The sequence below is a fragment of the Pseudomonas sp. PB120 genome (assembly GCF_009761815.1).
GTDB lineage: Bacteria > Pseudomonadota > Gammaproteobacteria > Pseudomonadales > Pseudomonadaceae > Aquipseudomonas.
Window position 1 is genome coordinate 1 of record NZ_RWIN01000024.1, and the last position, 56,020, is coordinate 56,020.

The 56,020-nt window shown below is 60.2% G+C and carries 52 protein-coding genes; 20 read left to right on the top strand and 32 right to left on the bottom strand.

The window, feature by feature from the left end; all coding sequences use genetic code 11:
- Nucleotides 1-74: 74 nt before the first annotated feature.
- From EJA72_RS03665 to EJA72_RS03675, 3 genes are all read right to left on the bottom strand, one after another.
- Nucleotides 75-1,100: a LacI family DNA-binding transcriptional regulator gene (locus EJA72_RS03665; RefSeq protein ID WP_178129029.1), complete on the bottom strand. Its 1,026-nt coding sequence runs from the start codon at nucleotides 1,098-1,100 to the stop codon at nucleotides 75-77.
- 122 nt (nucleotides 1,101-1,222) lie between these two features.
- Nucleotides 1,223-1,831, bottom strand: a complete 609-nt coding sequence (locus EJA72_RS03670) for a LysE family translocator (protein ID WP_157710182.1) — start codon at nucleotides 1,829-1,831, stop codon at nucleotides 1,223-1,225.
- 53 nt (nucleotides 1,832-1,884) lie between these two features.
- Entirely contained in the window at nucleotides 1,885-2,724 is an 840-nt protein-coding gene (locus EJA72_RS03675; protein WP_157710183.1) for an AraC family transcriptional regulator, read from the bottom strand.
- 189 nt (nucleotides 2,725-2,913) lie between these two features.
- Here EJA72_RS03675 and EJA72_RS03680 point away from each other — a divergent pair, with 189 nt between their 5' ends.
- Nucleotides 2,914-4,590, top strand: coding sequence for a fibronectin type III domain-containing protein (locus EJA72_RS03680; RefSeq protein ID WP_157710184.1), 1,677 nt, complete (start codon nucleotides 2,914-2,916; stop codon nucleotides 4,588-4,590).
- On the opposite strand, the gene EJA72_RS03685 is transcribed toward EJA72_RS03680, so the two are convergent.
- The 3 genes from EJA72_RS03685 to EJA72_RS03695 all read right to left on the bottom strand — a co-directional run bounded on the left by EJA72_RS03685 (nucleotide 4,583) and on the right by EJA72_RS03695 (nucleotide 9,661).
- Nucleotides 4,583-5,224 carry a DUF1345 domain-containing protein gene (locus tag EJA72_RS03685; RefSeq protein WP_157710185.1) on the bottom strand — a complete coding sequence of 214 codons (642 nt, stop codon included), beginning with the start codon at nucleotides 5,222-5,224 and terminating at the stop codon, nucleotides 4,583-4,585. The genes EJA72_RS03680 and EJA72_RS03685 overlap by 8 nt on opposite strands.
- Before the next feature lie 166 nt (nucleotides 5,225-5,390).
- Nucleotides 5,391-8,489: an efflux RND transporter permease subunit gene (locus EJA72_RS03690; protein WP_157710186.1), complete on the bottom strand. Its 3,099-nt coding sequence runs from the start codon at nucleotides 8,487-8,489 to the stop codon at nucleotides 5,391-5,393.
- Between the two features lie 14 nt (nucleotides 8,490-8,503).
- Nucleotides 8,504-9,661 (bottom strand): efflux RND transporter periplasmic adaptor subunit, encoded by a 1,158-nt coding sequence (locus tag EJA72_RS03695; protein ID WP_157710187.1) that lies wholly within the window; start codon nucleotides 9,659-9,661, stop codon nucleotides 8,504-8,506.
- Between the two features lie 276 nt (nucleotides 9,662-9,937).
- Between EJA72_RS03695 and EJA72_RS03700 the strand changes: the two genes are divergently transcribed.
- The 3 genes from EJA72_RS03700 (at nucleotide 9,938) to EJA72_RS03710 (ending at nucleotide 12,306) form a co-directional block, all read left to right on the top strand.
- A complete protein-coding gene (locus EJA72_RS03700; protein ID WP_157710188.1) occupies nucleotides 9,938-10,639 on the top strand; it encodes a response regulator transcription factor in 702 nt (233 codons plus the stop codon).
- A 4-nt stretch (nucleotides 10,640-10,643) separates the two neighbouring features.
- The gene (locus tag EJA72_RS03705; protein ID WP_157710189.1) at nucleotides 10,644-11,945 is read left to right on the top strand and encodes an ATP-binding protein; all 1,302 of its coding nucleotides are present in this window, start codon (nucleotides 10,644-10,646) and stop codon (nucleotides 11,943-11,945) included.
- 109 nt (nucleotides 11,946-12,054) lie between these two features.
- Entirely contained in the window at nucleotides 12,055-12,306 is a 252-nt protein-coding gene (locus EJA72_RS03710) for a hypothetical protein (protein WP_157710190.1), read from the top strand.
- 192 nt (nucleotides 12,307-12,498) lie between these two features.
- Here the strand turns inward: EJA72_RS03710 and EJA72_RS03715 are convergent, their stop codons facing one another.
- The 3 genes from EJA72_RS03715 to EJA72_RS03725 are packed head-to-tail and all read right to left on the bottom strand — an operon-like array spanning nucleotide 12,499 to nucleotide 14,346.
- Nucleotides 12,499-13,266, bottom strand: coding sequence for an anti-sigma factor (locus EJA72_RS03715; RefSeq protein ID WP_157710191.1), 768 nt, complete (start codon nucleotides 13,264-13,266; stop codon nucleotides 12,499-12,501).
- Nucleotides 13,263-13,760, bottom strand: coding sequence for a sigma-70 family RNA polymerase sigma factor (locus EJA72_RS03720; RefSeq protein WP_218574350.1), 498 nt, complete (start codon nucleotides 13,758-13,760; stop codon nucleotides 13,263-13,265). The genes EJA72_RS03715 and EJA72_RS03720 overlap by 4 nt, the downstream gene beginning before the upstream one ends.
- A gap of 52 nt (nucleotides 13,761-13,812) precedes the next feature.
- The gene (locus EJA72_RS03725; RefSeq protein ID WP_157710192.1) at nucleotides 13,813-14,346 is read right to left on the bottom strand and encodes a tetratricopeptide repeat protein; all 534 of its coding nucleotides are present in this window, start codon (nucleotides 14,344-14,346) and stop codon (nucleotides 13,813-13,815) included.
- Nucleotides 14,347-14,586: 240 nt separating this feature from the next.
- On the opposite strand from EJA72_RS03725, the gene EJA72_RS03730 reads away from it, so the two are divergent.
- Nucleotides 14,587-15,366 carry a class I SAM-dependent methyltransferase gene (locus EJA72_RS03730; RefSeq protein WP_157710193.1) on the top strand — a complete coding sequence of 260 codons (780 nt, stop codon included), beginning with the start codon at nucleotides 14,587-14,589 and terminating at the stop codon, nucleotides 15,364-15,366.
- A gap of 158 nt (nucleotides 15,367-15,524) precedes the next feature.
- Here EJA72_RS03730 and EJA72_RS03735 read toward each other — a convergent pair whose 3' ends face one another.
- The 4 genes from EJA72_RS03735 to EJA72_RS03750 all read right to left on the bottom strand — a co-directional run bounded on the left by EJA72_RS03735 (nucleotide 15,525) and on the right by EJA72_RS03750 (nucleotide 19,313).
- Nucleotides 15,525-16,478: a D-2-hydroxyacid dehydrogenase family protein gene (locus EJA72_RS03735; protein ID WP_157710194.1), complete on the bottom strand. Its 954-nt coding sequence runs from the start codon at nucleotides 16,476-16,478 to the stop codon at nucleotides 15,525-15,527.
- A gap of 13 nt (nucleotides 16,479-16,491) precedes the next feature.
- Nucleotides 16,492-17,517, bottom strand: a complete 1,026-nt coding sequence (locus EJA72_RS03740) for an alpha/beta fold hydrolase (protein WP_157710195.1) — start codon at nucleotides 17,515-17,517, stop codon at nucleotides 16,492-16,494.
- Nucleotides 17,518-17,634: 117 nt separating this feature from the next.
- Nucleotides 17,635-18,081, bottom strand: coding sequence for a DUF411 domain-containing protein (locus tag EJA72_RS03745; RefSeq protein ID WP_157710196.1), 447 nt, complete (start codon nucleotides 18,079-18,081; stop codon nucleotides 17,635-17,637).
- A gap of 236 nt (nucleotides 18,082-18,317) precedes the next feature.
- A complete protein-coding gene (locus EJA72_RS03750; RefSeq protein WP_157710197.1) occupies nucleotides 18,318-19,313 on the bottom strand; it encodes an aldo/keto reductase in 996 nt (331 codons plus the stop codon).
- A gap of 115 nt (nucleotides 19,314-19,428) precedes the next feature.
- On the opposite strand from EJA72_RS03750, the gene EJA72_RS03755 reads away from it, so the two are divergent.
- On the top strand, nucleotides 19,429-20,358 hold the full coding sequence (locus EJA72_RS03755; protein ID WP_157710198.1) for a LysR family transcriptional regulator: 930 nt from the start codon (nucleotides 19,429-19,431) through the stop codon (nucleotides 20,356-20,358).
- Nucleotides 20,359-20,361: 3 nt separating this feature from the next.
- Here EJA72_RS03755 and EJA72_RS28930 read toward each other — a convergent pair whose 3' ends face one another.
- A complete protein-coding gene (locus tag EJA72_RS28930) occupies nucleotides 20,362-20,499 on the bottom strand; it encodes a hypothetical protein (RefSeq protein WP_178129031.1) in 138 nt (45 codons plus the stop codon).
- 175 nt (nucleotides 20,500-20,674) lie between these two features.
- Here EJA72_RS28930 and EJA72_RS03760 point away from each other — a divergent pair, with 175 nt between their 5' ends.
- Nucleotides 20,675-20,863 (top strand): hypothetical protein, encoded by a 189-nt coding sequence (locus EJA72_RS03760; RefSeq protein ID WP_008024801.1) that lies wholly within the window; start codon nucleotides 20,675-20,677, stop codon nucleotides 20,861-20,863.
- Between the two features lie 19 nt (nucleotides 20,864-20,882).
- Here the strand turns inward: EJA72_RS03760 and EJA72_RS03765 are convergent, their stop codons facing one another.
- Entirely contained in the window at nucleotides 20,883-21,254 is a 372-nt protein-coding gene (locus EJA72_RS03765) for a fe2+ zn2+ uptake regulation protein (protein ID WP_157710199.1), read from the bottom strand.
- Nucleotides 21,255-21,484: 230 nt separating this feature from the next.
- On the opposite strand from EJA72_RS03765, the gene EJA72_RS03770 reads away from it, so the two are divergent.
- Nucleotides 21,485-23,830 carry an acylase gene (locus EJA72_RS03770; protein ID WP_178129033.1) on the top strand — a complete coding sequence of 782 codons (2,346 nt, stop codon included), beginning with the start codon at nucleotides 21,485-21,487 and terminating at the stop codon, nucleotides 23,828-23,830.
- Between the two features lie 55 nt (nucleotides 23,831-23,885).
- Here EJA72_RS03770 and EJA72_RS03775 read toward each other — a convergent pair whose 3' ends face one another.
- Both EJA72_RS03775 and EJA72_RS03780 read right to left on the bottom strand, forming a co-directional pair.
- On the bottom strand, nucleotides 23,886-24,887 hold the full coding sequence (locus EJA72_RS03775) for a FecR family protein (RefSeq protein ID WP_157710200.1): 1,002 nt from the start codon (nucleotides 24,885-24,887) through the stop codon (nucleotides 23,886-23,888).
- Nucleotides 24,888-24,981: 94 nt separating this feature from the next.
- The gene (locus tag EJA72_RS03780; protein WP_372240670.1) at nucleotides 24,982-29,376 is read right to left on the bottom strand and encodes a dermonecrotic toxin domain-containing protein; all 4,395 of its coding nucleotides are present in this window, start codon (nucleotides 29,374-29,376) and stop codon (nucleotides 24,982-24,984) included.
- On the opposite strand from EJA72_RS03780, the gene EJA72_RS29090 reads away from it, so the two are divergent.
- Nucleotides 29,359-29,700, top strand: coding sequence for a hypothetical protein (locus EJA72_RS29090; RefSeq protein WP_256679623.1), 342 nt, complete (start codon nucleotides 29,359-29,361; stop codon nucleotides 29,698-29,700). The genes EJA72_RS03780 and EJA72_RS29090 overlap by 18 nt on opposite strands.
- 320 nt (nucleotides 29,701-30,020) lie before the next feature.
- Nucleotides 30,021-31,061, top strand: a complete 1,041-nt coding sequence (locus EJA72_RS03785; RefSeq protein ID WP_157710202.1) for an Ldh family oxidoreductase — start codon at nucleotides 30,021-30,023, stop codon at nucleotides 31,059-31,061.
- A 134-nt stretch (nucleotides 31,062-31,195) separates the two neighbouring features.
- Here EJA72_RS03785 and EJA72_RS03790 read toward each other — a convergent pair whose 3' ends face one another.
- Complete coding sequence (locus EJA72_RS03790) at nucleotides 31,196-31,513, bottom strand: YqjD family protein (protein WP_157710203.1); 318 nt, start codon at nucleotides 31,511-31,513, stop codon at nucleotides 31,196-31,198.
- Nucleotides 31,514-31,678: 165 nt separating this feature from the next.
- Between EJA72_RS03790 and EJA72_RS03795 the strand changes: the two genes are divergently transcribed.
- The gene (locus tag EJA72_RS03795) at nucleotides 31,679-31,930 is read left to right on the top strand and encodes a hypothetical protein (RefSeq protein ID WP_010460650.1); all 252 of its coding nucleotides are present in this window, start codon (nucleotides 31,679-31,681) and stop codon (nucleotides 31,928-31,930) included.
- 9 nt (nucleotides 31,931-31,939) lie between these two features.
- Here the strand turns inward: EJA72_RS03795 and EJA72_RS03800 are convergent, their stop codons facing one another.
- Nucleotides 31,940-32,848: a LysR family transcriptional regulator gene (locus EJA72_RS03800; RefSeq protein ID WP_157710204.1), complete on the bottom strand. Its 909-nt coding sequence runs from the start codon at nucleotides 32,846-32,848 to the stop codon at nucleotides 31,940-31,942.
- An 84-nt stretch (nucleotides 32,849-32,932) separates the two neighbouring features.
- Between EJA72_RS03800 and EJA72_RS03805 the strand changes: the two genes are divergently transcribed.
- The gene (locus EJA72_RS03805; RefSeq protein ID WP_157710205.1) at nucleotides 32,933-33,856 is read left to right on the top strand and encodes a carbon-nitrogen hydrolase family protein; all 924 of its coding nucleotides are present in this window, start codon (nucleotides 32,933-32,935) and stop codon (nucleotides 33,854-33,856) included.
- Nucleotides 33,857-33,986: 130 nt separating this feature from the next.
- Here EJA72_RS03805 and EJA72_RS03810 read toward each other — a convergent pair whose 3' ends face one another.
- The 3 genes from EJA72_RS03810 to EJA72_RS03820 all read right to left on the bottom strand — a co-directional run bounded on the left by EJA72_RS03810 (nucleotide 33,987) and on the right by EJA72_RS03820 (nucleotide 37,162).
- The gene (locus EJA72_RS03810; protein WP_157710206.1) at nucleotides 33,987-34,460 is read right to left on the bottom strand and encodes an LEA type 2 family protein; all 474 of its coding nucleotides are present in this window, start codon (nucleotides 34,458-34,460) and stop codon (nucleotides 33,987-33,989) included.
- A gap of 58 nt (nucleotides 34,461-34,518) precedes the next feature.
- Entirely contained in the window at nucleotides 34,519-35,991 is a 1,473-nt protein-coding gene (locus tag EJA72_RS03815; RefSeq protein ID WP_157710207.1) for a nucleobase:cation symporter-2 family protein, read from the bottom strand.
- A 277-nt stretch (nucleotides 35,992-36,268) separates the two neighbouring features.
- Entirely contained in the window at nucleotides 36,269-37,162 is an 894-nt protein-coding gene (locus tag EJA72_RS03820; protein ID WP_157710208.1) for a LysR family transcriptional regulator, read from the bottom strand.
- Between the two features lie 101 nt (nucleotides 37,163-37,263).
- On the opposite strand from EJA72_RS03820, the gene EJA72_RS03825 reads away from it, so the two are divergent.
- Both EJA72_RS03825 and speB read left to right on the top strand, forming a co-directional pair.
- A complete protein-coding gene (locus EJA72_RS03825) occupies nucleotides 37,264-38,355 on the top strand; it encodes a polyamine ABC transporter substrate-binding protein (protein ID WP_157710209.1) in 1,092 nt (363 codons plus the stop codon).
- Between the two features lie 13 nt (nucleotides 38,356-38,368).
- Nucleotides 38,369-39,328 (top strand): agmatinase, encoded by a 960-nt coding sequence (gene speB / locus EJA72_RS03830; protein WP_157710210.1) that lies wholly within the window; start codon nucleotides 38,369-38,371, stop codon nucleotides 39,326-39,328.
- A 118-nt stretch (nucleotides 39,329-39,446) separates the two neighbouring features.
- Here the strand turns inward: speB and EJA72_RS03835 are convergent, their stop codons facing one another.
- A complete protein-coding gene (locus EJA72_RS03835) occupies nucleotides 39,447-40,499 on the bottom strand; it encodes an aldo/keto reductase (RefSeq protein WP_157710211.1) in 1,053 nt (350 codons plus the stop codon).
- 141 nt (nucleotides 40,500-40,640) lie between these two features.
- Here EJA72_RS03835 and zapE point away from each other — a divergent pair, with 141 nt between their 5' ends.
- From zapE to EJA72_RS03850, 3 genes are all read left to right on the top strand, one after another.
- A complete protein-coding gene (gene zapE / locus EJA72_RS03840) occupies nucleotides 40,641-41,759 on the top strand; it encodes a cell division protein ZapE (protein ID WP_157710227.1) in 1,119 nt (372 codons plus the stop codon).
- An 18-nt stretch (nucleotides 41,760-41,777) separates the two neighbouring features.
- Nucleotides 41,778-42,359 carry a DinB family protein gene (locus EJA72_RS03845; protein WP_157710212.1) on the top strand — a complete coding sequence of 194 codons (582 nt, stop codon included), beginning with the start codon at nucleotides 41,778-41,780 and terminating at the stop codon, nucleotides 42,357-42,359.
- A gap of 81 nt (nucleotides 42,360-42,440) precedes the next feature.
- A complete protein-coding gene (locus EJA72_RS03850; protein WP_157710213.1) occupies nucleotides 42,441-42,932 on the top strand; it encodes a GNAT family N-acetyltransferase in 492 nt (163 codons plus the stop codon).
- Nucleotides 42,933-43,083: 151 nt separating this feature from the next.
- On the opposite strand, the gene EJA72_RS03855 is transcribed toward EJA72_RS03850, so the two are convergent.
- From EJA72_RS03855 to EJA72_RS03865, 3 genes are all read right to left on the bottom strand, one after another.
- Nucleotides 43,084-43,299: a hypothetical protein gene (locus tag EJA72_RS03855; protein WP_157710214.1), complete on the bottom strand. Its 216-nt coding sequence runs from the start codon at nucleotides 43,297-43,299 to the stop codon at nucleotides 43,084-43,086.
- Between the two features lie 146 nt (nucleotides 43,300-43,445).
- Nucleotides 43,446-45,182 carry a phosphoethanolamine transferase CptA gene (locus EJA72_RS03860; protein ID WP_157710215.1) on the bottom strand — a complete coding sequence of 579 codons (1,737 nt, stop codon included), beginning with the start codon at nucleotides 45,180-45,182 and terminating at the stop codon, nucleotides 43,446-43,448.
- 195 nt (nucleotides 45,183-45,377) lie between these two features.
- On the bottom strand, nucleotides 45,378-45,560 hold the full coding sequence (locus tag EJA72_RS03865) for a DUF6026 family protein (RefSeq protein WP_157710216.1): 183 nt from the start codon (nucleotides 45,558-45,560) through the stop codon (nucleotides 45,378-45,380).
- A gap of 247 nt (nucleotides 45,561-45,807) precedes the next feature.
- Between EJA72_RS03865 and gnd the strand changes: the two genes are divergently transcribed.
- Genes gnd through EJA72_RS03880 form a run of 3 tightly spaced genes read left to right on the top strand, consistent with a single transcriptional unit; the run spans nucleotide 45,808 to nucleotide 49,150 of the window.
- Nucleotides 45,808-46,812 (top strand): phosphogluconate dehydrogenase (NAD(+)-dependent, decarboxylating), encoded by a 1,005-nt coding sequence (gene gnd / locus EJA72_RS03870; RefSeq protein WP_372240671.1) that lies wholly within the window; start codon nucleotides 45,808-45,810, stop codon nucleotides 46,810-46,812.
- The gene (gene zwf / locus EJA72_RS03875) at nucleotides 46,809-48,332 is read left to right on the top strand and encodes a glucose-6-phosphate dehydrogenase (RefSeq protein ID WP_157710218.1); all 1,524 of its coding nucleotides are present in this window, start codon (nucleotides 46,809-46,811) and stop codon (nucleotides 48,330-48,332) included. Before gnd ends, zwf begins: the two co-directional genes overlap by 4 nt.
- Nucleotides 48,329-49,150: an HAD family hydrolase gene (locus EJA72_RS03880; protein ID WP_157710219.1), complete on the top strand. Its 822-nt coding sequence runs from the start codon at nucleotides 48,329-48,331 to the stop codon at nucleotides 49,148-49,150. Before zwf ends, EJA72_RS03880 begins: the two co-directional genes overlap by 4 nt.
- Nucleotides 49,151-49,200: 50 nt before the next feature.
- On the opposite strand, the gene EJA72_RS03885 is transcribed toward EJA72_RS03880, so the two are convergent.
- From EJA72_RS03885 to EJA72_RS03910, 6 genes are all read right to left on the bottom strand, one after another.
- The gene (locus tag EJA72_RS03885) at nucleotides 49,201-50,352 is read right to left on the bottom strand and encodes an acyl-CoA dehydrogenase family protein (RefSeq protein ID WP_157710220.1); all 1,152 of its coding nucleotides are present in this window, start codon (nucleotides 50,350-50,352) and stop codon (nucleotides 49,201-49,203) included.
- Between the two features lie 3 nt (nucleotides 50,353-50,355).
- Nucleotides 50,356-51,462, bottom strand: a complete 1,107-nt coding sequence (locus EJA72_RS03890) for an enoyl-CoA hydratase/isomerase family protein (protein WP_157710221.1) — start codon at nucleotides 51,460-51,462, stop codon at nucleotides 50,356-50,358.
- 135 nt (nucleotides 51,463-51,597) lie between these two features.
- Complete coding sequence (locus EJA72_RS03895) at nucleotides 51,598-52,308, bottom strand: HPP family protein (RefSeq protein WP_157710222.1); 711 nt, start codon at nucleotides 52,306-52,308, stop codon at nucleotides 51,598-51,600.
- A gap of 160 nt (nucleotides 52,309-52,468) precedes the next feature.
- Complete coding sequence (locus EJA72_RS03900) at nucleotides 52,469-53,647, bottom strand: MFS transporter (protein WP_178129035.1); 1,179 nt, start codon at nucleotides 53,645-53,647, stop codon at nucleotides 52,469-52,471.
- A gap of 128 nt (nucleotides 53,648-53,775) precedes the next feature.
- On the bottom strand, nucleotides 53,776-55,395 hold the full coding sequence (locus EJA72_RS03905) for a glycosyltransferase family 39 protein (protein ID WP_157710223.1): 1,620 nt from the start codon (nucleotides 55,393-55,395) through the stop codon (nucleotides 53,776-53,778).
- The coding region (locus tag EJA72_RS03910; RefSeq protein ID WP_178129037.1) for a UDP-glucose/GDP-mannose dehydrogenase family protein at nucleotides 55,362-56,020 on the bottom strand (659 nt) is incomplete at its 5' end. The genes EJA72_RS03910 and EJA72_RS03905, both read right to left, overlap by 34 nt.

Consider the following 56,020-nt stretch of genomic DNA (forward strand, 5'->3'; position numbering starts at 1 on the left):
CGAGCAGGCTCGCTCCCACAAGGGCACAGCAGTCCAATGTGGGAGCGAGCCTGCTCGCGATGGGGCCCGAACATTCACCGAGCATTCCCAAGGGTTGACCCTCTAACAATCAACCGCACCGAAAAATCCAGCGTCCGCACCGGCCCGTCATCCCCACGCAAGCGCTTGAGCAAACACTCGAACGCGCTCGCCCCAATCTCTGCCGTCGGCTGCGCGAGGGCCGTAATTCCACTGCCCACCAGCGGATACCAATCCAGATCATCCAGAGCGATCAGGCCCACGTCCTCGAACAAATTGCACTGCAACTCACGCAAGGCATGGGTGCTGGCCAGCGCGGCGATCCCGTTCGCGCAAAACAGCGCTTTCGGACCGGGGCCAGGGGTGTCGAGAAAGGTTTGAAGGTCGTTAGTCAGCTCGCTGCCGGTTTCGATGAGCGTGCCTTTGAGGGCCTGTCGGCGGGCGATTTGCGCCTTGAAGCTGCTGACCCGCTCGATCCGCGAACTGGTGCCGTCAAACGGCTCGGTGACCAGCAGCACGTCGCGATAGCCGCGTTCTTCAAGGTGGCTGAGGGCGGTTTCAATTGCTTGCGGGTTGTCCAGCCCGACCATGTCGCTGTCCAGGTGCTCGACCTTGCGGTCCACCAGCACCAGCGGCATTTCCCGGTGCAGTTCGAGCAACGCGTCACGGTGATGGCCGAGGGTGTTCACGATCAAGCCTTCGATGTTGTACGAGCGGAGTAAGGCGAGGTGCTGGCGTTCCTGCTCGTCATCGCGGTCGGTGTTGCACACCACCAGGCTGTAGCCGTGCTGACGGCAGGCGGTTTCCACCCCGTGCATCACGGCAATCGAATAGGGGTTACGGATGTCGGCGACCAGCATGCCGATCAGGCGGGTTCGGCCGCGCTTCAGGCCACGGGCCATCTGGTTCGGGCGATAGCCGAGTTCGGCGATCGCCTGCTCGATGCGCTGGGCAGTCGCATCGGAGAGCAGGGCGCGGTCGTCGCCGATGAAGCGCGAGACGCTGGCCTTGGAGACCTTGGCGTGTTCGGCGACATCAAGCATCGTCACGCGGCTGCGCTGGGCGGCGGAAAAGTCGTTCACGGTCTGAAACCTTCTTATTGGTTTTATCAGGTCGCGTGCTGTGCACTGAAACCGGTTTCAGAAGACACCAGAAAGGAATCCCGCGTCAAGACCCCACCGCAAGTCAGGCCGACGGGTGGCGCTTAAAGCCAGACGCTCAACCATGCCGAAGCCAACAGCAACAGGGCCATGCAGCGATTGAAGCGTTGCATCGCTTGTGGCGAGCGCAACCAACGCGCGGACCCCGTGCCGAGCAATGCCCAGGCGCCCAGGCACGGCAAAGAAATCAGGAAGAATGTCAGCGACAAATACGCCACATGGACCTGCCGCTGTTCACCGCCCCCGGCGAACACACTGACCGTGGCCAGCGCCATCATCCAGGTTTTCGGGTTGATCAGTTGCAGGCTGGCGGCGCCCGCCAGACCGAGGCGGGATGTGCTGTCCTGAGTGCCGAGGGCATTGGTCGGGGCGTTGAAAATCTGCCACGCCAAATAGCTCAACCACGCCACCCCCAGCCACTTCATCGCGGTTTGCACAACGGGCGCCTCAATCAGCGAGGAGCCGGCGCCCGTGCCGACCAACAGCACAATCAGCGCCGCGCTGGCGCACGCGCCGAAAATGATCGGCACAGCGGCCGCCCAGCCATAGCGGGCACTGTTGCTCAACACCAGAATGTTGGTTGGGCCGGGGGTGATAGCCGCTACGAAAGCAAATAGCACAAACGGCAGCAATGTCGGGAAAGAGGACAGCATCGCGGGCAAACTCCGGTGAAAATCGTTGAAGCCAATCTTCACAATCCCCGCGGCTATGTGTCTGGAAGATTTGAGCAGCGCTTGCGGTACAACGCCGGTGTCAGGCCGTAGGCGCGCACGAACCAGCGACCCAAATGACTTTGATCGGCAAACCCCAGCTGCATCGCCACTGCCGCCGGCTGCTCGCCCCGGGCCAACATTCGGCGGGCGGTGGCCAGGCGCAATTGCACCAGATACGCATGAGGCGCCATGCCATAAGCGGCCTTGAACGCTCGGGTCAGGCGGAAGCGATCGACACCTGTCGCGGCGGCCAGCTGGTCAAGGCCGATGTCCTCGTGAGCGTGGGCGTGCAAATACTCCCGAGCCTTTTGCGCCACCAGGGGCAGGCGCGGGTCTTCACCGTAACGGGCGCGCCAGTGCAGGTGAGTGGTGAGGCGTTCGAGCAAGTCGTCGAGGGCTGTCTGGCGGACGATTTTCAATTCGCCGTGGTGCAGCGCCTGAAATGCCAGGCTCGTGGCGTGGGCCAGACGCACGTCAGTGGCCAGGGTGTTGGCGAAGCTCAACTCACTGTTATCGGGCGCGTTGTCGAATACGGCGCGGAGTTCGCGCTGCAACCATTGGGGGTCGAGGTACAGCATACGGTAAGTGAAACCGTCTTCGGTCGGCGCTTCGCCGTCGTGAATGTCACCCGGCTCCAGCAAAAACACCTTGCCCGGAGTGCTCTGGTGCCGGGCCCGGCGGCAATTGAACTGCTGCACCCCTTGCTCGGTCACCCCTACCAGATAGCTGTCATGCCAGTGCGGGTCATAGGCGTGGCCCTCGAAATGCGCGCGCAACGTCTCGATGCCGGTGTCGGCGTCCTGGGCCAGGTCGATCCAGTTGTGGGTGGTCATGCTGCACCTGTGAGACGGATTGCCGGGTTATTTAACGCTCGGCGCAAGGCACTGACTAGAACGTTTGTGCAATTTACAGCTCGGCAGTAGCACAAGGAAACCAGCCGCACCACTATCAGGGTTGATAGTGGTGCGGGCGGCAGGTGTCAGTTTTACTGTGTTGAATTGACCTGCGCGAGAAGAGATACCTTGAACACTTACGACGATCCCGCCAGCGTGATCGAATCCCCGACCAAGTCTGTTGCCGAAGTGCAAATTTGCTCGCCCGGTCATTTACGAGCACAGCGCAACCCACCCAACACCGCCTTGTTGACGTGGGATGAACCCTACGCAACGTGCCATTTATGCCCGAATGCGATTGGCTATGAGGTCTATGGAGAAGGCATCACCACACAACATGTGGCTCGGCCGCCCTGTGAAATAACAGGGTTGCAAACGCACATTGAGTACCTGATTTACGTTACCGCTAAAGCGAGCGGAAACAATGTGTCGACGCCCAGCCCCTATCGCTTTTTCAAGACCAAACCCAATTCGCCCGGCACGCCTCAGATAAGCAATATCACCAGTTCATCCGCAACGTTGACCTGGACACCTTCGACCGACAGTGGCGAGATCAAACGCTATAGAGTTTATCTAAATGGATTTCTGGTAGGGCTGACAAAGGAAACTAGTCTCAATCTTAACCATTTGAAATCAACTTTCGGCTTTCTTGTGCAGGTCTGCGCAGTCAACGAGCAGGGTGCGTCCGACCCCGCGTGGGCGACTTTCTGGACATTACTGGCTCCGCCGAAAAATCTGAGGCTGCGGCATAATTCTGGTACTTGCAGACTTACCTGGCATCCGCTTTTTTTGGTTGCACCCACCTATGAGGGAACGATTAACGGGAGGCCCTTCACCGCCGGTCCTCTAGGATTTAACTTTAATCTTGCAGAATTTTCCCCAGGGCCAGTTCCGCACCAGTTCCACTTCACTGTCTTTGCCAAACTGGGTGAGCAGGTCTCCGAAACAACGACGTTTACCACCACCCTGGACGACCTCATTCCGCCGACCCAGCCTGGTAAGCCTGTTGTCAGTCAAATTACTCATGATTCGGCTCAGTTGAGCTGGGCGCCGGCCAGCGACAATACGGGTGTTACCGGTTACCGAGTGGTAGTGAATGGCTTTCGTGTAACTACCACAGCGGACACTCATTACCTCTATAAAACTTCAAGTAGCGACAACTACAAGTGCGTCTATATACGTGCAGAAGACAAAGACGGGAACCTTTCCATACCCAGCGAGCGAACGGTGTTCAGAACCACTGGGCGGGTGAGCGAGTCTTTACCCTCACCTGAAGCCACCATCACACCCCTCACCTCCACGACAGCCCGGCTGGATTGGTCACTTGCGGAGGGGGGAGGTCTTCCGGTAGGGGTCATGATCATGATCGATGGCAGTCATTACGAAACAACCATGATCAGCAATTCTGCAGTCATGCGGAATCTGCTACCGGGGATGGAATACGTTATTGAGCTGTTTGCGTTTGGTCCTCTCGGGAGCATGTCCGAACCCACCGTTATTCATCATGAGCAAAATTACATTACGCCGCCCGGCAGTCCGGAAAATTTGAGAAAAGTCGAGTCGTCCTTCGACTCAGTCACCTTGGGTTGGGGCATGTCAGATGATGAAGCCGGAATACTTGAATACGTTATCTATAGCAATCATGAGTACTTCGATAGCACGCCGCTTGCTACCTACACGGCCGTTAACCTTTTGCCTGGCACGTATGCCTTTGAGGTGTGCGCCATGGATGTATCCGGGAATGTCTCTGAGCCCGCCACAGTGTCCGTGGTGATCGACGACCCGGCAGCGAGCGCGCTCAGCTGAATAAACCGGCAGCAATATTGATCGAAAAACCGAGAATCGCCGTATTGAACAGAAAGCCGATCAACGATTGCGCCAGCACGATCTTGCGCAAACCACGGGTGGCCACGCCGACATCCGAGGTCTGCACCGCCACGCCGATGGTGAACGAGAAGTACAGGAAGTCCCAGTAGTTGGGTGTCGTCAGGCCTTCGGCAAAGCGCAGTGCCGGGTCCTTGCCGTCCCAGGTGTAGAACAGGCGCGCGTAGTGCACGCTGAAAATAACCCCGATCAGCAGCCATGAGCCGATCACCGTCAGCGCGGTGAAACCGTAGTGCAGCAGTTTGCGGGTGGTTTCCAGGTCCTTGCTGCCGGCCAGTTCGAAGGTAATGGTTGCCAGGCTGGCAATCGCGGCGATGCACACCACGAACAGCACCAGCCCGGCGTTTTCATCTTCGATCTCGGCAATGCGTTTCACGTCCGGGGCCTTGGCGCGTGCGGCAAGCCAAAGCATCAGCACCAGATACGTCCAGACCCCGGCGTTCCAGCCGAAGAGGATTTTGCTGATGATCGAATCGGCAGGAGCCAGGATGCCCACCGCAACGCCAAGGGTGGCGGCGGCGGACAGGCGAGGGTGGGTGCGGGCGAGGAAGGGCATGGGGGCTCACTGTGGCAGGTCGTCAGTGCACCATAGCGCACGTCGTTGCGCTTTGTGTAGGAGCGAGCTTGCTCGCGAAAGTCTCGAGAACGGCGCGGGGTGTCAGATGCCCAGCGTTATCGTTGACGACCATCGCGAGCGAGCTCGCTCCTACAAGGGGTATCGGCTATAGGTTTTTGTGGCGTTTACGGACGAGTTTCATCACCACCACAAAAAAAACCGGCACGAACACCACCGCCAACGTGGCGGTGATCATCCCGCCGATCACCCCGGTGCCGATGGCTTGCTGGCTCGCCGAGCTGGCGCCTGTGGCAATCGCCAGTGGCACCACGCCCAGGATGAACGCCAGGGACGTCATGACAATCGGCCGTAGCCGCAGGCGTGCCGCTTGCAGCGTGGCGTCGATCAGGTCATGGCCTTCGTCGTACAGGCTCTTGGCGAACTCGATGATCAGGATCGCGTTCTTCGCCGACAGGCCGATGATGGTGATCAGCCCGACCTTGAAGAACACGTCGTTGGGCATGCCGCGCAAGGTTACGGCCAACACCGCACCAAGCACCCCCAGCGGCACCACCAGCAACACCGAGGTCGGAATCGACCAGCTCTCGTATAGCGCCGCCAGGCACAGGAACACGATCAACAGCGACAACCCGAGCAGAATCGGTGCCTGACTGCCGGACAACCGCTCCTGCAAGGACAGGCCGGTCCATTCCTGACCCAATCCCGCTGGCCCCAATGCAACCAGTCGCTCGATTTCCGCCATGGCTTCACCGGTGCTGTGACCCGGTGTCGGTTCGCCGGAAATGCTGATCGCCGGGTAACCGTTGTAACGGGTCAACTGCGCCGGACCCTGGGTCCATTTGGCCTGGACGAAGGCGGACAACGGCACCATTTTCCCGGCGTTGTTGCGCACGTGGATCTTCAGCAGATCGTCTACCTGACTGCGTTGATCGCCTTCGGCCTGAACCACCACCCGCTGCATCCGCCCCTGATTGGGGAAGTCGTTGATGTAGGCCGAACCGACGGCGGTGGACAGCACGTTGCCAACGTCGGCAAACGACACGCCGAGCGCATTGGCCTGCTTGCGGTCGACAATAAGCTGCACCTGCGGCGCTTCAGCCAGGGCGCTTTCGCGCACGTTCATCAGGATCGGGCTCTTTTCGGCGGCCGCCAACAGTTCGCTGCGCGCCTGCATCAACGTGGCATGCCCGAGGCCGCCCCGGTCCTGCAAGCGGAACTCGAAGCCGCTGGACGTACCGAGGCCATCCACTGGCGGCGGAAGAACTGAAAACGCTACGGCATCCTTGATCTGGCTTAGCGCGATGTTGGCCCGCTCGGCAATTGAACTCGCCGAATCGTCGTTCCCGCGATCAGACCAATCCTTGAGGGTGGTAAAAGCCAGCGCCGCGTTCTGCCCGCTGCCGGAAAAACTGAAACCGAGAATGACCGTGCTGTCGCCAACCCCCGGCTCCGTGGCGTTGTGCGCTTCGATGTGCTCCACCACTTGCACCGTGCGGTTCTTGCTCGCACCGGGTGGCAACTGGATGTCGGTGATGGTGTAACCCTGGTCTTCCACCGGCAGGAACGAGGAGGGCAGGCGACTGAAACACACCCCGAGGCCGATCAGCAGCACACCGTATATCAACAGGTAGCGACCGCTGCGCTTCAGCGCATAGGCCACCCAGCCCTGATAGCGCTCGGTGAGCTGCTCAAAGCGTCGGTTGAACCAGCCGAAGAACCCGCGTTTCTCGTGGTGTTCACCTTTGGCAATCGGCTTGAGCAGCGTCGCGCACAATGCAGGGGTCAAGGTCAGTGCCAGGAACGCCGAGAACAGGATCGACGTCGCCATGGACAGCGAGAACTGCCGGTAAATCACCCCGACCGAGCCTTGCATGAACGCCATCGGAATGAACACCGCAACCAGCACCAGGGTGATGCCGATGATGGCCCCGGTGATCTGTTTCATCGCCTTGCGCGTTGCCTCCTTGGGCGACAGGCCTTCGGTGGCCATGATGCGCTCGACGTTCTCCACCACCACAATCGCGTCGTCCACCAGGATGCCGATGGCCAGCACCATGCCGAACATGGTCAGGACGTTGATCGAAAAGCCCAGCGCCAACATGGTCGCAAAGGTGCCCATCAGCGCCACCGGCACCACCAGCGTCGGGATCAGCGTGTAACGGATGTTCTGCAGGAACAGGAACATCACGGCGAACACCAGCACCATCGCCTCGATAAGCGTGTAAACCACTTTGGTGATCGAGACTTTGACGAAAGGCGAGGTGTCGTACGGGATCTTGTATTCCACGCCGGCCGGGAAATAACGCGCCAGCTCGTCCATCTTCGCCCGCACCAGGGTCGCAGTGCTCAGGGCATTGGCGGCCGGCGCCAGTTGCACGCTGACGGCGGTCGACGGCTTGCCATTCAGGCGCGTGGAAAACTGATATTCCTGGCTGCCGATTTCAACCCGCGCCACATCGCCGATGCGCACGGTGGAGCCGTCGGGGTTGGCCTTGAGCACGATGTCGGCAAACTCTTCGGGCGTCGACAGCTGGCCTTTGACCAGAATGGTGGCGGTGATTTCCTGAGTCGTGCGGGTCGGCAAATCGCCGATGCTGCCCGCGGACACCTGAGCATTTTGCGCAACGATGGCGGCGTTGACGTCGGCCGGCGTGAGGTTGAAGCCGACCAGTTTCTGCGGGTCGATCCAGATGCGCATGGCCCGCTCGGCGCCGTAGAGTTGCGCCTTCCCGACGCCGTCCAGGCGCTTGATCTCGTTCATCACGTTGCGCGCCAGATAATCACTGAGCGCCACATCGTCGAGCTTGCCGTCGCTGGACGTCAGTGTGATCAGCAGCAGGAAACCAGCGGAGACTTTTTCCACCTGCAAGCCTTGTTGCGTTACCGCTTGCGGCAGGCGTGACTCCACCGCCTTGAGGCGGTTTTGCACGTCGACCTGGGCCATTTCCGGATCGGTGCCCGGTTGGAACGTCGCGGTGATCGTTGCGCTGCCAAGGCTGCTCTGCGATTCGAAATACAACAGGTGGTCGGCGCCGTTGAGTTCTTCCTCGATCAGGCTGACCACGCTTTCGTCCACGGTCTGCGCCGAGGCGCCCGGGTACACGGCGTAGATTTCGACTTTGGGCGGCGCGACGTTCGGGTATTGCGCCACTGGCAATTGCGGAATGGCCAGGGCCCCGGCCAGCAGGATGAACAGGGCCACCACCCAGGCGAACACCGGGCGATCGATAAAGAACTGCGGCATAAAAAGCGTCCTGCTTACTGACCAGAAGCCTGGGCAAGTGGAAGAGGGGTGTTGTCGATCTGCACTTTGTCGCCGGGCCTGGCGTGTTGCAGGCCTTCGATGACGATGCGGTCACCGGGTTTGAGGCCGCCGGTCACGATCCAGCGATCGTTCTGCACGGCGCCCAATTCCACCGTCTGCTGGCCGACGCGCTGTTCGGCGTCGAGCACCAACACGTGGGCGATGCCCGCACTGTCGCGCTGAATGGCCCGTTGCGGCACGCTGATGCCTCGCGCAATCACCGCTTGCTCCAGGCGCACGCGAACGAAACTGCCGGGCAGCAAGTCGAGGTCCGGGTTGGGGAACTCGCTGCGCAGGATGATCTGGCCGGTACCGGGGTCGACGGTGATGTCGCTGAACAGCAACTTGCCGGGCAACGGATAGAGACTGCCGTCGTCCAGGATCAACGTGGCCTTGGCCTGGCCCTGACCCACCTGTTGTAGCTGGCCCGAGCGGAAAGCGCGGCGCAGGTCATTGAGTTCACGGGTCGACTGGGTCAGGTCGGCATGAATCGGATTGAGTTGCTGAATCAGGGCCAGCGGCGTGGTTTCGTTTTGCCCGACCAAGGCGCCTTCGGTGACCAGCGCGCGACCGATGCGCCCGGAAATCGGCGCGGTGACGGTGGCATAACCCAGGTTCAGTTTCGCCCGCTCGACGGCCGCTTTACTGGCGGCGACGTCGGCGGCAGTTTGCCGGGTGCTGGCGCGGGCGCTGTCGTAGTCCTGGCCGCTGATGGCATTGCCTTCGATCAATTGGGCGTAACGTTGTTCTTGCAACCGGGCCTGGAAGGCATTGGCCTCGGCTTTGCGCAGGACGGCTTCGGCGCTGTCGAGGTCAGCCTTGAACGGCGCCGGGTCGATGCGAAACAGCACGTCGCCTTTCTTGACATCGCTGCCTTCGCGGAAGCTGCGTTGCAACACCACGCCGGCCACCCGGGCGCGGACTTCGGCAATCCGTGGCGCGGCAATCCGCCCGCTCAGTTCGCTACTGATCGACAGTGGAGTGGCTTCGATGGTTTCGATTCGCACGCTGGCCAGCGGCGCCTGTTCTTCGGCGTTCGACGCCTTGTCGCAGGCGCTCAGCGTCAACGCCAAAGCAATCAGACCCAGCCTGGCAAGCAGATGATTCGACATGTACGACCCCCAATAAAGACTCCCGCATCCTACGGGGAGCGCACGAGGGTAGCGGTGAAGCTTTGTAGGCGCTGTGTGAAATTGTGTAAGGGTTTTACTCAGGTGGGGGTGAGGGCGTATATCCTGCTTGCCTTGGATTTTATTGCGCCAATCAGGCCGCCATCGCGAGCAGGCTCGCTCCCACAGGAGATTTGTGAACGCCACAGATCAAGGGTGGGAGTGAGCCTGCTCGCGATGAGGCCAGAAGGGTCGCCACCGCACTTTCTGGAAACACCCATGCCCAACATCCTCCTGGTCGAAGACGACACTGCACTCTCCGAACTGATCGCCAGCTATCTGGAACGCAATGGCTACTCCGTCAGCGTGATCAGTCGCGGTGACCACGTGCGTGAGCGTGCGCGGCTCAATCCGCCGGACCTGGTGATCCTCGACCTGATGTTACCGGGGCTGGACGGCCTGCAAGTCTGCCGCCTGCTGCGCGCCGACTCCGCGACCTTGCCGATCCTGATGCTGACCGCCCGCGACGACAGCCACGATCAGGTGCTGGGCCTGGAAATGGGCGCCGACGACTACGTGACCAAACCCTGTGAGCCACGAGTGCTGCTGGCCCGGGTCCGGACCTTGTTGCGTCGCAGCAGCCTCAACGAACCGCAGACCGCCAACGACCGCATCCTGATGGGCAATCTGTGCATCGACCTGTCCGAACGCACGGTGACCTGGCGCGACCAATTGGTCGAACTGTCCAGCGGCGAGTACAACCTGCTGGTGGTCCTGGCCCGTCATGCCGGCGAAGTGCTGAGCCGCGACCAGATCCTGCAACGCCTGCGCGGCATCGAGTTCAATGGCACCGACCGCTCGGTGGACGTGGCGATCTCCAAGTTGCGGCGCAAATTCGACGACCACGCGGGCGAAGCGCGCAAGATCAAGACGGTGTGGGGCAAGGGTTACCTGTTCAGCCGTTCCGAGTGGGAATGCTGAGCCGATGTTCAGAATCCTCTTTCGCCTTTATCTGGTGACGATCGTCTCGTACAGCGCGGCGATCTACCTGATCCCTGACGTGGTGGTCAAACTGTTCCACGAGCGGTTTGTCACCTACAACCTCGACTACTCGCGCGGCCTGCAAACCCTGATCGTCAAGCAATTCCACGCCGTTCCAACGGCGCAGTGGCCGGCATTGGCCGAGGAAATGGACAAGGAATTCCAGCCGTTGCACATCGTCCTGAGCGGCACCGACGATCCCGACTTCACGCTGTATGAACGGGAGCGCTTGCAGCAGGGCGGAAACGTGGTGCGCATCGGCGACTGGGGTTGGCGCACCCTGGCCGTGGCGCCGCTGAACGAGCGGGCCGTGGTGAAGATGGTCGTCCCGCCGGACCCGATGGACGTGAGCCTGCTGTACTGGAGCATCAACGTCCTGATCGGCGCGACGATGCTCGCGTGCCTGCTGTTGTGGTTGCGCCCGCACTGGCGTGATCTCGAACGCCTCAAAGGCACCGCAGAACGTTTCGGCAAGGGCCACCTGGACGAGCGCACGCAGATTGCCGCCAGTTCCAATATCGGCAGTCTGGCCAACGTGTTCGACACCATGGCCGGCGATATCGAGAAACTGCTCAATCAGCAGCGCGACCTGCTCAACGCCGTGTCCCACGAATTGCGTACACCGCTGACGCGCCTCGATTTCGGCCTTGCGCTGGCCCTGTCCGACGACTTGCCCGCCGCCAGTCGCGAACGCCTGCAAGGGCTGGTCGCGCACATTCGCGAACTCGACGAATTGGTCCTGGAGCTGCTGTCCTACAGCCGCCTGCAGAATCCGGCGAGATTGCCCGAGCAGGTCGAGGTGTCGCTGGATGAGTTCATCGACAGCATCCTCGGCAGCGTCGACGAAGAACTGGAATCCCCGGACATCGTCATCGACGTGCTGCTTCACGGCCAGCTCGAACGCTTCAGCCTTGACCCGCGCTTGACCGCGCGCGCACTGCAGAACCTGCTGCGCAACGCCACGCGCTATTGCGAGAAGCGCATTCAGGTGAGCGTGCAGGTGGGTTCGAAGGGGTGTGAAATCTGGGTCGACGACGACGGGATCGGCATTCCGGACGATGAGCGCGAACGAATATTTGAACCCTTCTATCGACTCGACCGCAGCCGTGATCGGGCGACAGGCGGGTTTGGCCTGGGCCTGGCGATCAGCCGCCGGGCGCTTGAGGCCCAGGGCGGGACGTTGACCGTTGAAGCGTCACCCTTGGGCGGGGCGCGGTTTCGGTTGTGGTTGCCTAGCGGTCATTAATAAACGGCGACTGTCAGATTTGACAGTAGTCAGGGGCTTCACTTAAGCGTTTCATTGCCTCTTCGCAGTCAGGCTTCGACGGTAAGCGCTGATGGGAAGGAGAGGAGCGATGGTTGAGCACAGCCTAAGAAAAAACGGTATCGGAACGATTAACGCCATCCGGGTAGTCCGGGTAGAAACCACGTCAACGACGTTTGCGATGGTGACGCCGGATGATGGTTCTTCGCGGCTGGCGATCAGGATAGGGCCCAATATCACGCCGACGGGGGACGTCTGTTTTTTCGTGGGTGACAAGGTGGCGTATACGGTGGTTGTCAGTGTGCCGGGGGCGTTTCCAGTGGCGCTGGTGAAGACCAGATGAACTTGCGTTATGAACCTGTAGCAGCTGCCGAGCTTGCCCTGTGGCGAGGGGATTTATCCCCGTTCGGCGGCGAAGCCGTCGTAATCCATTCGACGCGGTGTATATGACAAAAAGGGGGGCTGCTTCGCAACCCAACGGGGATAAATCCCCTCGCCACAGGGCACGCTCGGCAGCAGCTACAAGTCGACCAAATCACGCGCTGAGCCGGCCCCGCAACAACTTCGCCATGTCCTCCAGCTCGGCCGTCGGGTTGTGCCCGATCAGCATCCACGCGTGATCCACGTCAGCCCAATACACAATGTTCATTCCATGCCGACGTTCCTGGGCGAAATCCCGGCTACCGGTGCTCGAGCGGGTGACGCACAGCGCCATCGGGCCGTGTACCGGGTCCAGGTAGCTGATCTGGGCGATGGCCACGCCTTCGTATTCGAGAATCTGTGCACGCTTGAATTCAGGGCGCGGCAACGCCAGTTTTGCCGGCAGCAGATTCAAGCCGAGACGCGAATCGATGGTGCGCAGCTGCGCCTGTTGCGCGGCGTCGTCGCTGGGCAGGTGTTCCAGGGTTTGCGGCACGTAGAGGGCCATGTAGTCGGCGACCAGCCCGCGCCAGTTGTTTTGCTCCTGGCTCGATTGCCAGCCGAGGAACAACCGGTCCGCCAGCACGCCGCTGGCCACCAGGGTGGCGGCCGCCGCGAGGAACCAGCGGCGGTTCATCTGCGGACGCTCAGGGGAGGGCAGCGTGTCGAGCATGGACTGCAAGCGATCCACCGGGGCCTGGCGTGTCAGCTCATCGAAAGCCTGGTTGAACGGCAGGCTGCTGCGTGCCAGCCATTGCAGGCGCAGATTGAGCATCGAGTCCCTCGAAATGGCGGCGTCGACGCTGGCGCGTTGTTCGGTGTCGAGCTGGTCGTCGAGGTAGGCGACCAACAGCTCGTCCGAAGGTATCGCGTGATCGTTCATCGACGTTCTCCAGTGGTAGGGTTAGGCACCGCGTGCAACGGCGGATACTCGGCCAGCTTGACCCGGGCCGCAGCGAGGCGGCTCATGACCGTGCCGATGGGCACCTGAAGCACATCGGCGACCTCGCGATACGACAAGCCCTCGACATAGGCCAGAAACACGGTTTCACGCTGGGCTTCGGGCAGCGCATCGACCCGCCGGATCACCTGCGCGGCCAGCACGTGGGTCTGCGCCGCGTATTCACCGTCGAACGACAAGGCGTTGTCGGCATCCACCAGTCCCGTTCCATGCCGTATGCGCCGGGAGCGCACTTCGTTGAGCCATATCGAATGCAGAATGCTCAGCAGCCATCGGTCCATGCGCGTGCCCGATTCAAACTGGCTCGCCCGTTCGAGCGCCCGCACACAAGTCGCCTGAACCAGGTCTTCGGCGACATGCCGTTGTCGGGACAGCAGCAGGCCGTAGCGCCATAAGCGCGCCAGGTGCTGGCCCAACTCTGCTCGTATTGCCTGATCGCTGGCGATGGCGACCTCCGTCTGCTCGGTGTCAGGTTTTCGATGAATCGTTGATGGCTTCGGCCAGGTCCTGGTATTCCTCGCAGGTGCTGCCGCAGATCGATTTGATCTTCTGCAACTGCTCTTGAGCAAGGTCCAGTCGACCTTTGATCACGTAGGCTTCGCCGAGGTATTCGCGAACTTTCGCGTATTGCGGATCGAGTTTCACCGATTGCAGGTAATACCCGATGCCTTCATCGGTACGGCCCAGTTTACGGGTGGCGTAACCACGATAGTTCAAGGCTTCGGCGGTGTTCGGCTGTTTCAGCGTATCGAGCAGGGCCAGGGCTTCTTCATAGCGACCGTCCTTGGCCAGCTGATAGGCGTATTGGGTGCGGTCGGCGTCCGGCAGCAGGCTGCTGGTTTGCTTGAGGCATTTCTGCGACTTGGTGTCGAGGACCTGGCCTTTGGGGCAGCTGGGCCTGGCCGGTGCGTCATCTCCACCGCCATTGGCCCAGGCCAACGAACCGGATAAGGCCACCGCCAGTAAGAAGGGGGTAGCGATAACAGCGAAACGGGTGTTCATGGGTGTTGCTCCATTGGTTCATTCGTTTCAGTCAAAAACATGTCCCGGCAACAGGTAGCGCACGGTGTTATCCCACAGGTCGTCAGGGTGAACCAGCACCACTAACAGGCTAATCACCTGCGTTGTTAAGAGAACACCGCTCAGTGAACAATTATTCATTTCTTTGCGTCGGCATTTACAAGGAAAGCTCAAACCGAGGCGCTATGCTCGACGGCAATTCCTGTCATCTGGAGCACTGCCATGAAAGATCAGGTCCATCACGCTGCGGCGGCCGGTTATAAAACCGCCGCCGACACTTACGTCCGTGGTCGCCCGGACTATCCGCCGCAGTTGGCCGATTGGCTGACCGGGACGCTCGGCCTGGACGCGGACAAAGCCGTCGTCGACCTGGGGGCGGGCACCGGCAAGTTCACCGCCCGACTGGTGGCGACCGGGGCGCAGGTGATTGCCGTGGAACCGGTGGCGCAGATGCTCGAGAAACTGTCCGCAGCCTTTCCTGAGGTGCTGGCGGTCAACGGCACCGCCATGGACCTGCCGTTGCCGGATGCCTCGGTGGATGTCGTGGTCTGCGCCCAGGCCTTCCACTGGTTTGCCGGCACCGAGGCGCTGACGGAAATCGCTCGGGTGCTCAAGCCTGGTGGCAAGTTGGGGCTGGTGTGGAACCTGCGTGATACGCGGGTGAGTTGGGTGCCGAAACTGGATGCGATCGTCAATGCGCTGGAAGGCGACACGCCGCGCTTCTATACCGGGGCATGGCGCCGGGCCTTTCCCCATGGGGCGTTCGGGCCGTTGCAAGAACAGCAGTTCAGCCATGGGCACACGGGATCGCCGGAGGATGTGATTTTCAATCGTGTGCGCTCCACCAGTTTTGTCGCGGCATTGCCGGAGGTGGAGCGGGGGAAAGTGGATGAGCAGATCAGGGCGTTGATTGCTGCGGAGCCCGATTTAAGGGGCAAAGAATTACTGACCGTGCCCTACGTGACAGCGGCATTCGTGGCAGTGAAGAATGGGCACGGCTGACCGAAATCCCCTGTAGGAGTGAGCCTGCTCGCGATGACGGTGTGTCAGTCGACATCAATGCTGAATGATAAATCGTCATCGCGAGCAGGCTCGCTCCCACATTGGATTGATACCGGACATGAATTCTGTGAACACTGACAAGATACTGTGAGGCGATATCAGCCCAGGAGGCGAATCGGCTCACCGGCTGACCACGCCTGAATATCCTCGATCATCTGCGAAAAAAACAGGTGGTAGTTCTGCTGGCTGACATACCCGACATGGGGTGTCGCCAGCACATTCTCCAGCGTCCTGAACGGGTGATGCGCCGGCAACGGCTCTTGCTCGAATACGTCCAGCGCCGCGCCGGCCAGGCGTTGTTTTTGCAGCGCCTTGATCAGCGCGGCCTCGTCGACAATCGGCCCGCGCGCGGTGTTGACCAGCCAGGCGGTGGGCTTCATCCAGTCGAGCGCCTGAGCGTCCACCAGGCCTCGGCTGCGATCACTGAGCACCAGATGCACCGACAGCACATCGGCCTGTTCGAACAGTTCCTGTTTGCTGACATACGTCACGCCGACCTCGGCCGCGCGCTCGGTCGTCAGGTTTTCGCTCCAGGCGATGACCCGCATGCCAAACACTTGGCCGAACTGCGCAACCCGCTGACCGATGCTGCCCAGCCCCAGGATTGCCAGAGTCTTGCCGTGCAGGTCGCCGCCCAGGCCTTGTTGCCATTGGCCGGCGCGCAACGCGTTCGCTTCGACGACCAGGTTGCGGGTGGCGGCCATGATCAAGGCCCAGGTCAGTTCCGGGGCGGCGTGTTTGTAGCTGTCGGTGCCGCTGACCTGGATGCCCAGCGCGGCGGCGGCTTTCAAATCCAGGGCCGCGTTGCGCATGCCGCCAGTGACCAGCAGTTTGAGTTTCGGCAACCGCCGCAGCAGGTCTTCATCGAAACGGGTGCGCTCGCGCATCACGCAGATCACTTCAAACTCGGCCAGGCGTGCGGCCGTCGTTTCGTTGTCGGCCGGGTAATCATGGATAAAACTCACCTGGCCGATGCTGTCCAGAACCGACCAGTCCACCACGCCCCGCGCTACATCCTGCCAGTCATCAATTACCGCAATCTGCACTGCCATCAGCCTTACCTCATCAATGAACAGGGTTTGTTTTGCTCAGCCAGGCGAGCAGGGCCTGGTGGAATTCGGCGGGTTCTTCCATTTGTGGCGCATGGCCCATGCCGGGAAACTCAACGAGGGTCGACTGCGGAATCAGTTTCGCCACTTGCTTGCCGAGCTTGTCGTAATGACCGAGTTTAGCCTTGACCTCGGGTGAGGCGATGTCGCTGCCGATGGCGGTGGTGTCGGACGTGCCGATGAGCAGCAGGGTCGGCATCTTCAGGTCCTTGAACTCGTAGTACACCGGCTGGGTGAAGATCATGTCGTAGATCAGTGCCGAATTCCATGCCACCTGGATTTTGCCCGGGCCTTTGGCCATGCCCGCGTACATGTTAACCCAGCGGTCGAATTCCGGTTTCCAACGGCCGTCGTAGTAGGTCTTGCGTTGATAGTCGTGAATGCCTTGTGCATTGACCTTCAGCTCGCGTTCGTACCATTGATCAACCGTGCGGTACGGCACGCCGAGGGCTTTCCAGTCTTCCAGGCCGATAGGGTTGACCAGCGCCAGTTGTTCGACCTGATCGGGGTATTGCAACGCGTAACGGGTGGCGAGCATACCGCCGGTGGAATGGCCGAGCAGGGTGGCTTTCTGGATGCCCAGGGCCTTGAGCAATTGCTGGGTGTTGGTCGCCAGTTGCTGGAAGGTGTACTGATAGTTGTCCGGTTTGCTGGAGGAACAGAAACCGATCTGGTCCGGGGCGATCACCCGATAACCAGCCTCGCTCAGGGCCTTGATCGAACTGTCCCAGGTGGCGCCGCAGAAATTTTTGCCGTGCATCAGCACGACGCTGCGGCCGTTGGCCTTGCCGTGCGCGGCGACGTCCATGTAACCCATTTGCAGGGATTTGCCCTGAGACTGAAAGGCGAAATGCTTGAGGGTGTAGGGATACTCGAAACCTTGCAGCTCGGGCCCGTATTCCGGACCTTCAGCGTGAGCGAGAAGGGGCAGTGCGGCGGTCAGCAGCAGGCCGGGCAGCCAGCGCAGAAGGGTCAATGGCATGGTGGAGCTCCACGGGAAATCGGCCGATGCTGGATCGGCACGATTAGGGGGACATTAAACACACAGGCAATGATCTTGCGTGATCGTTCAACGCCAACCGACTGAAGCCGTCAGATATCACTTCGCCGGGTAGTCCGCTACCACCACGTCAGTGCCGTCCTTTTTCAGGCCGATCACCTGGTAGGCATCGCTCATGCCGTCCATTTCCATGCCGGGCGAACCCATGGGCATGCCGGGAGCGGCCACACCCAACAGGTCATCGCCCTTGCTCAGGGCCAGCACCTGATCGGCCGGGACATGGCCTTCGACGAATTTGCCGTTGATCAACGCCGTGTGGCAGGACGCCAGGCGTGGCGGCACGCCGTGCTGTTGCTTGAATTCGCTCATGTTGGCTTCAACGTGGTCTTCGACCTTGAAGCCGTTGGCTTCCAGATGACTGACCCATTTTTTGCAGCAGCCGCAATTGGCATCGCGGTGGACTTCAATCGGGATCAGGTCGGCGGCTTGTGCCAGGGAAGAAAGAAAAAGGGCGCTCAGGGCGATCAGACGCAGATGATTTCGCATGGGGGGCTCGTCCAAAAAGAATGCATTTTGAACGGATTCTACAAAAGCGCGGTACGAGTTTGTTTCTAACTGATACCAGATTGACCAGATTGACCAGGTTGACCAGGTTGACCAGGCTGTTGTGGCGAGGGAGCTTGCTCCCGCTCGGCTGCGCAGCAGTCGCTATTCAGGGGGCTGCTACGCACCCCAGCGGGAGCAAGCTCCCTCGCCACAGGAGACCGGTGATTGATATCGGATCAGCGATCCAGCAACTTCATGACCTCTTCCGGATACCGCAACCCCGCCGTGGCATTCGCCGGGAATATCGCCTCCAGCGCGTGCAGCTCTTCTCGACTCAGCTTCACGTCAAGCGCCGCCACATTTTCCTCCAGGTATTTGCGCTGCTTGGTCCCCGGAATCGGGATCAGGTAATCACCCTGGGCCAGCACCCACGCCAATGCCAGTTGCCCGGCGGTCACGCCTTTTTCAGCGGCAAGGTCCTGCACTTGCTGTACCAGCAACAGGTTTTTTGCGAAGTTTTCACCCTGGAAACGCGGGCTGAAGCGCCGGTAGTCATCCGCCGCAAAATCATCCGGGCTTTTCAGAGCCCCGGTCAGAAAGCCGCGACCCAGCGGGCTGTACGGAACGAAGGCAATACCCAGTCGCTGACACGCCGCGAGGCAGCCGTTTTCCTCCTGATCACGACTCCACAGCGAGTACTCGCTTTGCAGCGCGCTGATCGGATGCACCTTGTGCGCCCGCTCCAGGGTGGCCGCCGAAGCCTCACTCAAGCCCAGGTAACGCACCTTGCCGGCCTTCACCAGTTCGGCCATGGCGCCAACGGTTTCTTCGATCGCCACGTGCGGGTCAATGCGGTGCTGATAGTACAAATCCAGCGTGTCGACGCCGAGGCGCTTGAGGGTGCCGTCGATGGCTTCGCGAATGTACGCCGGCCGGCCATTGACCCCGCGAGCGACGGGGTTGGCCGGGTCGCGGACGATGCCGAACTTGCTCGCCAGAAACACCTGGTCGCGCTTGCCGGCAATCGCTTTGCCGATCAGTTCTTCATTGGTATGCGGCCCGTACATGTCGGCGGTGTCGAGCAGGTTGATGCCCAGTTCAAGCGCACGATGCAGGGTGGCCGTGGCCTCGCGGGTGTCGGTGCCTGTCGTATAGAAATCGGTCATGCCCATGCAGCCCAGTCCGATCGCTGACACTGGCGGACCGTTTTTTCCCAGTTGACGTGTGTGCATGAGAGCAGCCCCTTGTGAATGAGGATCCCATTGTTAACCTCGACAGAAACCAGATAAACCGGCTAAAACTGCTATCACTATTCGTCATTTCTAAATAATCAGTCGGGTACCTCCAATGGACCGTTTCAACGCCATGCGCGTGTTCACCCGAATCGTCGAACTGGGCGGCTTTGCCAAGGCGGCCGACAGCCTGCAATTGCCCCGGGCCTCGGTGACCATTCTGATCAAACAACTCGAGGCGCATCTGGGCGTGCAGTTGCTGCAGCGCACCACCCGGCAGATCAGCCTCACGCTCGACGGTGCGGCCTACTACCCCCGTTGCGTCAGGCTGCTGGCGGATCTGGAGGAAACCGAAGCAGTGTTTTCCGCTGCCCGACACAATCCGAAAGGAATTTTGCGAGTCGACATGCCGGCGGGAGTCGGGCGCTTGATTGTGATTCCGGCGTTGCCGCAATTTACGGCGCGCTATCCGCTGATCGAACTGGAGATCGGCCTGAATGACCGGCCCGTCGACCTGATTCGTGAAGGCGTCGATTGCGTGCTACGCGGTGGCTCGTCACTCGACGATTCGCTGGTGGCGCGGCCACTGGTCACGCTGGATCAGGTCACCTGCGCCAGCCCGGACTATTTGCAGCGACACGGCACGCCGCTGAGCCTGGCCCAGCTGTCGGGGCATCGGATGGTGGAATACGTGTCGAGTAACAGCGGCAAGCGCTTCGGGCTTGAGTTTGTCGTCGACGGCCAAGTCCAAGCGGTCGACTTGCCCAAGGTAGTTTCGGTCAACAGTGCCGATGGTTATCTGGCGGCCTGCGAGGCCGGGTATGGTCTGGTCCAGGTCCCGTACTATCACGTGGCCCGGCAAATAAAGGAGGGAGGTCTGATCGAAGTGTTGAGGGAAGCGCCGCCCCCGTGCATGCCGCTGACGGCGCTCTATCCTCCTCACCGCCAATTGTCACGGCGGGTTCGGGTGTTCGTGGACTGGATGGTGGAAGTGTGTGCTCAGCCCGGAAATGATTTTTTCAGAAGGTCTCAAACGGCTGGATGAGCGTTATCGATGCTGGTAATAGCCCGGTCCGCCATGGTCGTAATAGCGGTCGTGGTGATAGCCGCCGTGGGGGAAAATAATGCAGCCGCTCAAGGACAGTATGGCGAGCAGGGGAATCAGCAGTGTGATTCGACGGAACATTTGAAAATCCTCATGGTTAAAGCCGCAATGAAGCTAAAACTCTTCATCGGCTGTAACATGAGACCCGGTTTGCAGCGCCTCATTCCCGGAGAACGGTAGGGGTTTGGCATGCATTCAGATACAAACCGGATACATTTCAGGTTCACGTACAGGCTTACGTTTAAGGAAAGTCGCAATGACCCAGTCGCAACGTTTGAAATATTCGATTCTGATCTCCCTGGTGGTCCTGGGGATCATGTTTGGCTTGTCTTATCTGCAGAACGCCGGAGTCATCAGCGAGAAGCTGTTCCAGTACATCGCGATTGGCGTGGCCGTGATCGTGGTGGTGATCAATGGCGTGATGCGCCGCAAGGTCAAGCCCTGAGCGGCGCACCGGGGGCGGGTTATTCGCCGTGCAAAGTGGCCAGCGCCTGTGGGTGCAGGCTGTAGCTTTTGTCCGGGTTAAGGGTGATTACGCCTTCGCTGCACAAACGCTTCAACACTTCCCTTACGCTCAGGAAGGACAGGGGAATATCCAGGTCCAGCAATTGAGTGTGCACGCCACGCACGCCGAGGCTGCGCTCGCTTTCGGCGGCGACCAGCAGGGCGTCGATGACTTTCAGGCGGATCAGGCTGGTGCGCAGGCCGAAGCTTTTCAGCAGAAAGCGGATCCGCTCATTACCGTGGCGTTCGGTGCCTTGTTCGAATACGACGGAATTCATGGTAGTGCCCTTTGGCGCATGGCTACCGTCCGTTGGCAGTTGCGAGTTGTACATGCATAAACTCCTTTTCAGATCCTGATCAGGGATGGGTGGCTCTCACGCAGTAAGACGATTGAGCTCGGCAAATCATGAAGGCTCAAATGTAGAAATTTTGTCACCGCCACGTGAGCAACCTGTGAGCGCACGCAGGAATGCTCGCTAAAGTCCTAAATTTTTGTCGCGGGCTTCGTTTTCAGTGGGAGGCACATTGCGTGTGGCCTTCGACTAGACGATCAGGAGCGAGCGTGATTATTTCCAGGCAGTTAACCCGGTTGAGCCTTGCCATGGTGCTGGCAGGCTTGAGCCTTGCGGCGGGTGCTCGCAGCCAGCCGGAGCAGGCGACAGCCGATATCCGCCGGACCAGTTTCGGCGTGCCACACATCCGGGCCGACAGCGAGCGCGGCCTTGGCTACGGCATTGGTTACGCCTACGCCCAGGACAACCTGTGCCTGCTGGCGAACGAGATCACCACCGTGAACGGCGAACGTTCGCGGTATTTCGGCCCGGATCAGTTGACGGTCGAAGAGCGCCAAAACCAGGTCAGCGATGTGTTTTTCACCTGGCTGAATACCCCTCAGGCTGTCGCCGCGTTCTGGCAGGCGCAAACCCCGGAAGTGCGTGACCTCATGCAAGGGTATGTCGCGGGCTTCAACCGATCCCTGACTGAACGCCGGGCGCAGGGTTTGCCGCAGCAATGCCAGGGTGAATGGGTTCGCGACATCACCGTCCAGGATCTGGTCAAGTTGACCCGCCGTCTGTTGGTCGAAGGCGGAGTAGGGCCATTTGCCGAAGCCCTGGCCGGCGCCGCGCCGCCCGCCTCAGTGGCTCGGATTAGCGGCGATCAGGCGTCGTTCCAGGTCGCGGACTCGCGTCTGCAACGCTTTGCCCTGGATCGCGGCAGCAACGCGGTGGCCGTGGGCAGCGAGCGCTCGTTCAATGGTCGCGGCATGTTGCTGGCCAACCCCCACTTCCCGTGGGTCGGCGGCATGCGGTTCTATCAGATGCACCTGACCATTCCCGGCAAACTGGACGTGATGGGCGCGGCATTGCCTGGACTGCCGGTGATCAATATCGGTTTCAACCAGCACCTGGCCTGGACCCACACCGTCGATTCCTCCAAGCATTTCACCCTGTACCGCCTGCAACTCGACCCGAAGGACACCACGCGCTACCTGCTGGATGGCAAGTCGTTGCCCATGACCCGGCAGACCGTGACGGTGAAGGTGAAACAGGCGGATGGCCAGATCAAACCGGTCTCCCATGTGGTCTACAGCTCGCAGTTCGGCCCGATTGTGCAATGGCCCGGCAAGCTCGACTGGGACAACCAGTTCGCCTTCAGTTTGCGTGACGCGAACCTGGACAACGACCGGGTCCTGCAGCAGTGGTACGCCATGAACCGTGCCGTCAGCCTCAAGGATTTGCAGGCCTCGGTGCACAAGATTCAAGGAATTCCGTGGGTCAACACACTGGCGGCGGACGATCAGGGGCAGACGCTCTACATGAACCTGTCGGTCGTGCCCAATGTGAATGCCGACAAACTGGCCCGGTGCAGCGATCCGCGGGCCGGGTTGCAGATGATCGTTCTCGACGGCTCCAACAGCGCGTGTGCCTGGGACATCGATCCGCATGCCGCGCAACCGGGCATTTATGCGGCGGACCAGCTGCCGCAACTGTTGCGCAGGGACTTTGTGCAGCATGCCAACGATTCGGCCTGGATGGCCAACCCGGCGCAGCCGCTCAGCGGTTTTTCACCGTTGATCAGCCAGGACGACCAGCCTTTGGGGTTGCGTTCACGTTTCGCGCTGGATCGGTTGGGGGCGCTGGGCAAGGCCGGTCCGATCAAGGCGACGGACCTGCAACACATGGTGATGGACGATCAGGTGTACCTGGCAACGCAAGTGATGCCGGACCTGCTGCAATTTTGCGCCGAGGATCCGGGGGGGAATGCGTCAGCGATCAAGCCGTTGTGTGCCAGCCTTGCGTCCTGGGATCGCGGCGCCAATCTGGACAGTGGCCTGGGCTTTGTTCATTTCCAGAATGTGATGGAGTCGCTGCAACAAGCCCCCGACGTCTGGCGCGTGGCGTTCGACCCGAAAGACCCGCAACACACACCGCGCGGCCTGGCCGTGGATCGCCCGGAAGTGGCCACGGCAGTGCGCGAGGCCATGCTGGCGTCGGTTGAGCAGGTCAACAAAATGGGGCTCAAGGCCGACAGCCGTTGGGGTGATGTGCAGGTGGTCAGCAGCGGTGGCCAGCAGACGCCCATTCACGGCGGCCCGGGAACGCTGGGGGTGTACAACGCTATCCAGAGCGTGCCGAGAACCGACGGTAAACTCGAAGTCGTGAGTGGCACCAGCTATTTGCAGGTCGTGACCTTTGATGACAAGGGGCCACAAGCCCAGGGGCTGCTGGCGTTTTCGCTGTCCAGTGACCCGACCTCGAAGTACTCACGGGACCAGACGCAGGCGTTCTCGAAAAAGCAGTTGAGTGTGTTGCCGTTTACCGAGCAGCAGATCAAGTCCGATCCGCAGTATCAGGTTCAGACGATTCGCGAGCAGGATGAAAAAGCCGGGAAGGTGGCCGCGCAGTAATGCGGGTTTTATCCGGGGCAAAATGAAGGCCGCTTTCCTGACAGGGACGCGGCCTTCAGCCTTTTGGGGCTTGCTGCGGGATGGAGTTGAGGACCGGGTTGCCGTCCTTGTTGCGGGTCACGTAGACCGGCAGCACCTTGGGCAGGGACGTCACCAGGCTGTTCAATTCCTTGATGTTATAGATGCCGCCGATGCGGATGGCCCCGGTGCTGTTGTCGGCAATCATCAGCGGGTTTTTCAGGTAACGGTTGATCAGCGGCAATGCGTCGGCCAGGGCCAGATCGTCGAGCACCAGTTTGCCGTTGCGCCAGGCCAACGAGTTGTCGTTGTCGTAGGTCTGACTGATGCGCGGAATGTAGTCGCCATGCTTGTAGCTCGCCTGCATCGCAGGCCCGAGGCGCAAGCCGTCACCCGGAAGGTCATCGTTGCTGGTGACCAGCACCGAGCCTTCGATCAGGTTCACTTTCACCTGGTCTTCATACATCCAGACGTTGAACCTGGTGCCCGTGACCCGGATCTTGCCATCGGCCGCCTTGACGACAAACGGGTGAGTCACGTCGTGGCTGACACTGAAGAACGCTTCGCCTTTTTTCAGCGTGACCCGTCGCTGATCCTTGTAGTTGCTGTACGTCAGCTCACTGCCCAGGTTCAGTTCAACCTGGCTGCCATCGCTGAGAGTGACGTGGCGGACGTTGTCATTGGCTTCAAAACGCTGATACGAATTGGGCAACCAACCGAGGTTCCACCCACTGAAAGCTGCCAGCGGCAACGCCAGGGCACACACGGCGGCTGCGATACCAACGGTGCGCCATGGCGTTGCGTGTTTGACCGGGGTGATCGGCACGATGTGTTGTGCCGGTGGCAAATCCCCTGCGACATCCCAGATTTCCAGCATGGCCTCGTACTCGAACGCATGCAGCGGATGAGCATCACGCCACTGCTCGAAGGCTTGCCGCTCTTGAGCGGTGCAATCGGTGGCGTGCAAACGCATGCACCAGTGCGCGGCGGCATCGGTGATCGCATCGTATTCGGCTTGCGTAAGCGGGTTGTCGGTCATTGAATCGTCCTGATTTCGCGCATTCTAACCTTGAGGGGAGTCGGCGAGAACATCAGTCATGGCAATTACCCATCAAACTGCACTTTTTTTTGATTTACGGTGTGCTGGTGTGCAGTTGTCGCCCCAGTTGGCTCAGCAGCCAAGCCACGCTGTCGGCGTTGCCAAGTTGTACCGCCAGCCTTTTATGTGAATCTCGCTTGAAGGTCTCGCGGGCACCGCTCAGGTTTTCTGCGCCGGTTAACGTCAGGATATGCTCCTTGACCCGCACCGTATCTTCATTAGTCGTGCTGCCCAGGTCCTCCCACACTCCGGTGACAGGGTCCTGGGTCATGAACAGTTGTGTGAGTGGGGTCTTGATCGACAATGCGGTGTCCTGAATATGGGTCAACGCATTTTTGAGATCAGTGGCGGTGACGGTGGCCGTACCGATCAGGTCAGAGAAGGGGCGGCCAGGGTCCAGATAGGCAATGTCCTCGGTTTGACACGCAATGTGCGATAGCTCATGCAGCAGTGTCATTGCCCTGGCATGCGTGTTGATGGGGAAGGTCTTGTCGGAGAGATGTTGGCGATAAAGTTCGAAACCAGGATCGAAAAATCTTTCTGCCAGATAGATTTTTTTCTTTTCATCGTTGGGGACGATAAAACCGAAGGTGCTTGCTGCGCCATCGATGACCCTGCCGGCGATAAAACGGCTGGACTTGGCCTTTCTTAGCGTAGGGTCCAACAAGGCAGCAAACATGTCGCCCACGACTTTTTCCAGCTTTTCCACATGTGCGGGCAGCACCTCTGACACACCGAGGAAATCCTTGATCAGTTGATGCACGGGAGTGGCAGTGTCGTCGGCGTTCTTCAGCAGTTGTAAATTTTGAACGCTGTTCCAGGCGTAGCTCGTTGCCTGATCGAGAGCTTCATCAATCTGAAGCGCCCTGAACGGGAAAAGGTGTCGTATCTGCGACATTCCATGGGCGTCGATGTTCATACCGCCCCAGGCCGCTGCCATCGTGTCTAGCCGATTGATCAGACCGAATTGCGGCGTCGGTGTATTCCGGTCGAGCACCCATTGTTTCGATGCGTTTTGCCTTAGAAAAGGACCGACCTTTTTCGTATCACCGATGCGCCAGCGGGTTCCGCCTTTTGTCACCGGAAGGACTTTTCCTTCCACCGGCCCGTACATTTTTTTTGTAATCGGGTGCGCGTAAAGTCCGGGCGTCGAGTCAGGCTTCAACGAACCCAGGTCCACATGGAGGCTTTCATGGCGGATCAGGTCGGTGCGCTCGGGGGCAGTGACCTTGATGTCCTGCCATTTGCAGGCGGCATCGGGTTTTTCCGCTTGCGGTACGGCTGTCGGCAGCGCTTGAGTTTCAAACGATTGACGAAGTGAGGCGAGTTGGGCGATGCCGCTGATGAACTCCCTGATGGCCGCGCCCCACTTGTGAGTTTGCAGGTCCTCGGCAGATTGCTTGATGTCTAGGTAACTGTGGTACACCGTTTTGGGGTAGGCCAGTTTGCCCATGAAGAACGAGTACGCTTCGTGCAGATCTTCACCCAGAACGTGCTTGATGGTTGCCCATGCACTTTGCTGGGTGTCATCGGATTGAAAACCCAACAATCGCGCCAGCAACGCAGCGTTGTCGCGGAACAAGTGTCCGAACAGGTGGCCCTTGATGGGGTTGGATGCCAGCGTAACCTGTGTTTCCGTAGAGTCAGAAGTGATCGGTGTGGCCCGTGCAACACGGTTACTGCGAGTCGCCATCCGGGTTTCCAACAGTATCCGGTCAGGATTCTCAAGGTTCATGAGCACCCAGTTGAGCAAGTCGCTGCTCATCTTCAGTTCATCCAACAGTTGTGTTTCGTTTTTGTATTCCTTGATCCCGTGTCGAGGGCTGTGAGGAGCGACAAGCACCTGCGGTGCCGTGCTATCAATCGATGAACCGATCAGATAGACGCCAGGTACTTTGACGCTTTGTCCGGTCCGCACGCCCAGGAACTCCAGTGGCCGGATGATCGCATGGGCACTGTCGACGGCCGCGCGGGCGATGGCGTCGGGCATGTCCATGACCTGGCAGATCAGGTCAAACCCGGTTTCGCTCAGGCGCTCTTGCAATTTTTCGACGTGAGCGTGGTGCATCAGTTGCCAGGGCAATTGCGTGTAAAAGCGCTTTCTACGGGCTGCGTTCGCCGAGGTGTCCGCAAGGGCATCGCTGAGTATCTTCTGCTGATGCTCACCGGGTTTCAGGTTGCGTACCAGGTCTTTGATGTAGCGTTCGTCCATGCCCTCAGGAATGACCGTGGCGTCCAGCGACGTCAGTTTTATAAGGATAGGGTCCAAGTCCTTGAGGTGAGTCAACGCAAAGTCGGTCAGGGTTTGAGTGCTGGACGCAGACCTCGGGCTTGCGCTGATCTCGATCTGGACCTTGTCCGGATCTATGTTGAACCTGTCTGCCTTGAGTTGCTTTTCCAGTTCATGGTGAGCGGTGCGCTGCAGTGAGCGGATGCCGCTGAGGTAATCCTCGTCATCTTTGACGTTGTGCACGTATTGCTGAAGCAACTCGGCATGCAAGATCAGCTCTTTCAGCGGCGCTTTGGCTAGCCACGCGGGCAATTTTTGCTGGGTGGTCAGGGACTGGGCGATGTCGGTCGCGCGGCGCAGCCCGGTCAGCGGTTCGCGTAGGGCCACCAGATTCAGCAGGCTGGTCAGCGGCGCGGGTGCAAGCGCAGTGGCCAGTGCGCGAGGGACGTCAGTCGGGTCCAGGTGTACAAAGGGCTTTTGCAGATGGTCGAGAAAATGCCCATGCACCGTTTGCAGCGGTGCCAGCACATAGGCCACGCCTGGATTACGCTCGCTACGGGCGAGATTTTCCAGAAGCGTTAAACGATGAGTTTCGTCTTTGAGGCGTCGTTCGAGCTCGCTTAGTAACGGCGTGAGGGCCTTGAAGGCTTCGAATCCCAGTGCCGGCGTCCACAAAATGGCCTTTCCCGAATGCACCGGGTCCAGTCCCCCGCGTTCAGTCAGTACAAAACAACTGGCCAGTTTCACCGGGGTTACGGCAGCGCCGGCCTTCAACGCCAGGGAAAAAACCTCCGGCAAAAAACCGTTCAGTGCAGCTCGCTGCAAGTGGACAGGTGTGTCGAGCACGGTTTTGATGATCGCCTGTTCCGTCGTACCCAAGGTGCGCGAGACGCCGCGAAGCTTCAATTCACTGCGCAAGGCCGTCGACAGGGTATGAGTGAAGCTTGATTGCAAGCTCGCCAGCGAGAGCGCGACCAGTCTCTGCGCATCGGTGAAGGTACTGGTTTTGACGGGAATGGCCGGGTGTTTTTCCAGGAGTTGATCGAGCGCCTCTTCGACAGAGGTCAGCAGCGACAGCTCATATTTCGCCGACTCGCCGCGCACAGTGGCCGGTCGCGCATTCACTCCTCGGTCTGGTCGTGTACTCCAGCGCCCCGCGGCTTCAGCCAGCAGCAAGCGCTGATCGATCAATCCCCGCACATCCAGCGCATTGTCGAGCAGGGCGTGCAGGTCAAGCGTGCCTTCGCTTTCACGGTAACGGTTCAAGGCGTGGCTCAGGTTTTGCCGTTGTTTATCGACGATGTCGGCCATCACTTGTTCAAATACCGGGCCCTTGACCGGCTCGCCCACGATCACGCAATCGTCTGGTTCCAGCGCCAGAAAGGTGCCGCGTTCAACCAGTGACATGAAATTGAGCAGCGTGTGTTCATGACCTTCGCTCCCGAGCATTTGCAGCACGATCTTTTTGACCGCAGGCAGGTTGCTGGTCGCCTCGATGCCGCGAGACGGGTTGTACAGAAAGCCCAGGGTGCTGGCACCGCCGATCATCAAGGTCGAGGCCAGCTCCGCGAAGTGTTTGAAAGGGGCTGTGACCCGTACTTTTTCGATGCGAAGGGGATCGACCGCGGCAGGGGGAAGGCTGACATTCATCAGTTGCAGGTATTCCTGCGTCGTTAAAATGCCCTGCTGGCGCTGCTGCAGCAGCTTTGTGTGAAAGGTGTCACGCATGCCTTCGCCAATAAAACCGATGCGCGACAGGCCATTGCTCATGGGCGTGTTCCAGAACGTGTCGAGCAGGCTTTGCAGGTGCGGCGTAAAACTATGCGCGATCTCTTTTACGGCGCTTTCCCAGGTCTGGTTGTCGGCATCGCTGCTGACGCTGTGCGCGGGATGGGTAAACACCCTGGAGTCCCCCGTCGGCCACTGGTTAGTCAGGTAAAAATGCAGCAGCGCTTCGCTCAGCGACAACGAGGCAATCTTATTGGGCGCCTCGCGGTCGTCAAATGCTGAACCGGTACTGACAAAACTTTTCAGCCGGGTCAGGCGCTGGTCCAGTGTCGGGAACGGCTTGAACAACGCGTGCTTGAGGGCGTCGTCCAGCATGGATTGCAAGGTGGGCATCTTCAGCAGTTCGCCCGCCATGGCCTTGATGTTGTGTTCCTCATGCTCATCTAGGGCGAGTTGCTGGTCTTCGAACACCGCACCGCCGACCTCGGTGGTGGAGAGTTCCAGGGCCGTGGCGGCGGCCAGAGGCAGGCGTTGTTCGATGGAGAGAAAACGCAACAACTCGCGTTTACCCGTGGTCTGCGCCAGCCATCCCTTGAGCTTGCTTTGGAGATCGTCCATGTCGGTAAATTTGATCAAGCCTTTCCACGGGGTGTAGAGCGTGACTTCGCCGTCGTCGGGCCGGCTCATGGCGAAGGCCCCGACCAGTGGAACGCCGGCCTTGCCCGCCAGAGACAGCAGCAGCCGGTGGACGAGCATCGGCTTGATATGCGCTTTGCGGGCCGCTTGAGTCGGTAGATAAACTGTCTTCAGCCAATTCAAATCGTCAAGGGTGAAGTTCAGGGCGTTTTCCCGGTCACCGGGTTGATCGGCAGCGGAGGCACGTTCTGCTTCATCAAAAAAATACGGCAGTGCGGGTGCAGTCATGATGTTTCCTCGATGGGGCGATGGGATGGATCGCCGGTCGTTGGGTCGAGGAACAACAGTAGGGAAGGGAGATTGGCGGTGTGCGGTACATATTGCTCACCCCAATCCGCCGGGGAGACTTGACAGGACGCCGGTAAGAAAGCGCTTAATCGACCTGTTGCCCGTCTCTAATAATAAAACTGGAGCTTCAGATGACCGCTTCGCCTGAAATGGCAGTCAGTTCGGCCAATCCATCACTGGATTTTGATTCTCTCGTTCTGCTGCTCGAACAGATTTTTGTACGCCATGGCACCTCTGCCGACGTCGCCCGGACCCTGGCCCTCAACTGTGCTGGCGCCGAGCGCGACGGGGCCCACAGTCACGGCGTGTTCCGCATTCCCGGGTATGTCTCCACGCTCAAGAGTGGCTGGGTCAACGGCCAGGCCGTGCCGGTGGTCGAAGACGTCGCCTCGGGTTTTGTCCGGGTTGACGCCGGTAACGGTTTCGCCCAGCCCGCGCTTGCGGCCGCCCGCGCGCTGCTGGTGGAAAAAGCCCGCAGTGCCGGGATTGCCGTGCTGGCGATCCGTAACTCCCATCACTTTGCGGCCCTGTGGCCGGACGTCGAGCCGTTTGCCTACGACGGGTTGGTGGCGCTCAGTGTGGTCAACAGCATGACCTGCGTGGTGCCGCATGGCGCCGATCGTCCGCTGTTCGGCACCAACCCGATCGCCTTTGCCGCGCCACGGGCCGACGGCGAGCCGATTGTGTTCGACCTGGCCACCAGCGCCATTGCCCACGGCGACGTGCAGATCGCCGCACGCAAGGGCGAGCGTTTGCCGGCGGGGATGGGTGTGGACGGTCTCGGTCAGCCGACCCAGGACCCAAAAGCAATTCTTGAGGGCGGCGCGTTGCTGCCGTTTGGCGGGCACAAGGGTTCGGCGCTGTCGATGATGGTCGAGCTGTTGGCGGCGGCATTGACGGGGGGTAATTTTTCTTTCGAATTCGATTGGTCGAATCATCCCGGGGCGAAGACGCCCTGGACCGGGCAACTGTTGATCGTGATCGACCCAAGCAAGGCCGCTGGGCAGAGTTTTGCCGAGCGTAGCCAGGAGTTGGTGCGGCAGATGCACGGGGTAGGGCTCAAGCGTTTGCCGGGTGATCGTCGTCATCAGCAACGGGCCAAGAGTGCTGAGCACGGGATTGCGCTGGATGCGCAGACGTTGGCGAATCTGAAGGAACTGGCTGGATCTTGAAAACCTTGTAGGAGCGAGCTTTGCTCGCGATGGTCGTGAACGTAAACGCGTGTTTGCCGGGTAAACGCTTCGTCTCAAAATCCATCGCGAGCAAGCTCGCTCCTACAGGGACAGTCTTTCAATTTCGAATGAGCTTAACGTCGGCCCAGCAGCAACCCGACGACTAGGCCGAAACCGGCGGAGATGGCCACGGTTTGCCATGGATGCCCACCGATGTAAGTCTCGGTGGCCTCAACTGCAGGCAGCGTGCGGTCACGGACGCTGGTCACCGAGTCCCGTGCCTGCTGGAGTTTTTGGGCGATTTGGCCGCGAAGCGTTTCCGCCTCTTCTCCCACCAGTGACGCGCTGCTCTTGAGCAGTTTTTCCGATTCTTCGATCAGCGACTGAAGCTCGCTGAATGCCTGGTCCTTGATTTGTTCTTCGGCGACTTGTGCGGCGGTTTTCCGGGCCATTGAAGGACTCCTTGCAGGTGAATGGACAGTGAACAATGGAGTCTGCCGCGACTGAAAAAGTTGCAGTGATTTTGTACACGGACGTCATCCTGTAGAAAAATCCAGCGCAGGACATTTCTTCCTACAGTGTAAGATGTCGCCTATTTACGCCGCAGGTAACTCCCCATGAGCTTCAATCTGGCCGACAAACCCCTCGCCGAGCGCGCTGCGCTGGAAGATGAAAAATCCCGTCTGTTCGATCTTTGGCAAAGCAACCTGGGCAAGTCCAAGGGCGAGGCTGCGCGGTTGTTCGGTGAGCGCGCCAAGCGCAAAGGCAAGTGGGCCGAGTGGGTCCGTGCCGAGCTCGACGCCATGTCACCGCCAGAATTCGCCAACATGGTGCGCAGCGAAGTCAACCGCCTGATGGCCGCCAAGTAAGCCAGGGCTTCACGCAAAAATAGCGACAATCGCCTCGCGCACTTTCAATACCACCGGATCGAGTTGGGTACTGGTGCGCCAGCCCAGTTCAATCGGGTAGCGCGGCAAGGCCAGCGGGCAGGGCAGCAATACAAGCCCGGTGAGGGCGGCGATGCTCCGGGCGGCATGCGCCGGAATGGTTGCCACCGCGCGACTGCCCTTGAGCAAATGTGGCAACGCCGCAAAGTGCGTAGTTGAAGCGCACACCCGCCGGCTCAACCCCAGCGCCGCCAACCCCTCATCGGTGATCCCGATAAAACCGCCCGATGACACCAGAATGTGCTCGCGGGCGACGAACTCTTCAAGGCCAAGGGTCTGCTGGTCCTCGGCCAGACTGGCCGGGTCCACCAGGCATGCATAATCACCTTCCCCCAACACCTGACGGCTGAGCAGCCGCTCGGCGAAGCCACCGGCGGTAATCGCCAGGTCGATGCTGCGCTCCATCAGGGCGTGCGCGACGATCTGGCTGTGGGTTTGCCGGAAGATCAGCCTCAGCTTCGGTGCCTTATCAGCGATTTCTTCGATCAGGCGCCGGCCATAGGCAATTTCGAAATCATCCGACAAACCCACCGAGACCGAACGGCCGTCGTACTGATGGGCCGCAGGGTCGACCATCGCCAGTGTCTGCCGACATTTGTTCAGCGCATCGCTGACCACCGGTTTCAACTGGTTCGCCTTCAAGGTGGGGGCAAGGCCACGGCCGGTGCGCACGAACAGTTGATCGCCGTACACCTCTCGCAGCCTGCGCAATGCCGCACTGACCGCCGATTGCGTCACGCCCAGGCGAAGGGCCGCGCGGCTGGCGCTGGACTCTTCGTGCAAGGCTTCGAAGACTTTTAGCAGGTTGAGATCGACGTTGGCGATATTCATTTGGCTCATATCATTCAGCAGTGAATCGGGCTTTATTCATGATCCCGTGGCGACCGAGAATGAGCAACACCCGATACGAATGGAGAGATCAAAATGCCCAAGTCAATCGTTGCTGCACTGCAAATCGGCGCGTTGCCCGGCGGCAAGGCGCAGACGCTGGAGCAGATCCTGTCCTATGAAAGCGCAATCATGGAATCCGGGGCGGGACTGGTGGTGATGCCGGAAGCCGTGCTCGGTGGTTATCCGAAAGGCGAAGGCTTCGGCACCCAGTTGGGCTATCGACTGCCGGAGGGGCGTGAGGCCTTTGCCCGGTATTTCGCCAATGCCATCGACGTGCCCGGCGCGGAGACCGAAGCGTTGGCCGGTTTGTCGGCCCGCACCGGGGCCAATCTGGTGATTGGCGTGATCGAGCGCGACGGCAGCACGTTGCACTGCACGGCGTTGTATTTCGATCCGCAGGCCGGGCTCGTGGCCAGGCACCGCAAACTGATGCCCACCGGCACTGAGCGGCTGATCTGGGGCAAGGGCGATGGCTCGACGTTGCCGGTGATCGACAGCCAGGTCGGGCGAGTGGGCGCGGTGGTCTGCTGGGAAAACATGATGCCGCTGCTGCGCACCGCGATGTACGCCAAGGGCGTGGAGGTGTGGTGCGCGCCGACGGTGGACGAGCGGGAGATGTGGCAGGTCAGCATGCGCCACATCGCCCATGAAGGTCGCTGCTTCGTGGTCAGCGCTTGCCAGGTTCAGGATTCGCCGCAGGCCTTGGGCCTGGACATCGCCAACTGGCCAGCGGATCGGCCGTTGATTGCGGGAGGCAGTGTGATTGTCGGGCCGATGGGCGATGTATTGGCTGGACCGCTACGGGGTGGGCCGGGTTTGCTTACCGCGCAGATCGACACGGACGACCTGATCCGCGCGCGTTACGACTTTGACGTCGTCGGCCACTACGCCCGCCCGGATGTGTTCGAGTTGACCGTGGACGAACGCGCCAAGCCTGGCGTTCGCTTCACCGCATAACCACTTAACCCTGTAGGAGCGAGCCTGCTCGCGATGGCGGAGGGTCAGGCAGCCTCTATGTTGGATGTACCGCCGCCATCGCGAGCAGGCTCGCTCCCACAAGGGCTTTCCCACATGCCTTGGGATTGTCTTACCAAGTCCCGGCAGCCGACGTCGGCAGGCTCAGCTTGCCACTGTCGGTAAATCGCATCGTGCCGAACAACCCGCCCGCCAGCTTGCCGCGCAGCACATAAGGCAGGTTGTTCAAGGTTTGGGTCTGGCTCAGCCCCAATGTCTGACGCAGCACCGAGAACGCCGAAACGCTCACCGGCACCGTTAGCACCGTTTCGGAAAAACGCGCAATCGAGCCTGACTGGTCGCTCACACCGGAGGCGAGTGGCTGGCCGTTGACTTCCAGGTCCAGGGCCACGCCGTTGTAGTCGATGACGGTTTCATTGGGATTCTGCACGCGGATTTTCACCGCAAATCGCATTTCCATGTCCTGGCTTTGCAGGGGTTCGAAGCCGACCACGTTGATGTTCAGCGGATCGCGATGGGGGAACAGGGCACAGGCGCTGAGGGAGAGCAGAAGCAGGGCAAGCAGGGCGGCGCGGGCACGGTGCATTGAAGGGCTCTCGTCTGAAAAAGGGCTGAACCGGCAGCGGCTCAACCCTTGAGCATCGTTAGCGGTTCAACTGTGCGACCGCCGCTGGCGCTGCGGGTTCACCCTTGGCCGCGACATCCGGGTTTTCCATGACCTGGAGGATCGAGGCTTCGGGGTCGAAATCATCTTCCTCCAGCTCGATGAATTCCTCGGGCAGGAAGATATTCAGCACGATAGCGCACAACGCCCCCACCGTAATCGGCGATTCGAAGATGTTGTGCAGCGCCCGTGGGAGCTCACGCAACACTTCAGGCACGGCGGCGACACCCAGGCCCATGCCGATGGAAATTGCCACGATCAGCATGTTGCGCCGATGCAGCCCGGCCTCCGCGAGGATCTTGATCCCGGCCACAGCCACCGTGCCGAACATCACCAGCTCGGCACCGCCGAGTACCGGTTTGGGCATCAATTGCAGCACCGCGCCGATCATCGGGAACAGCCCCAGCACCACCAGCAGGCCGGCAATGAAAAACGCCACGTAGCGGCTGGCCACGCCGGTCAACTGGATCACGCCATTGTTCTGGGCAAACGTCACCATGGGCATGCTGTTGAAGACCGCCGCCATGGCCGAGTTGAGGCCGTCGGCGAGCAGGCCGGATTTGATGCGGCGGATGTAAATCGGGCCCTTGACCGGTTGCCGGGAGATCATCGAGTTGGCGGTCAGGTCGCCAGCGGCTTCGAGGGGCGACACCAGGAAGATCACCGCTACGGGCACGAACGCCACCCAATCGAAACTGAAGCCGTACTTGAACGGCACGGGCACGCTCATCAGCGGCACGGCGGGCAGGCTGCTGAAATCCACATGGCCCATGAACCAGGCCACGACGTAACCGAGGGTCAGGCCGATGACAATCGCGCCGAGGCGCAGGAACGGCACATCCACCCGGTTCAACACCACGATGGTCCCAAGCACCAGGGCCGCCAGCACCAGGTGGCTGGCTGCGCCCAGGTCCGCCGCACCGAAGCCGCCGGCGATGTCGGTCATGGCGACCTTGATCAACGACAGGCCCATCAGGGTGATGATCGTGCCGGTCACCACCGGGGTGATCAGCATCCGCAGCTTGCCGATGAACTGGCTCAACACCACTTCGATGAAGGCGGCGAAAAAGCACACGCCGAAGATCGTCGACAGGATTTCATCGGTGCCGCCGCCTCGGGCCTTGACCATGAAGCCGGCACTGAGAATCACACTGATGAACGAGAAACTGGTGCCTTGCAGGCACAGCAGCCCCGAGCCGACCGGGCCGAACCGGCGTGCCTGAACGAAGGTGCCCAGTCCGGAGACAAACAAAGCCATGCTGATCAGGTAAGGCACTTCGCTTTGCAGGCCGAGCGCGCCGCCCATGATCAGCGTCGGGGTAATGATGCCGACGAAACTGGCCAGCACGTGTTGCAGGGCGGCGAAGAGGGTGGCAGTCAGGTGCGGGCGATCATTGAGGCCGTAAATCAGGTCGTTATTGCGCGAAGCGGGGGCTTTTTCACAGGCGGTCATGGTTTTTTGAGCCAGAAGGCGGGCCGGGTCAGAAAATGGAGGCGCAGGATGCCAGAAACGCTGCTTGGCCGAAACAGTGACGGGAGACAACACCCAAAACTACGGGCCATCACCCAAAACCTGTGGCGAGGGAGCTTGCTCCCGCTGGGCTGCGCAGCAGCCCCAAAGCCAGTCAACACGTTCTATCTGAATAACCGCATCGCTTGGGGGGTTGGGGTCGCTGCGCAACCCAGCGGGAGCAAGCTCCCTCGCCACAGGGACCGTGGTTGGCAGCGATTCAGGCGAACGCGGCCAGCAAGTCCTCTTCAAACGCCTTCTGCGCATCACCCGGCACTTGGGCGCGATGGCGGGCAAGATGGAAGGCCACCTCGAAACTCATGTCCTCCAGGCGCACGGCCCGCAACAATCCCTTGTCCTCCCAGCTTTTCGCATAGTGGCTGGGCAGGTAACCGACATGCTTGCCGGAAAGGATAAAGGCGAGGGTGCCTTCGACCTGTTCCGAACGCGCCGAACACCGCTGCCCCTGGAACGGTTCTTCGCTACGCAGGAAGCGGTAAGGGTGATCGACCCGGTCGCAGGCCTGGAGCGCTTGATCGTCCGGCGCGTCATCGGTGAACAGCGGATGGCCCGGAGCGCAATACAGGTGCTGGGTTTCAGTGAACAGTTCACGGTAGTCAAAAGCACTTTGCACTTGTGAGAAATAACCGATGGCCAGTTCCAGCCGTTGCTGTAACAGCAAACGCTCCATTTCGCCGGGCATGGCGCTGATCAGTTCGATGCGCACCGATTCATCCCGCTCGCGAAAGCGCCGGATCGCGTCCGCTACGCGCACCAACACCGATTGATCCAGCGCTTCGGACAACCCCAGGCGCACTTCACCAATCAAACGCCCGGCCACGCCATTGGATTGATGGCGGAACGCTTCGATGGACTCAAACAGCCCACGCGTGGCGCTGAGCAATTGCTCGCCCTTGGGCGTGATCCTGAAGCCGCCCTTGCCGCGACTGCACAGGCGATAGCCCAGTCGCGTTTCGAGCTTGGCCATTTGCTGGCTGATGCTCGACTGGCTCAGCCCCAGTTCACCCTGGGCCGCGCTGAAGCCGCCGCACTCCACCACGTTGACGAACAGGCGCAACAGGTGCAGGTCCAGGTCATGCAGTTGGCCGAGCATCAAACATTACTCCGGGATAAAGTCAGGTTAACAAACTTGATATTTCTCCAATGTATCCGACGTCGCATGCTGCAGCCACTTCCTCTGGTCAGGTGTTCGTCATGGCTCCCGTCTTCAAGCTGTGTTTCCCCGCGCTGTTCCTTGCCATGGCCGTGTCGGCACAGGCCGAGGACAAGGTCGTCAATCTGTACAGTTGGGCCGATTACGTCGCCCCTGAAACCCTGCAGCGTTTCGAGCAGGAGACCGGCATTCACGTTCGCTACGACACGTTCGACGCGCCGGAAGTGCTCGAAACCAAACTGCTCACCGGTGGCAGCGGGTATGACGTGGTGGTGCCGTCCTCCAGCGTGTTGGCCCGCGGATTGGCGGCCGGCGCACTGAAAGCGATTCCCCACGAAGGCCTCAAGGGCTACGCCAACCTTGACCCCGACCTGCTGGAAAAACTCGCAGCGGTCGACCCCGGCAATCAATACGGCGTGCCCTACACCTGGGGCACGCTGGGGCTCGGGATGAATGTCGAGGCGGTGCAGAAGCGCTTGCCGAACGTACCGTTCAACAGCCTGGACATTCTGTTCAAGCCGGAATACGCCAGCAAACTGAAGGACTGCGGCATTGCGATCATCGATTCGCCGCAAGAAGTGATCGGGCTCGCGTTGCACTATTTGGGTAAAGATCCCTACAGCACCGACAAGGCTGATCTGGACGCCGCCCAGGCGTTGTTGCATCAGCTTCAGCCGTCAGTGCTCTACGTCGCCAGCGGTCGCCAGATCAATGACCTGGCCAACGGCACCGTGTGCCTGGCGCTGGCCTACAACGGCGATGCGAGCATGGCCGCCGATCAGGCGCACAAGGCCAACAAACCCTACGAGATCGCCTACCGCATCCCGCGCGAAGGCACGCTGGTGTGGCAGGACAACCTGGCGATCCCCAAGGACGCGCCCCATCCCGAAGCGGCTCGTCAGTTCATTGAGTTCATGTTGCGGCCCGAATCCGTCGCGGCGTTGACCAACACCCTGTTTTTCGCCACCGCCAACCAGGCCGCGACGCCGCTGGTGGATGAAGCCGTGCGTAACGACCCGGACATTTACCCGCCCGACGACGTGCGCAATCGCCTGTACGCCGACCGCAGCATGAACCTCAAGGACATGCGCCAGCGTACCCGTCTGTGGACCACTTTCCGTAGCCGCCAATAATAAGGAACAAGAGATGGACGTCCCGATGCAAAACGATCAAGCCATCACCCGTGACAGTCTTTACGGCACGGCCGCTGAAAGCACCTACGCCGGCATCACCAGTTTTATGCGTCGCCGTTACAGCCGCGACTTGCGGGGTGTCGATGTGGCGGTCAGCGGTGTCCCGTTCGACACCGCCACCAGCAACCGCCCGGGCGCGCGTTTCGGACCACGGGGCATTCGTGCGGCGTCCACCGGGATTGCCTGGGAACGCCATTGGCCGTGGACGTTCGACCCGTTCGATCATTTGGCGGTGATCGACTACGGCGATTGCGACTTCGATTACGGTTCGCCGCAGTCGACGCCGGAAGCCATCGAAGCCCACGCCGAGCACATCCTCGGTGCCGGCAGCGCGATGCTGACGTTCGGTGGCGATCACTTCATCACCTATCCGCTGCTCAAGGCCCATGCCCGCAAGCACGGTGCGCTGTCGCTGATTCACTTCGACGCCCACAGCGATACGTGGCCGGACGAGGAGGGCAAGCGGATTGATCACGGAACGATGTTCTGGCACGCGGCCAAGGAAGGACTGGTGGACCCGTCACGTTCGGTGCAGATCGGTTTGCGCACCACCAATGATGATCATCAGGGCTTTGCGGTGCTGGATGCGCGGCAGGTGCATCGACAAGGAGTGGACGCGATTGTCGAAGCCATTCGGGCGCGAGTTGGCGATCACCCGGTGTATTTGACGTTCGACATCGATTGCCTCGACCCGGCCTTCGCGCCCGGTACCGGAACTCCGGTGTGTGGTGGATTGAGCACGGTGCAGGCGCTGGAAATCCTCGGTGGCTTGCGCGGCATCAACCTGGTGGGCATGGACGTGGTGGAAGTGGCGCCGGCTTATGACAGTGCGGACATTACGTCACTGGCGGCGGCGACGCTGGCCATGGAAATGCTCTGCCTCTACGCGGCCAAACACAAAGTCGACCGCTAAAACACGAACCCCTGTAGGAGTGAGCCTGCTCGCGATAGCGGTCTGACATTCAACGAATGCATTGACTGACAGGGCCCCATCGCGAGCAGGCTCGCTCCCACAGGAGGAGGGGGGGGCGTCACGCGACAGGGATTAGCGGCAGGTCCAGGGTCTGATCACCGCTAAACCGCGCGAACGACCCGGCAATCGATTCATGCGGCACACCCTTCGCCACATCACTCACACCATCAAGCCGTGCCAGTTGCTCGGCACTCAATTGCACCTGCAGCGCCCCCAGCGTCGCATCCAGTTGCTCACGGGTACGCGAGCCGAGAATCGGAATCAGCGCCGTGGTGGAGCGCCTGGCTTTTTCCCGCAGCCAGGCGATGGCGACGTGCGTCGGGCTGGCGTCCAGTTCAGCGGCGACGGCCAGCAAGGTGTCGAGCAAGGCGGTGTCCCGTGCGTTTTTCTCGGTGTGAATCAGCATGCCGAGTTTGGTCGCACGGTTGTCCGCTTCGCTGGTGCGGTACTTGCCCGTGAGGAACCCGCCACCGAGGGGTGACCAGAGCGTAGCGGCCAACCCCAGCGCTTCGGCCATGGGCAGCTGTTCACGTTCAGCAGTGCGTTCGGCGAGGCTGTATTCGACCTGGATCGCCGCAATCGGTGAGAACCCGCGAACCTCGGCCAACAGGTCGGCCCGGGCGATACGCCACGCCGGGAAGTTCGACAGCCCGGCGTAGTGAATCTTGCCGGCGCGCACCAGGTCATCGAAACCGCGCAGGATTTCTTCCATCGGCGTCACGCCGTCGCTCATGTGGGCCCAGAATAGATCGATGTGATCGGTCTTGAGCCGTGTCAGGCTTTCTTCCACGGCGCGAACCATGTTCTTGCGGTTGTTGCCGGTGTGGGAAATCCCGGCGGCGGGCGTAGTCCCTAACGTGTATTTGGTGGCGATGACCAGCCGATCCCGCTCCGCTGCAATGAATTCGCTGAGCATGGCTTCCGACTGGCCCGCCTGATACCCGTTGGCGGTGTCGATGAAGTTGCCGCCGGCTTCGAGGTAGCCATCAAAAATGCGCTTGGCTTCGTCACGATCGGCGCCATGGCCCCAACCGGTGCCGAAATTACCGGCGCCCAACGCCAGTTCCGAAACCCGCAAGCCGGTTTTGCGGCCGAACACTTTGTAATGCATGGGATGACTCCTGAAGAAATGACGTTGGGAATGAATATAAATGTCTAGCGACATGTATTTAATATGATGCTAGTCATATTTGGCGTCAAGGCGCTTTTTCGTCCAGCGAAGAAGGGCCGAGGTCGTGGCATACTGCCGCGCATGAATGTCGACTCCCCCCTCAGCGCGTGGCAGCACGCCATCGAACAAAAAGGCTTCGTACAAGACGAGGCCCAGGAACATGCCGTCTGGGCGCTGCAAAAGTGCTACGAAGCCTTGCACGAGGGCCGTCAGCCGGTCACCGGTGTTTACCTGTGGGGGCCGGTTGGGCGGGGGAAAACCTGGTTGATGGACCAGTTTTACCAAAGCCTGAAAGTCCCGGCCCGACGCCAGCACTTCCATCACTTCATGGGCTGGGTGCATCAGCGTTCGTTTCAACTGACCGGCACCGTCGACCCGTTGAAAGCGCTGGCCCGGGAACTGAGCGAGGAAGTGCGGGTGCTCTGTTTCGACGAGCTGTTCGTGAATGACATCGGCGACGCGATCATTCTCGGGCGCCTGTTCCAGGTGATGTTCGAACAGGGCGTGGTGGTGGTTTGCACCTCCAATCAACCACCGGATCTACTGTACGCCGATGGTTTCAACCGTGATCGGTTCATGCCCGCGATTGACGCGATCAAACAGCACATGCAGGTGATTGCGGTGGACGGCAGCGAAGATCATCGCCTGCACCCAGGCGCGGCGCTGCAACGTTTCTGGGTCGCCGCGCCGGGTCAGGCCAGCGCGTTGGAACCGGTGTTCAAGGCATTGACCATTGGTCAGTCCGTGTCTAGAGAGCCGATCAACGTCGGTTACCGTTCGCTCAATGTGGTGCAGGCCAGTGCGAGCGTGCTCTGGACACGTTATGCCGACCTCTGTGAGCAGCCGTTCGCCGCCATGGATTTCATGGCTTTGTGCGACACCTTCAGCGCTATTCTGTTGAGTGAAGTGCCCAACCTCAGCGCGCAAAAACGCGAAGGGCGCATTGCCCGTGGCACTGAAGACGGTGCCGAACGGGTGGCGGCGGGGGATCGCGAGCTGCCGCAATTGTCGGTGCATGACGACGGTGTGCGGCGATTCATTGCCCTGGTGGACGAGTGCTACGACCGCAAGGTGCCGCTGTACCTTGAAGCGCAGGTGCCAATGGACGCGCTCTACACCGAAGGCTATCTGGAGTTCCCGTTTCGCCGCACCCTCAGCCGTCTACAGGAAATGCAGCTGCAACGCTTCGCCGACGCTTGAACCCAAGGAGCCGTGAACATGACTCAGCCCTTGTCCCACCATTTGCTGACCATGGCCTATCAGAACGCCTGGGCCAACCATCGACTCGCCAAGGCCTGGGGCCAGTTGAATGCGATTGAATTGGCAGCGCCCCGGGTCAGCTTCTTCCCCAGCCTGCGCGCCACCCTCAACCACATCCTGACCTGCGACTGGTTCTACGTGGATGCGCTGGAGCGTGAATTGCGCGGCGATGACCCGCACCCCGAGTGCACGGTATTTTTCAGGCAAGACGAGCCGTTTACCCTGGGCGAAGATCTCAAGCGCGAACAAGCGCTGGTGGACCGGCGCCTGATCGCATACTGCGAACAAATGCGCGACGCCGATCTCGTCAAGATCGTGACCATCGCCCGGAACACGCCGCAGCATGACAGCCGCTTGCGCTTGCTCTCTCACCTGTTCGAACACCAGATCCATCATCGCGGCCAGGTCCACGCCATGCTCAGCGGTACGACGGTCAAGCCGCCGCAACTGGACGAGTTCTTCTGCGCCGGTGAATCGGGTTTGCGGGCCGAGGATTTCGCCGAACTGGGATGGACGGAAGCGTTGATCTGGGGCCATTAAAGTCCTGTTGGCCCATTGCGCCGCCCGCAGCGCTCGCGATAGGGTCGCACGGGTTTACTTCATGTGTGATCGAGGACGGAAATGGAATCCCCAGAAATACTTGTACTTCAGGCCAGCTACACCAACCCGGTGCATGCCGAGGCGATTGGCCTGGTGTTGAATCATTACGCCGAAGACCCGATGGGTGGCGGCCATTCATTACCGGCCGACGTGCTGGAACAGCTCCCGGCAGAGCTGGCCAAGCGTCCCCACGCGTTCAGCGTGCTGGCGTTTGTCGATGGCGAGCCCGCAGGTCTGGTCAATTGTTTTGAAGGGTTCTCAACCTTTGCCTGTCGGCCGCTGGTCAACGTGCACGATGTGGCAGTGGTGAGCCGGTTTCGCGGGATGGGCCTGAGCCAGAAGATGTTACAGAAGGTCGAGGACATTGCCCGTCAACGCGGTTGCTGCAAGATCACGCTGGAAGTCCTAGAGGGCAACGCCGTCGCCCAAGGGTCGTATGAAAAGTTCGGCTTTGCCGCCGGCATGTTCGACCCGGCGCACGGCCGGATGCTGTTCTGGACCAAGGCGTTGTGATGTTGTAGGCGTCAAGCAAGCGTCACACTTTACCTGTGGCGAGGGAGCTCGCTCCCGCTGGACTGCGCAGCGGTCCCTTTTTTGGGGCCGCTTCGCGACCCAGCGGGAGCAAGCTCCCTCGCCACAGAGTATGAGTCGCTTGGTTTTTCGGTCACTTCGGCCTATAGGTCTCGGTGACTTGCGCGGTCTGGTCGTCTGGAACCCAGATCTCCCCATTCTTGGCTGCGTTGGCCTTGCTCTGCTCCTGATGCTGGCCAACCGGGAAGTTCGCGAAGTAATAGCGCATACGTTCAGCTCCACCTTCAGCAAACGCGGTGGACGAAACGAACGTCATCAAGCCTGCGATGATCAAGGGTGCATGTTTCATGGTGTGCCTCCCACTCGGAATGTCGGATGCCTTTCGTCCATGAATCGAAGTTGCGGGGTCATTATCCGCCGAATCGATGAATTGGGAATTAACAACGGAGGGGATGAAAAAGAGAGGGTAGGGGCCGGAACCGGCCCCTGAACACATTACTGTTTGACGATGTCCGGCACAGCCTTGGGTTTCATCAGGCTGAAGTCGATCAATGCCTTCTGCTCGCGCTCATAGGGATTGCCGATCATCAACGGCACGGGTTTGAAGCTGTCACTGACCAGGCTCTTGCTGCGATCCAGTTCATCGAAGCTCAAACCGGCGAGATCCGCCCAGGTATGGATCAGGTGCGAGCTGCTGTAAGGGCGTCCGAGGTCCTGCGCAAAGTTCCAGTCATGGCTTGCGCGCCATTTCGGCGAGGCCCAGGCCATGAACGGAATGGTGTACATCGGCGCCGTTGGCTTGTTCTCGTTGCGACCCAGGGTGTCATGGCCCGCAGAGTCGAAAACGTCTTCGCCGTGGTCGGAGAGGTACAGCAGGAAGCCGTTCGGATCGGTCTTGGCGTAGTCCTTGATCAGGCTGGACACCACAAAGTCGTTGTACAGCACGGCGTTGTCATAGCTGTTGTACGTCGGCAACTGATCGTCGCGCACACCGGCCGGCACGCCATTGCGATCCTGGAACTTGTCGAAGCTCGACGGATAACGATACTGGTAGCTCATGTGTGTGCCGAGCAAGTGCACGACGATCAACTTGCGCGGTGCCGCGTCAGCCAGGGCCTTGTTGAACGGCTCGATGACATCGCCGTCGTACTGCGCGGCATTCTGGTTGCGGTTGTTGTTCAGGTACACCTGCTCGTCGGCCTGCTCGGAGAAGGTCGTGAGCATAGTGTTGCGCTTGGTCATGGTCTGCTGGTTGGTGATCCAGAAGGTCTTGTAACCCGCCTGTTTCATCATGCTGACCAGCGACGGCGTCGACAGGTACAGGTCCGGGCTTTCTTCATCGGCAAACGTCAGCACCTGCTGCAACGCCTCGATGGTGTAGGGGCGTGGCGTGATGACGTTATTGAAGACCGCCAGCTGATCCTTGAGTTTGTCCAGCTCCGGGGTGGTTTCCCGAGGGTAGCCGTACAGGCTCATGCGCTGGCGGTTGGTAGATTCGCCGATCACCAGCACCAGGGTCGCCGGCTGATTGGCCATCGCGTCCTTGAGGTTGTGCAGCGGCGGAATCTTGCTCGCGCTGTGCAGCATGTCCTGCATGCCGGCCAGCGTATCGAGATAGCGGTGATACGCCACCGCCATCTGCCATGGCACCGCCGGCTCGATACGGGTTTCGAACTTATCGAAACCGCTGGCCAGGCTGCCGGTGTGCACCGTCTGCTTGATCAACGGATAACCCACCACGGCCAGCAGGATCGCGGCCGCGGCCACCAGCGCACGACCACGCGGCATGTACACCGGGCGCAGGCGCGTCCACAGGAAATACGCAACGAGCGTGTGGGCGAGGAATGCCGCGACCATCCACCAGGCAAAATACTGGGTCATGTACTCGCCAGCTTCAGAGACGTTCGACTCGAACATGATGAAGATGACGCTTTGGGAAAATTCCTGCTGATAGATGAAGAAGTAACCGAGGCTGGCCATCGAGCACGCCCACAGCACTACACCGATCAAGGCTGCCATGACGCGTGTTTGCTTGGGGAACAGCAACATCGGAGCCAGCCAGATGGCGCTCATCACGAAGGCTTGGCGGAAACCGGTAAAGCCCGACGTACCCGTCAGTTGGATCAGTAGTTGGGTAATGCCGGAAAAATACCAGAAGAACAGGAACAGCCAGATAAAACCTGCCCAATCGAAACCTTTCGCAGACGTATTGCTGCGATTTGACAAAGACATTCAACGCTCCAACCAGAAAACACGTCACCGCGACTTCAACGTCACTGACGAACGGACGCCGCGCAGAAACACGCGGCAACAATGAACCAAAGTATCCCCAGCCAAATGTGAAAAATTCGTGAAAAACCGAAGCTTGGGCAAGGCGGGCAACGTGGCGCAAGCAGCAAACGCTGCTTGCGAATGAAGCGAGGGGGATCAGGCGTGCGGGGTGCGATGCAACACAGGGACGGGCTGGGCCAGATACCCTTGAGTCTGTTGGCGTAATTGAGCCAGCTCTTGCTTGAGCAGCTCGTTCTCGTCTTTCAACTGACGCCATTCATCACGACGGACAGTGATGTAGAGGGTTTGTACCGGTGGTGCTGTATGTACTGTGCCCATTGCTCACCTCGCAAACGGTGTGTTTCAACTGTAAATCCGCTCCGGGATCGGATGCTGATCTACTATCGGCGCTGATTTTGATTTCTTTTGCGCATGAAGGGAACTTTTTTATTTTTTGCGGTCGTTGTGTCTTCGGCTTGAATTGCGACGTTATCAATCTGTATCGGGCACAATGCCCGGAAACTATGTGCCCCGACGCTGGACTAACTCGATGAGTCGCGTTGGGCTATAACCATTGACACACTTTATTTGTAGTAAGGAGCATCAGCACATGCAACTCGGGATTATTGGACTGGGCCGCATGGGCGGTAATATTGCGCGGCGCCTGATGCTCAACGGCCATACCACCGTTGTGTACGACCGCAATACCGCTTTCGTCGATACCTTGAGCGAAGAGGGCGCCACCGGCGTTGCCGATTTGCCGGCGCTGGTCGCTGGCCTGGCGAAACCACGAGCGGTGTGGGTCATGCTGCCGGCAGGCGCACCGACCGAAGACACCATCGACACCCTGAGCACCTTGCTCGAAGCCGGCGATACCATCATCGACGGCGGCAACACCTTCTATAAGGATGACATCCGCCGGGCCAAGACCTTGTCGGAAAAAGGCCTGCACTACATCGACGTCGGCACCTCCGGCGGCGTCTGGGGCCTGGAGCGCGGTTATTGCATGATGATCGGCGGCGACGCCGAGACCGTCAAACGCCTCGATCCCCTGTTCGAGAGCCTGGCACCGGGCCTGGGCGACATTCCCCGCACCAAGGACCGCAAGTCCGATGACGACCGTGCCGAGCGTGGCTACATCCATGCGGGCCCGGCCGGCTCTGGCCATTTCGTGAAGATGATTCACAACGGCATCGAATACGGAATGATGCAGGCGTTCGCTGAAGGCTTCGACATTCTCAAGACCAAATCCAGTGAAGCCTTGCCGGAAGATCAGCGTTTCGACTTGAACGTCGCCGACATCGCTGAAGTCTGGCGTCGTGGCAGCGTGGTGTCCTCCTGGTTGCTCGACCTGACCGCCGATGCGCTGGCCAGTGACCCGAAACTCGACGGATTCTCTGGCTCGGTGGCTGACAGCGGGGAAGGTCGCTGGACCATCGAAGCGGCTATGGAACAATCGGTTCCCGTACCGGTGCTGTCGAACTCGCTGTTCTCGCGTTATCGTTCGCGCGGCCAGGGCACCTTTGGCGACAAGATCCTTTCTGCCCAGCGCTTCGGCTTCGGCGGCCACGTGGAGACACCGAAAAAATGACCGGCCTGATCCGCAATAAATCCAAGGCAGAACCTGCACCACCGACCACGCTGTTCCTGTTCGGCGCCCATGGTGACCTGGTCAAGCGCTTGCTGATGCCGGCGCTGTACAACCTGAGTCGTGACGGTTTGCTCGGAGATGGATTGCGGATCATCGGCGTTGACCACAACGCCATTACCGATGAAGCCTTTGCGCAGAAGCTCGAAGATTTCATTCGCGCCGAAGTGGCCAGCAAGGTCGGCAAGGGCGATCAAGCGCTTGATCCGGCCTTGTGGGCCAAGCTGGCCAAAGGCATCAGCTACGTCCAGGGCGATTTCCTGGACGACAGCACCTATCAAGCCCTGGCGGCGAAAATCGCCGCCAGCGGCACTGGCAATGCGGTGTTCTACCTGGCCACCGCGCCACGTTTTTTCAGTGAGGTGGTGCGCCGACTCGGCGCCGCCGGCTTGCTGCAAGAGTCCCCTGACGCCTTCAGAAGGGTGGTGATCGAAAAACCCTTTGGTTCCGACCTGCCGACCGCTGAGGCCTTGAACGCTTGTCTGCTCAAGGTCATGACGGAAAACCAGATCTACCGGATCGACCACTACCTGGGCAAGGAAACCGTGCAGAACATCCTGATCAGCCGGTTCTCCAACAGCCTGTTCGAAGCGTTCTGGAACAATCACTACATCGACCACGTGCAAATCACCGCCGCCGAAACCGTCGGCGTGGAAACCCGTGGCAGTTTTTATGAGAACACCGGCGCCTTGCGCGACATGGTGCCCAATCACCTGTTCCAGTTGCTGGCGATGGTGGCGATGGAACCGCCAGCGGCGTTTGGCGCCGACGCGGTTCGCGGGGAAAAAGCCAAGGTGGTCGGGGCGATCCGGCCATGGTCGGTCGAAGAGGCCCGGCTCAATTCCGTGCGAGGCCAGTACGCGGCCGGTGAGCTCGACGGCAAGCCGTTGCCGGGTTATCGCCAGGAAAACAACGTCGCCCCGGACAGCAACACCGAAACCTACGTCGCGCTGAAAGTCATGATCGACAACTGGCGGTGGGTCGGCGTGCCGTTTTACCTGCGCACCGGCAAGCGCATGAGCGTGCGCGACACCGAGATCGTGATCTGCTTCAAACCGGCGCCTTATGCGCAGTTCCGCGATACCGAAGTCGATGAGTTACAGCCGACGTACCTGCGGATCCAGATTCAACCCAACGAAGGCATGTGGTTCGACTTGCTGGCCAAGCGGCCGGGTCCGGCGCTGAAGATGGCCAATATCGAGCTGGGCTTTGCCTACAAGGACTTCTTTGAAATGCAGCCGTCCACCGGCTACGAAACCCTGATCTACGATTGCCTGACCGGCGACCAGACGCTGTTCCAGCGCGCCGACAACATCGAGAACGGATGGCGCGCGGTGCAGCCATTCCTCGATGCCTGGCAGCAGGACTCGACGGTGCAGACCTATGCGGCAGGCGAGGACGGACCGCAGGCTGGCGAAGAGTTGCTGAACCGCGACGGTCGCGTCTGGCATAGCCTCGGATGAGTGAGCCAACGCAACGACCCATCCGTTTTTTGCTGAGTGACATGGACGGCACGCTATTGCTGCCCGATCACAGCCTCAGTCAGCGCACCATTGAAGCGGTGCGTTCCTTGCGAGAGGCGGGCGTGCTGTTCAGCCTCGCCACCGGCCGCCCACCGAAAGCCATGCTGCAACAGATCGAAGCCCTGGGCGTTGACCTGCCGACGGCAGCGTTTAACGGCGGGACGATCGTCAACCCGGATGGCAGTTTGCTGGTCGCGCATTATTTGCCGGCAACCGCTGCGTTGATCGCGCTGGCGTTGTTCGTTGATCAACCGGGTGTTGAAGTGTGGGTGTTCAGTGGCGGCGACTGGCTGCTGAAGGACCCGACCGGCCCGATGGTGCCGCGCGAGCAAAAGGGCCTGGGTTATCCGCCGGTGGTGGTCGAGAGTTTCGAACCGTTTCTGGAGCGGATCGACAAGATCGTCGCGACCAGCAACAACACGCAATTGTTGATCGAGCTGGAGGCGCAATTGCTGCCCAAGGTCGAGGGCCAGGCGCAGGTCTCGCGTTCACAGCCGGTTTACCTGGACGTGACTGCCTTGCAGGCCAACAAAGGCGCGGCGCTGGCCACCCTGGCCGAGTTCCTCGGTGTGCCGCTTGAACAAACGGCGGCCATCGGCGATGGCGGCAATGACCCGGCGATGTTTCATCGTGCCGGGTTGTCGATTGCCATGGGGCAGGCGGAAGAAGCGGTGAAACACCAGGCCGATGTGGTGACGGGCACCAACACCGAAGACGGCGCGGCGCAGGCGATCGAGCGGTACATCCTTTCTCGATAATTCACACCGCTCCCTCTGGGAGCGGGTTTGCCCGCGAAGCTTTTACGGCATCACACCAGATAGTTTTTCAACTCCCGGGCAATCACCATCCGCTGTATCTCGCTCGACCCTTCATAGATCTGCGTAATCCGCGCATCCCGGTAGTAACGCTCAACCGGGTAGTCTTCCAGATACCCATACCCGCCATGAATCTGCATCGCCGAAGAACAAACCTTCTCGGCCATTTCCGACGCAAACAGCTTGGCTTGCGAGGCCTCCGACAAACACGGCTGTCCGGCACTGCGCAACCGCGCGGCATGCAGGATCAGCAACCGTGCCGCATTCAGCCGGGTGTGCATGTCGGCCAGCATGTTCGCGATGCTTTGGTGCTCATTGATGGTCTTGCCGAACTGCACACGATCACGCGAGTAGGCGAGCGCCGCTTCGAACGCCGCTCGGGCAATGCCCAGCGCCTGCGCGGCGATGCCGATTCGGCCGCCTTCGAGGTTGGACAGGGCAATCGCCAGGCCCTTGCCGCGTTCGCCGAGCAGATTGGCTTCGGGGATTGTGCAGTTGTTGAGGGTGACCGCGCAGGTGTCGGAGGCCCGGATGCCCATCTTGTGTTCGGTGCGATCGACGATAAAGCCCGGGGTCTCGGTCGGCACCAGAAACGCCGAAATACCACGCTTGCCCAGGTCGGGATCGGTCACCGCGAACACAATCGCCAGTTTCGCCCGTTTACCGTTACTGACGAATTGCTTGGCGCCGTTGATCACCCACTGACCGTCACGCAGTTCTGCGCGGGTGCGCAGGTTGTGCGCTTCGGAACCGGCCTGGGGTTCGGTCAGGCAAAAGCAGCCGATGGCCTGGCCGCTGGCCAGATCGGGTAGCCAGGTCTGTTTCTGCTCGTCGGTGCCGTAGTTCAGCACCGGTCCGCAACCCACCGAGTTGTGGATGCTCATCAGCGCGCCCGTCGCACCGTCGCCGGCGGAAATCTCTTCCACCGCCAGGGCATAGGCGACGTAGTCGACATAGGTGCCACCCCATTCTTCCGGCACCACCATGCCCAGCAGACCCAGTTCACCCATCTTCGCCACCAGACCGTCATCGATCCAGCCGGCCTTTTCCCAGGCTTGGGCGTGGGGCGCGATTTCGCCGCGGGCAAAGTCCCGGGCCATGTCGCGGATCATGACTTGCTCTTCACTCAATTCGATATCGTTCATGGCTCAGCGCTCGCTCTGGTCAAACCCGGTGAAGAAACTGGCGACATGTTCGGCGTCCAGCGCTTGCAGGGTCGGCGGATTCCAGCGTGGGGTCTTGTCCTTGTCGATCAACAAGGCGCGTACGCCTTCGATCAGGTCGCCGCGTTCAAACCACTGGCGGTCCAGGTGCAGCTCAAGGGCGAAGCAGTCCTCCAGATTCAGATAGCGACCGCGACGGAGCATTTCCAGGGTCACGCCCATGGCCAATGGAGAACGGCTCTCCAACAGGTCGGCGGTGGTTATCGCCCACTCATGACTGTCTGCGACGGTAACCTCACGCAGTTGCTCCACAATACTCGGCATATCGGGCAGGGCGAAGAAGTGGTCGATGGCCGGGCGCAAGGTTGCCAATGGCGCATCGGGCAGCTGTTGCACGGCGACTGTCGCCAGCAGGCCTTGCAGGTCTTTGAGCGGCGTGTCACGCCATTCGAGCTGATCGAGTTTTGCGTCCAGCGCACTCAGTTTTTCACTTTCCAGGTACCAGTCCGCCAGCCCGCAATACAGCGCATCGGCAGCGCGGACCTGCACACCGCTGACCCCCAGATAAATGCCCAACTCACCGGGAATGCGCGGCAGGAAGTAGCTACCGCCCACGTCCGGGAAATAACCGATGCCCACTTCCGGCATCGCCAGACGGCTTTTCTCGGTGACCACCCGCAAGTCGGCGCCTTGCACCAGCCCCATGCCGCCGCCGAGGACAAAACCATCCATCAGGGCGAGCACCGGTTTGCGGTAGTGGTGGAGGGTCAGGTCGAGGGCGTATTCCTCAACGAAGAAAACTTCGTGCAGCGTGTCGCCACTTTTGAAACTGTCATACAGCGAGCGAATGTCGCCGCCGGCGCAAAATGCTTTTTCACCGGCGCCGCGCAATACCACGGCGCGTACGTTCGAATCCTGAGCCCAGGCATCGAGGTGTCGCTGCAGCTGACGAACCATGTCCAGGGTAATGGCATTGAGGCCGGCGGGGCGATTGAGGGTCAGGTGACCGATGTGGTTGCGAACCTCGGCCAGCACTTCATTTGGCGTGGCATCCATGGACTCTGTCCCCGGAGAAGAAACCTGAGCAGTCATCACTAACTCCCTGCTTTTATTGTTCTTTATGGAAATGCTCGCGCGCGAGCGATCCCGGATCGTACCAGTGCAAATTTGCCGTGTACAACCGGGATACGTGCAGGTTTGGCCTGCATTTTTGTCATAGGCAGGGCGTCATGGAACGCGGGGGGACAAGACCTCACCAATGCTGCGGCGTTTGGCGTGCAATTCGCTCGCATGGATCAACTGTTCAAGGTCTTCGGGCGTGACATCGAAAAAGGCCTCCATGTCTGCCAATGCAAGTTTCAAATCCTGGGCGGTAATCGCCTGGTTGTCGGTCGGCGGGTGATCGGCCGGTACGACAGCGGCAGGTTCGCTGGCACGTTTCGGGTAACGAATCCGCGTCAGGTTATTGTAGGCCACGGCACTGAGCAGCATCGTCGCTGCACCCAGCATGACGGGGCCGAGTGCTTGCCAACCCATGGCAATGGTGGCGGGGTCGGCCAATACCAGCGTCAAGGCCAGCGCCCCGGCGGGTGGATGCAAGCAACGCAGCCAGCACATCAGCACCAGCGCCATGCCGGCTGCCAGGCACGCGCTGCCCAGCGTCCGCCCGAGGACGTGGGCCACGAGTAACGACAGCACCCCGGCGCTCAAGTAGCCGCCGATAATCGACCAGGGCTGGGCGAGGGCGCCCGAGGACACTGCGAACAACAGCACCGCCGATGCACCCAGTGGACCGATCAGATGTTGCGCGACCTCGATACCGAACACCAGTGCGCACACCCAGACACTGAGCATCGTCCCCAAGGCCATGCCGATGGCGGCGCGGCTCCATTCAGTGGGGCGGGTATTGATGGCGGCGGGTAACCAGCGAGCAAGCATGTTCAGGATCAATCCGATGAAAAAACCGAGGAAAAAAAAAGGCTTAGCTGGGATATCCAGAAAGCCCTTGAAGGTGTTCCAACTATTGGGGGAGGAACGAGGCACAGTGTGCCGCGCCTTCCCGATGCTGACAAATTCATATTAATGCAGTTTCAGTGCATTAATTTTGCTGTACAGCCACGCGCCGTCCGGCCATGAAACACAACGAACCACCCATCGCGGCCAGAGCGCTCAGGGCATAAAACATCGTCGCCGCTGGTGTGTGCATCAGCAGAAATCCGCAAATTACCGGGCTCAATGCACCGCCGAGGGCTGCGAGGTTCTGCGCACCGTAGTAACTGCCGCGCAGTTCTTCCGGGGCCAGGGTGTCGACGAAGAGAAATTCGGCGGGGTAAATGATCATTTCACCCAAGGTGAAAATGAACATCGCCACGCACCAGCTCAGGAGGCTGTCGGCCAGACTGAAACCGATCAGGCCAGCGATGAACAGGCCGGTACCAACGGCAATCCAGTAGCGCAATTGTTCACGCTTGAGGAAACGCCCGATCTGGTATTGCAGCAGGATCACGCTGATGGCATTGCAGGCGAGCAGTGCGGCCATGGTGTCCAGGGCGTGTCTGGAATCACCGGTGATCAGCAGGTATTGCGACAGGTAGAAGGTGAACCGGCCGTGAACCACCGTGCTGAGCAGGCAACCGCAGGTGAACATGATCAGCGTGCGGTCGTTTTTCAGCGTGATCAGGGTTTTGAGGAAGCTTTGCGGATGGCCGATCGTGGGCGTCTGCGCTGAATCCTTGGGGATGCCGATCATCAGGAAGACGCTGAAAAACGAAATGGCTCCGGCGATCAGAAACGGCGCGACCGGGTACACGCCGGCGATGATCACGCCCAGCATCGGGCCCGTGGCGTAGCCGATGTTGGTCAGGGTGTAGCGCAGGGAAAAGGCCTTGGCACGCTGGCCCAAGGGCAGGTTTTCGCTGAGGATCGCCTTTGAGCCGATCAAGAATAACGCCGAGGCGGTTTCGGTGACGATCAGGAGGGTGGTGGTCAGGTACAGGTTTTCGGCAAAGGTGAGCAGTACCAGGCCGATGGCGCTGGAGAGCATCGTGAGAATCAGCAGCCGGCGTTTTTCGAGGCGGTCGATGATGTAGCCGCCGTAGAGGGCGAGCAGGGTGGCGATGAACACCGCGATCCCCAACAACAAACCGACGTCCTGTTGGTTGAGGCCGAGCTTTTCGCTCAGGAACAGCGTAAGCAGCGGGCTGGTGATGGCGCGGCTGACGACAATGGTCAGCGACACGATCATCAAGCGGCGGATGACGAGCGAGTAAGTGGCCACGGCGGGGTAAATGTCCTTATTCAGATTTTGTGGCGTTCTTGCCGGCCTCTTCGCGAGCAAGCTTTGCTCCTACAGTAACCGTGAGCGAATCCTGTAGGAGCAAAGCTTGCTCGCGAACACAGCCCAGACTAAGGCTTCAAATGCAGCAACACAAAATCGTTTTTATCGAAGCGCCCGCTCAATGCCGGCTGCAGGGCCCCCGCAGGAGTACCTTGCAGCGCCTGGTAATCTTTTAGATCCATCATCAACCAGGCAGGTCCCGTCACGCTCTCGAGTTCCTGAATGGTTTCCGTAAAGTCCGGTTTCAGATCCTGCTCGATATTGACCATGAACTTGATCCCCTTGGCGTCCTTGCCCATGCCGTGCAGCACGAGCGGAGCGGGATCTTTCTGCACCCGCTTAAAGGCTTCGCGGCTGAAGGTCCGGGTATCGTAGAGCTGACGTTCGACCGGTTCAAACACCAGGATGTATACCGACCACAACCCGAGCGCCGCACAAAAGGCCAGGGTTTGCGCCCGCCAGCGAGGCTTGAAAAGCGCGGCCAGGGCGATCATTTGCAGCACGCCGAGCACGATCACCGCAGGGGTGACGGTCGTCAGTTCCTCGGGAAACCGGCGCTGGGCGACGAGCAGTGCCCCGATTAACAGCGCCGGAATCAACAACCATAACGCTTGCATGACCCCCCGCACCCAACCGAGTACCCGGCCGTGCGCGACCTGAAACGGGTAGGCCGCAATGATCGCCGCCATGGGCAACATCGGCAGCAGGTAACGCGCCTTTTTCGCCTGGGGAATCGACAACCCGACCATCACGATCAACCCGGCCGCCGCGCAATACTGCACCAGCCGCAGCTCGGGCCCGGCCTCGCGCGGGCTGGTCAGCCAGACCGCTGCCAACGCCAGCAGCGCCAGTGGATACGCCAGCGCATAGTTGCCCATCGAACTGGTGAAGTAATACAGCGAACCGCTGACACCTTCACTGCCGTCCAGGCGCCCCATGAACTGCATGCGCACGACATCCTGCATGAACACCGGGCCGCCAATGGTCTCGGCCAGCCACAACAAAACGCCGATGCACAGCGCCAGCATCAGGGCTGCCAGCAGGCCGAAACCGAACAGCCGTTGCCATTGACGGTTGAGCAGGTAATAGCTGCAGAGCATGCCGGTAGGAACTACCAGACCTATGGGGCCGCGAATCCCGAAACCCAGCAGCAAAAGGCCGAAGATCAGCCACCAGCGACGCTTGGCGGCGAAATGATCGGCAGCGTATCCCAGGTAAAAAACGCTGAAGGCGACTGCCGCCAGCATCAAGTCCTGGGACACGGCTCGGGTTTCGGTGACAAAAGTGTTGGTCAGCAGCAACAGCGCGACGCTTAGCAGGGCCCAGCGCGGGGAGTAGGGCGCCAGCAACCGGTACATCAACGTGACGATCATCGCGCCGGCGAAGGCGCTTGGAAACCATGCACTGAAGCTGTTGACCTGCCCGAATGGCAGGGACAGCAACCAGATGAACAGTGTCGAGACCGACAAGTAATCCGCGTATGGCTGGCCGTAAGTGGTGGGAAACACTGTCGGTCCGTGACGCAGCATTTCCTGGGCGAACATCACGAACCGCGAATCGAAACCGATCGGCGCCTGCTGATACACCCCGGCGCTAAACAGAACCAGCGCCAGCAGGCCCATCAACAGGGACTGCTGGCTAACGTGTCGCGACATCACAGGCCAGTGACGACGGAGGCCGCCGGCCATTGTTGATGCGGTATCGGCAGGTTGCGCGACTCACCGCGCCCCATCGGGAAATACAGGAAGCCCTTGTGTGCGAGACGCTCGGCGTCGTACAGGTTGCGTCCGTCGAAGATCACCGGGGCCTTGAGCCGCTGCTGGATCAAGTCAAAGTCCGGCGCCTTGAACTGCTGCCATTCGGTGCAGATGATCAGCGCGTCGGCCCCGGTCAGCACCGATTCCGGCGTACCCATCAGCATCAACTTCGATTCATCGGGATACAGCTGCTGGGTTTCCTGCATGGCTTCCGGGTCGAACGCGCGAACATTGGCGCCGGCGGCCCACAGCGATTCCAGCAGTACCCGGCTCGGCGCGTCACGCATGTCGTCGGTGTTGGGCTTGAACGCCAGGCCCCACAGGGCAAAGGTCTTGCCGCGCAGATCGCCCTTGTAGAACGCATTGATGCGTTCGAACAACTTGTGTTTCTGCCGTTGGTTGATGGCTTCCACCGCTTGCAGCAGGTCGCTTGAGCAATGGGCCTCTTCGGCGCTGTGGATCAGGGCGCGCATGTCCTTGGGGAAACACGAGCCGCCATAACCGCAGCCGGGGTAGATGAAGTGATAGCCGATGCGCGAGTCGGCACCGATGCCCA

Excerpts from the sequence above, each read along its gene's own strand:
- EJA72_RS03670 (WP_157710182.1), bottom strand. The coding sequence starts at position 1,831 with ATGCTGTCCTCTTTCCCGACATTGCTGCCGTTTGTGCTATTTGCTTTC.
- EJA72_RS03675 (WP_157710183.1), bottom strand. The coding sequence starts at position 2,724 with ATGACCACCCACAACTGGATCGACCTGGCCCAGGACGCCGACACCGGC.
- EJA72_RS03685 (WP_157710185.1), bottom strand. The coding sequence starts at position 5,224 with ATGCCCTTCCTCGCCCGCACCCACCCTCGCCTGTCCGCCGCCGCCACC.
- EJA72_RS03690 (WP_157710186.1), bottom strand. The coding sequence starts at position 8,489 with ATGCCGCAGTTCTTTATCGATCGCCCGGTGTTCGCCTGGGTGGTGGCC.
- EJA72_RS03695 (WP_157710187.1), bottom strand. The coding sequence starts at position 9,661 with ATGTCGAATCATCTGCTTGCCAGGCTGGGTCTGATTGCTTTGGCGTTG.
- EJA72_RS03700 (WP_157710188.1), top strand. The coding sequence starts at position 9,938 with ATGCCCAACATCCTCCTGGTCGAAGACGACACTGCACTCTCCGAACTG.
- EJA72_RS03705 (WP_157710189.1), top strand. The coding sequence starts at position 10,644 with ATGTTCAGAATCCTCTTTCGCCTTTATCTGGTGACGATCGTCTCGTAC.
- EJA72_RS03710 (WP_157710190.1), top strand. The coding sequence starts at position 12,055 with ATGGTTGAGCACAGCCTAAGAAAAAACGGTATCGGAACGATTAACGCC.
- EJA72_RS03715 (WP_157710191.1), bottom strand. The coding sequence starts at position 13,266 with ATGAACGATCACGCGATACCTTCGGACGAGCTGTTGGTCGCCTACCTC.
- EJA72_RS03725 (WP_157710192.1), bottom strand. The coding sequence starts at position 14,346 with ATGAACACCCGTTTCGCTGTTATCGCTACCCCCTTCTTACTGGCGGTG.
- EJA72_RS03730 (WP_157710193.1), top strand. The coding sequence starts at position 14,587 with ATGAAAGATCAGGTCCATCACGCTGCGGCGGCCGGTTATAAAACCGCC.
- EJA72_RS03735 (WP_157710194.1), bottom strand. The coding sequence starts at position 16,478 with ATGGCAGTGCAGATTGCGGTAATTGATGACTGGCAGGATGTAGCGCGG.
- EJA72_RS03740 (WP_157710195.1), bottom strand. The coding sequence starts at position 17,517 with ATGCCATTGACCCTTCTGCGCTGGCTGCCCGGCCTGCTGCTGACCGCC.
- EJA72_RS03745 (WP_157710196.1), bottom strand. The coding sequence starts at position 18,081 with ATGCGAAATCATCTGCGTCTGATCGCCCTGAGCGCCCTTTTTCTTTCT.
- EJA72_RS03750 (WP_157710197.1), bottom strand. The coding sequence starts at position 19,313 with ATGCACACACGTCAACTGGGAAAAAACGGTCCGCCAGTGTCAGCGATC.
- EJA72_RS03755 (WP_157710198.1), top strand. The coding sequence starts at position 19,429 with ATGGACCGTTTCAACGCCATGCGCGTGTTCACCCGAATCGTCGAACTG.
- EJA72_RS28930 (WP_178129031.1), bottom strand. The coding sequence starts at position 20,499 with ATGTTCCGTCGAATCACACTGCTGATTCCCCTGCTCGCCATACTGTCC.
- EJA72_RS03760 (WP_008024801.1), top strand. The coding sequence starts at position 20,675 with ATGACCCAGTCGCAACGTTTGAAATATTCGATTCTGATCTCCCTGGTG.
- EJA72_RS03765 (WP_157710199.1), bottom strand. The coding sequence starts at position 21,254 with ATGTACAACTCGCAACTGCCAACGGACGGTAGCCATGCGCCAAAGGGC.
- EJA72_RS03775 (WP_157710200.1), bottom strand. The coding sequence starts at position 24,887 with ATGACCGACAACCCGCTTACGCAAGCCGAATACGATGCGATCACCGAT.
- EJA72_RS03785 (WP_157710202.1), top strand. The coding sequence starts at position 30,021 with ATGACCGCTTCGCCTGAAATGGCAGTCAGTTCGGCCAATCCATCACTG.
- EJA72_RS03790 (WP_157710203.1), bottom strand. The coding sequence starts at position 31,513 with ATGGCCCGGAAAACCGCCGCACAAGTCGCCGAAGAACAAATCAAGGAC.
- EJA72_RS03795 (WP_010460650.1), top strand. The coding sequence starts at position 31,679 with ATGAGCTTCAATCTGGCCGACAAACCCCTCGCCGAGCGCGCTGCGCTG.
- EJA72_RS03800 (WP_157710204.1), bottom strand. The coding sequence starts at position 32,848 with ATGAGCCAAATGAATATCGCCAACGTCGATCTCAACCTGCTAAAAGTC.
- EJA72_RS03805 (WP_157710205.1), top strand. The coding sequence starts at position 32,933 with ATGCCCAAGTCAATCGTTGCTGCACTGCAAATCGGCGCGTTGCCCGGC.
- EJA72_RS03810 (WP_157710206.1), bottom strand. The coding sequence starts at position 34,460 with ATGCACCGTGCCCGCGCCGCCCTGCTTGCCCTGCTTCTGCTCTCCCTC.
- EJA72_RS03815 (WP_157710207.1), bottom strand. The coding sequence starts at position 35,991 with ATGACCGCCTGTGAAAAAGCCCCCGCTTCGCGCAATAACGACCTGATT.
- EJA72_RS03820 (WP_157710208.1), bottom strand. The coding sequence starts at position 37,162 with ATGCTCGGCCAACTGCATGACCTGGACCTGCACCTGTTGCGCCTGTTC.
- EJA72_RS03825 (WP_157710209.1), top strand. The coding sequence starts at position 37,264 with ATGGCTCCCGTCTTCAAGCTGTGTTTCCCCGCGCTGTTCCTTGCCATG.
- speB (WP_157710210.1), top strand. The coding sequence starts at position 38,369 with ATGGACGTCCCGATGCAAAACGATCAAGCCATCACCCGTGACAGTCTT.
- EJA72_RS03835 (WP_157710211.1), bottom strand. The coding sequence starts at position 40,499 with ATGCATTACAAAGTGTTCGGCCGCAAAACCGGCTTGCGGGTTTCGGAA.
- zapE (WP_157710227.1), top strand. The coding sequence starts at position 40,641 with ATGAATGTCGACTCCCCCCTCAGCGCGTGGCAGCACGCCATCGAACAA.
- EJA72_RS03845 (WP_157710212.1), top strand. The coding sequence starts at position 41,778 with ATGACTCAGCCCTTGTCCCACCATTTGCTGACCATGGCCTATCAGAAC.
- EJA72_RS03850 (WP_157710213.1), top strand. The coding sequence starts at position 42,441 with ATGGAATCCCCAGAAATACTTGTACTTCAGGCCAGCTACACCAACCCG.
- EJA72_RS03855 (WP_157710214.1), bottom strand. The coding sequence starts at position 43,299 with ATGAAACATGCACCCTTGATCATCGCAGGCTTGATGACGTTCGTTTCG.
- EJA72_RS03860 (WP_157710215.1), bottom strand. The coding sequence starts at position 45,182 with ATGTCTTTGTCAAATCGCAGCAATACGTCTGCGAAAGGTTTCGATTGG.
- EJA72_RS03865 (WP_157710216.1), bottom strand. The coding sequence starts at position 45,560 with ATGGGCACAGTACATACAGCACCACCGGTACAAACCCTCTACATCACT.
- zwf (WP_157710218.1), top strand. The coding sequence starts at position 46,809 with ATGACCGGCCTGATCCGCAATAAATCCAAGGCAGAACCTGCACCACCG.
- EJA72_RS03880 (WP_157710219.1), top strand. The coding sequence starts at position 48,329 with ATGAGTGAGCCAACGCAACGACCCATCCGTTTTTTGCTGAGTGACATG.
- EJA72_RS03885 (WP_157710220.1), bottom strand. The coding sequence starts at position 50,352 with ATGAACGATATCGAATTGAGTGAAGAGCAAGTCATGATCCGCGACATG.
- EJA72_RS03890 (WP_157710221.1), bottom strand. The coding sequence starts at position 51,462 with ATGACTGCTCAGGTTTCTTCTCCGGGGACAGAGTCCATGGATGCCACG.
- EJA72_RS03895 (WP_157710222.1), bottom strand. The coding sequence starts at position 52,308 with ATGCTTGCTCGCTGGTTACCCGCCGCCATCAATACCCGCCCCACTGAA.
- EJA72_RS03905 (WP_157710223.1), bottom strand. The coding sequence starts at position 55,395 with ATGGCCGGCGGCCTCCGTCGTCACTGGCCTGTGATGTCGCGACACGTT.